General features: G+C 66.8%; 53 protein-coding genes and 2 tRNA genes (2 of these 55 only partly in view). 23 read left to right on the top strand and 32 right to left on the bottom strand.

Annotated features, from left to right (window positions below; genetic code table 11):
- The 4 genes in view from EYZ64_RS31880 to pknB are tightly spaced (each overlapping or abutting the next) and all read left to right on the top strand, a layout consistent with a single transcriptional unit that may run on beyond the window.
- On the top strand, positions 1-94 hold the final stretch of the coding sequence (locus EYZ64_RS31880) for an FtsW/RodA/SpoVE family cell cycle protein (protein ID WP_135459700.1). The gene continues 1,322 nt to the left of window position 1, outside the view; 94 of the gene's 1,416 nt are visible here — the last part of the coding sequence; its start codon lies beyond the left edge, outside the window; the stop codon is at positions 92-94.
- Complete coding sequence (pbpA, locus tag EYZ64_RS31875) at positions 91-1,569, top strand: D,D-transpeptidase PbpA (RefSeq protein WP_135459699.1); 1,479 nt, start codon at positions 91-93, stop codon at positions 1,567-1,569. Before EYZ64_RS31880 ends, pbpA begins: the two co-directional genes overlap by 4 nt.
- Positions 1,566-2,843 carry a protein kinase domain-containing protein gene (locus tag EYZ64_RS31870; protein WP_135459698.1) on the top strand — a complete coding sequence of 426 codons (1,278 nt, stop codon included), beginning with the start codon at positions 1,566-1,568 and terminating at the stop codon, positions 2,841-2,843. Before pbpA ends, EYZ64_RS31870 begins: the two co-directional genes overlap by 4 nt.
- Positions 2,840-4,711 carry a Stk1 family PASTA domain-containing Ser/Thr kinase gene (gene pknB, locus EYZ64_RS31865; RefSeq protein ID WP_135459697.1) on the top strand — a complete coding sequence of 624 codons (1,872 nt, stop codon included), beginning with the start codon at positions 2,840-2,842 and terminating at the stop codon, positions 4,709-4,711. Before EYZ64_RS31870 ends, pknB begins: the two co-directional genes overlap by 4 nt.
- On the opposite strand, the gene EYZ64_RS31860 is transcribed toward pknB, so the two are convergent.
- Both EYZ64_RS31860 and EYZ64_RS31855 read right to left on the bottom strand, forming a co-directional pair.
- A complete protein-coding gene (locus EYZ64_RS31860) occupies positions 4,689-5,363 on the bottom strand; it encodes an aminodeoxychorismate/anthranilate synthase component II (RefSeq protein WP_135459696.1) in 675 nt (224 codons plus the stop codon). The genes pknB and EYZ64_RS31860 overlap by 23 nt on opposite strands.
- 17 nt (positions 5,364-5,380) lie before the next feature.
- Positions 5,381-6,130 (bottom strand): DUF881 domain-containing protein, encoded by a 750-nt coding sequence (locus EYZ64_RS31855; RefSeq protein ID WP_135459695.1) that lies wholly within the window; start codon positions 6,128-6,130, stop codon positions 5,381-5,383.
- Positions 6,131-6,224: 94 nt separating this feature from the next.
- Between EYZ64_RS31855 and crgA the strand changes: the two genes are divergently transcribed.
- Positions 6,225-6,509 (top strand): cell division protein CrgA, encoded by a 285-nt coding sequence (gene crgA, locus EYZ64_RS31850; protein WP_075924053.1) that lies wholly within the window; start codon positions 6,225-6,227, stop codon positions 6,507-6,509.
- 155 nt (positions 6,510-6,664) lie between these two features.
- Positions 6,665-7,081 (top strand): PH domain-containing protein, encoded by a 417-nt coding sequence (locus EYZ64_RS31845; protein ID WP_135459694.1) that lies wholly within the window; start codon positions 6,665-6,667, stop codon positions 7,079-7,081.
- A gap of 77 nt (positions 7,082-7,158) precedes the next feature.
- Here the strand turns inward: EYZ64_RS31845 and EYZ64_RS31840 are convergent, their stop codons facing one another.
- Positions 7,159-7,686: a peptidylprolyl isomerase gene (locus EYZ64_RS31840; RefSeq protein ID WP_135459693.1), complete on the bottom strand. Its 528-nt coding sequence runs from the start codon at positions 7,684-7,686 to the stop codon at positions 7,159-7,161.
- 144 nt (positions 7,687-7,830) lie between these two features.
- Here EYZ64_RS31840 and cwsA point away from each other — a divergent pair, with 144 nt between their 5' ends.
- Positions 7,831-8,229, top strand: coding sequence for a cell wall synthesis protein CwsA (gene cwsA / locus EYZ64_RS31835; RefSeq protein WP_135459692.1), 399 nt, complete (start codon positions 7,831-7,833; stop codon positions 8,227-8,229).
- Between the two features lie 63 nt (positions 8,230-8,292).
- Here the strand turns inward: cwsA and EYZ64_RS31830 are convergent, their stop codons facing one another.
- From EYZ64_RS31830 to dnaA, 11 genes are all read right to left on the bottom strand, one after another.
- Complete coding sequence (locus EYZ64_RS31830) at positions 8,293-8,919, bottom strand: Rv0361 family membrane protein (protein ID WP_135459691.1); 627 nt, start codon at positions 8,917-8,919, stop codon at positions 8,293-8,295.
- A 159-nt stretch (positions 8,920-9,078) separates the two neighbouring features.
- Positions 9,079-9,151 (bottom strand) — tRNA-Ala (locus EYZ64_RS31825).
- Between the two features lie 153 nt (positions 9,152-9,304).
- Positions 9,305-9,378: transfer RNA gene (locus EYZ64_RS31815), tRNA-Ile, on the bottom strand.
- A gap of 56 nt (positions 9,379-9,434) precedes the next feature.
- Positions 9,435-10,343, bottom strand: a complete 909-nt coding sequence (locus EYZ64_RS31810) for a DUF3566 domain-containing protein (protein ID WP_135459689.1) — start codon at positions 10,341-10,343, stop codon at positions 9,435-9,437.
- Between the two features lie 52 nt (positions 10,344-10,395).
- A complete protein-coding gene (gene gyrA, locus EYZ64_RS31805; protein ID WP_135459688.1) occupies positions 10,396-12,900 on the bottom strand; it encodes a DNA gyrase subunit A in 2,505 nt (834 codons plus the stop codon).
- A gap of 92 nt (positions 12,901-12,992) precedes the next feature.
- Positions 12,993-15,005 (bottom strand): DNA topoisomerase (ATP-hydrolyzing) subunit B, encoded by a 2,013-nt coding sequence (gene gyrB, locus EYZ64_RS31800; RefSeq protein WP_135459687.1) that lies wholly within the window; start codon positions 15,003-15,005, stop codon positions 12,993-12,995.
- A 211-nt stretch (positions 15,006-15,216) separates the two neighbouring features.
- Entirely contained in the window at positions 15,217-15,804 is a 588-nt protein-coding gene (locus EYZ64_RS31795; RefSeq protein WP_135459686.1) for a DUF721 family protein, read from the bottom strand.
- Positions 15,801-16,955 carry a DNA replication/repair protein RecF gene (gene recF / locus EYZ64_RS31790; RefSeq protein WP_135459685.1) on the bottom strand — a complete coding sequence of 385 codons (1,155 nt, stop codon included), beginning with the start codon at positions 16,953-16,955 and terminating at the stop codon, positions 15,801-15,803. Before recF ends, EYZ64_RS31795 begins: the two co-directional genes overlap by 4 nt.
- An 11-nt stretch (positions 16,956-16,966) precedes the next feature.
- The gene (gene gnd / locus EYZ64_RS31785; RefSeq protein WP_135459684.1) at positions 16,967-17,860 is read right to left on the bottom strand and encodes a phosphogluconate dehydrogenase (NAD(+)-dependent, decarboxylating); all 894 of its coding nucleotides are present in this window, start codon (positions 17,858-17,860) and stop codon (positions 16,967-16,969) included.
- Between the two features lie 25 nt (positions 17,861-17,885).
- Positions 17,886-19,079 (bottom strand): DNA polymerase III subunit beta, encoded by a 1,194-nt coding sequence (dnaN, locus tag EYZ64_RS31780; protein ID WP_135459683.1) that lies wholly within the window; start codon positions 19,077-19,079, stop codon positions 17,886-17,888.
- A gap of 615 nt (positions 19,080-19,694) precedes the next feature.
- Entirely contained in the window at positions 19,695-21,227 is a 1,533-nt protein-coding gene (dnaA, locus tag EYZ64_RS31775) for a chromosomal replication initiator protein DnaA (protein WP_135459682.1), read from the bottom strand.
- Positions 21,228-21,741: 514 nt separating this feature from the next.
- Here dnaA and rpmH point away from each other — a divergent pair.
- The 11 genes from rpmH (at position 21,742) to EYZ64_RS31720 (ending at position 30,406) form a co-directional block, all read left to right on the top strand.
- Entirely contained in the window at positions 21,742-21,885 is a 144-nt protein-coding gene (gene rpmH / locus EYZ64_RS31770) for a 50S ribosomal protein L34 (protein WP_003883350.1), read from the top strand.
- Between the two features lie 21 nt (positions 21,886-21,906).
- Complete coding sequence (gene rnpA, locus EYZ64_RS31765) at positions 21,907-22,263, top strand: ribonuclease P protein component (protein ID WP_135459681.1); 357 nt, start codon at positions 21,907-21,909, stop codon at positions 22,261-22,263.
- Positions 22,260-22,616, top strand: a complete 357-nt coding sequence (gene yidD / locus EYZ64_RS31760; RefSeq protein WP_135459680.1) for a membrane protein insertion efficiency factor YidD — start codon at positions 22,260-22,262, stop codon at positions 22,614-22,616. Before rnpA ends, yidD begins: the two co-directional genes overlap by 4 nt.
- Before the next feature lie 43 nt (positions 22,617-22,659).
- On the top strand, positions 22,660-23,688 hold the full coding sequence (yidC, locus tag EYZ64_RS31755) for a membrane protein insertase YidC (protein WP_450071025.1): 1,029 nt from the start codon (positions 22,660-22,662) through the stop codon (positions 23,686-23,688).
- A 39-nt stretch (positions 23,689-23,727) separates the two neighbouring features.
- Entirely contained in the window at positions 23,728-24,270 is a 543-nt protein-coding gene (locus tag EYZ64_RS31750; RefSeq protein ID WP_055119208.1) for a Jag family protein, read from the top strand.
- A 58-nt stretch (positions 24,271-24,328) separates the two neighbouring features.
- Positions 24,329-25,045: a 16S rRNA (guanine(527)-N(7))-methyltransferase RsmG gene (gene rsmG / locus EYZ64_RS31745; RefSeq protein WP_167858056.1), complete on the top strand. Its 717-nt coding sequence runs from the start codon at positions 24,329-24,331 to the stop codon at positions 25,043-25,045.
- 122 nt (positions 25,046-25,167) lie between these two features.
- Complete coding sequence (locus tag EYZ64_RS31740; protein ID WP_286175237.1) at positions 25,168-26,034, top strand: ParA family protein; 867 nt, start codon at positions 25,168-25,170, stop codon at positions 26,032-26,034.
- A gap of 60 nt (positions 26,035-26,094) precedes the next feature.
- Positions 26,095-27,132, top strand: coding sequence for a ParB/RepB/Spo0J family partition protein (locus EYZ64_RS31735; RefSeq protein ID WP_135459677.1), 1,038 nt, complete (start codon positions 26,095-26,097; stop codon positions 27,130-27,132).
- Positions 27,133-27,354: 222 nt separating this feature from the next.
- The gene (locus EYZ64_RS31730; RefSeq protein ID WP_135459676.1) at positions 27,355-28,239 is read left to right on the top strand and encodes an acetyltransferase; all 885 of its coding nucleotides are present in this window, start codon (positions 27,355-27,357) and stop codon (positions 28,237-28,239) included.
- Between the two features lie 172 nt (positions 28,240-28,411).
- Complete coding sequence (locus EYZ64_RS31725) at positions 28,412-28,996, top strand: TetR/AcrR family transcriptional regulator (RefSeq protein ID WP_135459675.1); 585 nt, start codon at positions 28,412-28,414, stop codon at positions 28,994-28,996.
- 30 nt (positions 28,997-29,026) lie between these two features.
- Complete coding sequence (locus EYZ64_RS31720) at positions 29,027-30,406, top strand: glycoside hydrolase family 1 protein (RefSeq protein ID WP_135460370.1); 1,380 nt, start codon at positions 29,027-29,029, stop codon at positions 30,404-30,406.
- 122 nt (positions 30,407-30,528) lie between these two features.
- Here the strand turns inward: EYZ64_RS31720 and EYZ64_RS31715 are convergent, their stop codons facing one another.
- The 8 genes from EYZ64_RS31715 to EYZ64_RS31680 all read right to left on the bottom strand — a co-directional run bounded on the left by EYZ64_RS31715 (position 30,529) and on the right by EYZ64_RS31680 (position 41,648).
- On the bottom strand, positions 30,529-31,719 hold the full coding sequence (locus EYZ64_RS31715; RefSeq protein ID WP_135459674.1) for an N-acetylmuramoyl-L-alanine amidase: 1,191 nt from the start codon (positions 31,717-31,719) through the stop codon (positions 30,529-30,531).
- A 120-nt stretch (positions 31,720-31,839) separates the two neighbouring features.
- Complete coding sequence (gene trxA / locus EYZ64_RS31710) at positions 31,840-32,172, bottom strand: thioredoxin (protein ID WP_077739698.1); 333 nt, start codon at positions 32,170-32,172, stop codon at positions 31,840-31,842.
- A gap of 34 nt (positions 32,173-32,206) precedes the next feature.
- Positions 32,207-33,142 carry a thioredoxin-disulfide reductase gene (trxB, locus tag EYZ64_RS31705; RefSeq protein ID WP_135459673.1) on the bottom strand — a complete coding sequence of 312 codons (936 nt, stop codon included), beginning with the start codon at positions 33,140-33,142 and terminating at the stop codon, positions 32,207-32,209.
- A gap of 80 nt (positions 33,143-33,222) precedes the next feature.
- Positions 33,223-33,975, bottom strand: coding sequence for an RsmA family anti-sigma factor (locus EYZ64_RS31700; protein WP_167858055.1), 753 nt, complete (start codon positions 33,973-33,975; stop codon positions 33,223-33,225).
- The gene (gene sigM / locus EYZ64_RS31695; RefSeq protein WP_135460368.1) at positions 33,926-34,537 is read right to left on the bottom strand and encodes an RNA polymerase sigma factor SigM; all 612 of its coding nucleotides are present in this window, start codon (positions 34,535-34,537) and stop codon (positions 33,926-33,928) included. Before sigM ends, EYZ64_RS31700 begins: the two co-directional genes overlap by 50 nt.
- Before the next feature lie 141 nt (positions 34,538-34,678).
- On the bottom strand, positions 34,679-38,362 hold the full coding sequence (murJ, locus tag EYZ64_RS31690) for a murein biosynthesis integral membrane protein MurJ (protein ID WP_135459672.1): 3,684 nt from the start codon (positions 38,360-38,362) through the stop codon (positions 34,679-34,681).
- On the bottom strand, positions 38,359-40,848 hold the full coding sequence (locus EYZ64_RS31685) for a DUF6049 family protein (protein WP_286175236.1): 2,490 nt from the start codon (positions 40,846-40,848) through the stop codon (positions 38,359-38,361). Before EYZ64_RS31685 ends, murJ begins: the two co-directional genes overlap by 4 nt.
- Entirely contained in the window at positions 40,845-41,648 is an 804-nt protein-coding gene (locus EYZ64_RS31680) for an NUDIX hydrolase (RefSeq protein WP_135459671.1), read from the bottom strand. The genes EYZ64_RS31685 and EYZ64_RS31680 overlap by 4 nt, the downstream gene beginning before the upstream one ends.
- An 84-nt stretch (positions 41,649-41,732) precedes the next feature.
- Here EYZ64_RS31680 and EYZ64_RS31675 point away from each other — a divergent pair, with 84 nt between their 5' ends.
- Together EYZ64_RS31675 and EYZ64_RS31670 are read left to right on the top strand one after the other, a co-directional pair.
- Complete coding sequence (locus tag EYZ64_RS31675) at positions 41,733-43,190, top strand: CCA tRNA nucleotidyltransferase (protein WP_135459670.1); 1,458 nt, start codon at positions 41,733-41,735, stop codon at positions 43,188-43,190.
- A gap of 18 nt (positions 43,191-43,208) precedes the next feature.
- A complete protein-coding gene (locus tag EYZ64_RS31670) occupies positions 43,209-43,700 on the top strand; it encodes a pullulanase (protein ID WP_135459669.1) in 492 nt (163 codons plus the stop codon).
- A 10-nt stretch (positions 43,701-43,710) separates the two neighbouring features.
- Here the strand turns inward: EYZ64_RS31670 and EYZ64_RS31665 are convergent, their stop codons facing one another.
- The gene (locus tag EYZ64_RS31665; protein WP_167858054.1) at positions 43,711-44,487 is read right to left on the bottom strand and encodes a TIGR03084 family metal-binding protein; all 777 of its coding nucleotides are present in this window, start codon (positions 44,485-44,487) and stop codon (positions 43,711-43,713) included.
- Positions 44,488-44,510: 23 nt separating this feature from the next.
- Positions 44,511-45,746, bottom strand: coding sequence for an MFS transporter (locus EYZ64_RS31660; RefSeq protein ID WP_135459668.1), 1,236 nt, complete (start codon positions 45,744-45,746; stop codon positions 44,511-44,513).
- Between the two features lie 136 nt (positions 45,747-45,882).
- Here EYZ64_RS31660 and EYZ64_RS31655 point away from each other — a divergent pair, with 136 nt between their 5' ends.
- Positions 45,883-46,488, top strand: a complete 606-nt coding sequence (locus EYZ64_RS31655; RefSeq protein ID WP_135459667.1) for a YqgE/AlgH family protein — start codon at positions 45,883-45,885, stop codon at positions 46,486-46,488.
- Between the two features lie 17 nt (positions 46,489-46,505).
- Here the strand turns inward: EYZ64_RS31655 and EYZ64_RS31650 are convergent, their stop codons facing one another.
- Complete coding sequence (locus EYZ64_RS31650) at positions 46,506-46,856, bottom strand: hypothetical protein (RefSeq protein ID WP_044514280.1); 351 nt, start codon at positions 46,854-46,856, stop codon at positions 46,506-46,508.
- 58 nt (positions 46,857-46,914) lie between these two features.
- On the bottom strand, positions 46,915-47,850 hold the full coding sequence (locus EYZ64_RS31645) for an LpqN/LpqT family lipoprotein (RefSeq protein ID WP_135459666.1): 936 nt from the start codon (positions 47,848-47,850) through the stop codon (positions 46,915-46,917).
- A 211-nt stretch (positions 47,851-48,061) separates the two neighbouring features.
- Between EYZ64_RS31645 and leuS the strand changes: the two genes are divergently transcribed.
- The gene (gene leuS, locus EYZ64_RS31640; protein ID WP_502702999.1) at positions 48,062-50,926 is read left to right on the top strand and encodes a leucine--tRNA ligase; all 2,865 of its coding nucleotides are present in this window, start codon (positions 48,062-48,064) and stop codon (positions 50,924-50,926) included.
- 48 nt (positions 50,927-50,974) lie between these two features.
- Here leuS and EYZ64_RS31635 read toward each other — a convergent pair whose 3' ends face one another.
- Positions 50,975-51,649, bottom strand: coding sequence for an SDR family oxidoreductase (locus EYZ64_RS31635; protein WP_135459665.1), 675 nt, complete (start codon positions 51,647-51,649; stop codon positions 50,975-50,977).
- Between the two features lie 77 nt (positions 51,650-51,726).
- On the opposite strand from EYZ64_RS31635, the gene ggh reads away from it, so the two are divergent.
- Positions 51,727-53,067: a glucosylglycerate hydrolase gene (gene ggh / locus EYZ64_RS31630; RefSeq protein ID WP_135459664.1), complete on the top strand. Its 1,341-nt coding sequence runs from the start codon at positions 51,727-51,729 to the stop codon at positions 53,065-53,067.
- A 4-nt stretch (positions 53,068-53,071) separates the two neighbouring features.
- Here the strand turns inward: ggh and EYZ64_RS31625 are convergent, their stop codons facing one another.
- The 5 genes from EYZ64_RS31625 to EYZ64_RS31605 all read right to left on the bottom strand — a co-directional run.
- Positions 53,072-53,554 (bottom strand): MarR family winged helix-turn-helix transcriptional regulator, encoded by a 483-nt coding sequence (locus EYZ64_RS31625; protein WP_135459663.1) that lies wholly within the window; start codon positions 53,552-53,554, stop codon positions 53,072-53,074.
- A gap of 75 nt (positions 53,555-53,629) precedes the next feature.
- On the bottom strand, positions 53,630-54,367 hold the full coding sequence (locus tag EYZ64_RS31620) for an amino acid ABC transporter ATP-binding protein (protein WP_135459662.1): 738 nt from the start codon (positions 54,365-54,367) through the stop codon (positions 53,630-53,632).
- Positions 54,367-56,139: an ABC transporter substrate-binding protein/permease gene (locus EYZ64_RS31615; RefSeq protein WP_135459661.1), complete on the bottom strand. Its 1,773-nt coding sequence runs from the start codon at positions 56,137-56,139 to the stop codon at positions 54,367-54,369. The genes EYZ64_RS31620 and EYZ64_RS31615 overlap by 1 nt, the downstream gene beginning before the upstream one ends.
- 45 nt (positions 56,140-56,184) lie before the next feature.
- Positions 56,185-56,850: a GntR family transcriptional regulator gene (locus tag EYZ64_RS31610; RefSeq protein ID WP_135459660.1), complete on the bottom strand. Its 666-nt coding sequence runs from the start codon at positions 56,848-56,850 to the stop codon at positions 56,185-56,187.
- A 103-nt stretch (positions 56,851-56,953) separates the two neighbouring features.
- A protein-coding gene (locus EYZ64_RS31605) for an LLM class F420-dependent oxidoreductase (protein ID WP_167858217.1) crosses the window boundary here: on the bottom strand, positions 56,954-57,671 show its 3' portion. 107 nt of this gene lie beyond the right edge of the window; only the last 718 of its 825 coding nucleotides appear in the window; the start codon falls outside the window, past its right edge; it ends in the stop codon at positions 56,954-56,956.

Below are 57,671 nucleotides of genomic sequence, written 5' to 3'. Positions count from 1 at the left end.
CTCGCACGCCGCACGCCGGCCCATCACCACCACCCCGACGCCGAACCCGACCCCCATCGCCGCGGCCAACACCGAGGTGATCGAGAAGGTATGAACACCTCCCTGCGCCGGGTGGCAGTCACGATCATGGTGCTGATCGTGCTGCTGTTGGCCAACGCCACCATCACCCAGGTCTTCACGGCCGACGGGTTACGCGCCGACCCGCGCAACCAGCGGGTGCTGCTCGACGAGTATTCGCGCCAGCGGGGCCAGATCACCGCCGGCGGCCAGCTGATGGCCTACTCGGTGGCCACCGACGGCCGGTTCCGCTTCCTGCGCACCTACCCCAACCCCGACGTCTACGCCCCGATCACCGGGTTCTACTCGCTGGGCTATTCGAGCACCGGGCTGGAGCGGGCCGAGGACGCCATCCTCAACGGATCGGATGAGCGCCTCTTCGGCCGTCGGCTCGCCGATTTCTTCACCGGCCGCGACCCGCGCGGCGGCAATGTCGACACCACGATCAACCCGCAGGTGCAGCAGGCGGCCTGGGACGCGCTGCAGCACGGCTGCAGTGACGGCCCCTGCAAGGGCTCTGTGGTGGCCCTGGAGCCTTCGACGGGCAAGATCCTGGCAATGGCGTCGTCTCCCTCGTACGACCCCAACCGGCTCGCCACACACGACCTCAACGCGCAGAGCGAGGCCTGGCAGCAGTTGCGCGACAACGAGCAGTCCCCGCTTCTCAACCGCGCCATCGCGGAGACCTACCCACCGGGCTCGACGTTCAAGGTGATCACCACCGCGGCGGCGCTGCAGTCCGGCTCCACCCCGGACACCCAGCTGACCGCGGCGCCGCGGATCCCGCTACCCGACAGCACCGCCACGCTGGAGAACTTCGGTGGGGCCTCGTGTGGGCCCGGACCGACCGCCTCCCTGCGCGAGGCGTTCGCCAAATCGTGCAACACCGCCTTCGTCGAGCTGGGGATCAAAACCGGGGCCGACAAGCTCAAGGCCACCGCCCAGGCCTTCGGGCTCGATACTCCCCCGGCGGCCATCCCGCTGCAGGTGGCCGAATCCACCACCGGACCCATCTCCGACGGCGCGGCGCTCGGTATGTCCAGCATCGGGCAGCGCGATGTCGCGTTGACTCCGCTGCAGAATGCGCAAGTGGCCGCGACCATCGCGAATGACGGCATCGCCATGCGCCCGTATCTTGTGGATAGCCTAAAAGGACCCGACCTGACCACGATCGCCACCACCGCCCCCGCCCAAGAGCGCCGGGCGGTGTCACCCCAGGTCGCAGCTACACTTACGGACTTGATGGTCGCCGCCGAGCAGGTGACTCAGCAGAAGGGAGCCATCGCCGGCGTGCAGATCGCTTCGAAGACCGGTACGGCAGAGCACGGGACGGATCCCCGTAACACTCCGCCGCATGCCTGGTACATCGCATTCGCACCGGCCAGCGACCCCAAGGTCGCGGTCTCGGTGTTGATCGAGGACGGCGGGGACCGGTTGTCGGCCACCGGCGGCGCACTCGCCGCCCCGATCGGACGCGCCACCATCGCGGCGGCGCTACGGGAGGATTCATGAGTCCCCGGGTTGGAGTCACGCTGTCCGGGCGGTACCGGCTGCAGCGACTGATCGCCACCGGCGGTATGGGTCAGGTCTGGGAGGCCGTGGACTCGCGGCTGGGCCGGCGCGTCGCGGTCAAGGTGCTCAAGGCCGAGTTCTCCACCGATGCCGAATTCGTCGAGCGGTTCCGGGCCGAGGCCCGCACCGTGGCGATGCTCAACCACCCTGGCATCGCCAGCGTGTACGACTACGGCGAGACCGATATCGACGGCGAGGGCCGCACCGCGTATCTGGTGATGGAGCTCGTCAACGGTGAGCCGCTGAACTCGGTGCTCAAGCGGACCGGGCGGCTCTCGCTCCGGCATGCCCTGGACATGCTCGAGCAGACCGGGCGCGCGCTACAGGTGGCCCACACCGCCGGGCTGGTCCACCGCGACGTCAAGCCGGGCAACATCCTCATCACCCCGACCGGCCAGGTGAAACTGACCGACTTCGGCATTGCCAAGGCCGTCGACGCCGCCCCGGTAACCCAGACCGGCATGGTGATGGGCACCGCCCAGTACATCGCGCCCGAGCAGGCCCTCGGCCACGACGCCACCGCTGCCAGCGACGTCTACGCGCTGGGAGTCGTTGGCTACGAATCGGTTTCGGGCAAGCGTCCATTCACCGGCGACGGTGCGCTGACGGTCGCGATGAAGCACATCAAGGAGACCCCGCCGCCGCTGCCCGCGGATCTGCCGCCCAACGTCCGCGAGCTGATCGAGATCACCCTGGTGAAGAACCCGGGGATGCGTTACAAGTCGGGCGGGCCGTTCGCCGACGCGGTCGCCGCGGTGCGCTCCGGCCGCCGTCCCCCGCGTCCCAACCAGGCCCCGACTCTGGGCCGGGCCGCTCCGGCCGCGGTTCCCTCGGCCGCCCAGGCCCGCGCCGCGGCCGAGCTCACCGGCCGCACCCCGGTGACCGCCACCCGGGCCAGGCCGACCACCGCCGCCCACCGGCCCGCACCGGCTCCGCGGCGCACGTTCTCGTCGGGTCAGCGGGCCCTGCTGTGGGCCGCCGGGGTACTCGGCGCGCTCGCTATTGTGATTGCCATCCTGATCGTGCTCAACGCACAGGATCGCAAGGATCAGCAGCAGTCACCACCGCCCACGGTCACCGACACGGTGACCCAGACGACGCCTTACCAGACCCCGGCAGCGTTGCCGGACCTGGCATTCCACGTGATCTTGCCCAGAGAAGCCGGGGCTGACGCTCCGGCCACCTCAGGGGCCCCGGAACAGATACTGCGATGACGACGCCTCAGCACCTCTCTGACCGATATGAACTCGGTGAAATTCTCGGCTTCGGCGGCATGTCCGAAGTCCACATCGCACGCGACACGCGGCTACACCGCGATGTCGCGGTCAAGGTGCTGCGGGCCGATCTGGCCCGTGACCCCAGCTTCTACCTTCGGTTCCGCCGTGAAGCACAGAACGCGGCCGCGCTGAACCACCCCGCCATCGTGGCGGTCTACGACACCGGAGAGGCCGAGACGCCCAACGGTCCGCTGCCCTACATCGTCATGGAGTACGTCGACGGTGTGACGCTGCGCGACATCGTGCACACCGATGGGCCCATGACGCCGCGCCGCGCGATCGAGGTCATCGCCGATGCCTGCCAGGCGCTGAATTTCAGCCACCAGCACGGCATCGTGCACCGCGACGTCAAGCCGGCCAACATCATGATCAGCAAGAACAACGCTGTGAAGGTGATGGACTTCGGTATCGCGCGGGCCTTGGCCGACACCGGCAACAGTGTCACGCAGACCGCCGCGGTGATCGGCACCGCGCAGTACCTGTCGCCCGAGCAAGCCCGCGGTGAGACCGTCGATGCCCGTTCCGACGTCTACTCGCTGGGCTGTGTGCTCTACGAAATGCTCACCGGTGAACCACCTTTCATCGGTGATTCACCGGTGGCGGTGGCGTATCAGCATGTTCGCGAGGATCCGGTCCCGCCGTCGCAACGCCACGCCGGCATCTCCCCGGAACTCGACGCCGTGGTGCTCAAGGCCCTGGCCAAGAACCCGGACAACCGCTACCAGACCGCTGCCGAGATGCGTACGGACCTGATCCGCGTTCACAGCGGTGAGGCCCCGGAGGCCCCCAAGGTGCTCACCGACGCCGAGCGGACGTCGATGATGAACTCCGGGCCGATGCTGGCCCAGGGCGGCGGGGTGCCCACCCAGAACATGGTCGTGCCCCGCCCGGCCGACCGCAATGCCTCGATCGCCCGCTGGTTGATCGCCGTCGCGGTGCTGGCGGTGTTGACCGTGGTGGTGACGGTGGCGATCAACATGTTCGACGGCAAGTCACGCGACGTGCAGGTGCCCGACGTGAGCGGCCAGCGTTCGGCGGATGCCGTTGCCGCACTGCAGAACCGCGGTTTCAAGACCCGCACCGAGCGCAAGGAAGACAACAAGGTCCCGCCGGAGTTTGTGATCGGCACCGACCCGTCGGCCAACAGCATGGTGGCCGCTGGCGATGAGATCACCGTGAACGTTTCCGCCGGACCCCAGCAGGCTCAGGTGCCCGATGTGGCCGGGTTGACCCCGTCCCAGGCCCGCCAGAAGCTCAAGGACGCCGGGTTCGAGAAGGTCAAAGAATCCACGAGCCCGTCGACACCCGAACAGAAGGGCCGGGTGCTGGCCACCAATCCGCCGGCCAACCAGACCGCGGGGATCATCTACGAGGTCACGCTCGTGGTCGGTTCGGGCCCGGAGGACACAGCGGTTCCGTCCTGCACCGGCCAGTCGGTCGACGTGTGCAAGCAGATCCTCACCGCGTCGGGATTCACCAACACCGTCGTCATCGAGGTCGATCACACCGCAACCGCAGGCCAGGTGGTCGGCACCGAACCGCCCGCCGGTACGTCGGTACCCAAGGACACCCCGATCCAGATCCATGTCTCGAAGGGCAACCAGTTCGTCATGCCCAACCTGGTCGGGCAGTTCTGGGATGACGCCTACCAGCGCCTGAGCGCGCTGGGCTGGACCGGGGTCCTGGACAAGGGGCCGGACGTGCGCGACAGCGGTCAGCGGACCAACGCGGTCGTCACCCAGAGCCCGTCCCCGGGCACCGGGGTGAACTTCGGCGCGAAGATCACACTGAGCTTCGCGTCGTAGCCGCCGCCACGGCGCGGGCCACCTCGGCCTCGAGCGTGGCCACCAGGTGTTCCTCGGGAGCGGCACCGCACACACCGAGCCAGTTGGCCAGCATGCGGTGCCCGCCCTGGGTGAGGATCGACTCCGGGTGGAACTGCACGCCATGAATCGGCAGCTGTCGATGGCGCACGGCCATGATCACGCCGCCGTCGGTCTGCCCGATGACCTCGAGCTCATCGGGCACGGTCTCGGGCAGGATCGTCAGAGAGTGGTAACGGGTCGCGGTGAACGGATCCGGAAGGCCCTTGAGCACGCCGGCATCGGCGTGATGCACGACGCTCGTCTTGCCGTGGAGCAGTTCGGGCGCCCGGTCGACGGTGCCCCCGAATGCCACCCCGATGGCCTGGTGCCCGAGGCAGACGCCGAGTAGGGGAGTGCCGGCCGCGGCGCACGCGCGCACCAGCGGAATCGTGGCTCCGGCCCGTTCCGGCGTGCCCGGGCCCGGGCTCAGCAGGACGCCGTCGAAGTCGGCCGCCACCTTGGCGAGGTCGGCTTCGGTGGCCAGGCGATCGTCGTCGTTACGCCACACCTGCGCGTCCACCCCGAGCTGACCCAGATACTGGACCAGGTTGAACACGAAGCTGTCATAGTTGTCGACGACCAGAACCTGCATCGGGCCAGGTTACCGGCTCAGTAGCCGACCGGGCCCGCGGGTTTCGCGTAGCGCATCCGCAGCGGCTCGGTGTGCCCTACCAGGTCGACCTCGGCGCGCGGCTCCTCCGCATAGCCCAATCCGAACCGCACCACGTACTGCTTGTAGAGGGTGACGTTCGGGGCGGCCGCCAGCGCGGCCTGCATGGCGGAGGCATCGCCGATCGCGGTGATCACGTAGGGCGGGCTGTAGGTCCGTCCGTTGAGTAGCAGGGTGTTGCCGACGCAGCGGGGTGCCGACGTGGCGATGATGCGTTGGTCCTGCATCTGGATGCCCTCGGCGCCGGCACTCCACAGTGCGTTCAGGACGGCCTGGATGTCCTGTTGGTGCACCACGAGGTCGTCGGGGGAGGCGTCGCGGGGAAAACGGCCCTGGGCGTCGCGCTGGGCGTCGTTGAGCGTGACGACCAGGCCGGGTCCCCGCATGGGCACGGTGCCCGCGTCGACGGCCAGCTCGGCGGAGCGCCGGGTGATGGCCCCGAGCGCCGCGTGTGATCCGGGGGATCCGCCGTGATGGCTGTCGATCTCGGTCGACAGCGAATCGCGCTGGACGGTCAGCCGGTCCACCGACTGCTGTGCCTCGCGCACCAGGTCGACGAGGCGCGGTGCGTCGCTACGGCGAATCTCGTCACCGCCCGAGACGCTGTGGGTAGCGGCCAGGAGCAAGCCGGCGGCCAGGCAGACGACCGGGACGCCGAAGCGCCACGGGGATCGATCCGGTTGGTCCATCGCAGTCTCTCCTGGACGTGCAGCTACGTTAGGCTCGTGAGGCATCCTGCCTCATCGTCGCACCGTGTGACGCCGACTGTCCGCGAAGGTACCCATGCCCAAGTCCAAAGTCCGTAAGAAGAACGATTTCACCATCAAGGCGGTGAGCCGGACCCCGGTCAAGGTGAAAGCCGGGCCGTCGAGTGTATGGTTCGTCGCGCTGTTCATCGGCCTCATGCTGTTCGGCCTGTTGTGGCTGTTGGTGTTCCAGCTGGCCGCGACCAACCCCGTCGACACCCCGTCCTTCCTCCAGTGGATGGCTGACATGGGTCCGTGGAACTACGCGGTGGCCTTTGCCTTCATGATCAGTGGGCTGTTGCTCACCATGCGCTGGCGATAACCCCGGACGACGTCATAATGAATTCATCTTACGGTTTTAGCGTTACCGGTTCAGCAACCTTGGCGATGCTCAATCACATCGTTGTGATTCATCCCCATTGGGGATAGCACCTGTGGATAACTCCATTAGTCGCGGTAAGAGGGTGTGAAGAGCCCGTGCAGCAAACTCAATGGGGCCCACCTGCTGCCGGAGTCGCTGGTTGCGGCATAGGCGGACTTATGATGGCTATCGCAGCTGTGACCCTGATCACAGACCCGCCCGGACGTGTTCTTGCCGGCATAGCTGGGGTGGGATTGCTCACGTTCGCAACATTGTCGTGGCGGGCACGACCCAAACTGGCAATTAACCAAGACGGTCTCACGGTCGCAGGGTGGTGGCACACCCGGACATATCGCCGCAATGAGATCCGGACGATCCGCATCACCGAGTTCCGCCGGATCGCCCGCAAGGTCTGCCTGCTGGAGATCGACACCGTCGACGACCGCTTGGTGGTCCTCACGCGCTGGGATCTCGGAACGGACCCTCTCGACGTCCTGGACGCGCTCACACAGGCCGGTTTCGCGGCCCGGTGAGTGAAGGGACCCCACACAACACGCGACGCCCCCGACTAGGGGGGCGTCGCGCATTTGTAGGTGCGGGGTTGGGCCCGTTATGACACGGTGACCGATTCGATGACAACCGGCTCGGCCGGGCGATCGGAACGATCGGTGGCGGTGGACGCGATGGCGTCGACCACCTTCTGGGACTCCGGATCCACGACCTCACCGAAGATGGTGTGGCGCCGGTTCAGGTGCGGGGTCTGACCGACCGTGATGAAGAACTGGGAGCCGTTGGTGCCCGGCCCGGCGTTGGCCATCGCCAGCAGGTAGGGCTTGTCGAACTGGAGCTCGGGGTGGAACTCATCAGCGAACTGGAAGCCCGGGCCGCCGCGACCGGTGCCGGTCGGGTCGCCGCCCTGGATCATGAAGCCGTCGATCACCCGGTGGAAGACGACGCCGTCGTAGAACGGACCGGAGGTTCCGCCCGAGGCATTCTCGGTGCTGTAGTCCTTGGTGCCCTGCGCCAAGCCGACGAAGTTGGCCACGGTCTTGGGAGCGTGGTTTCCGAACAGTGCGATCTTGATGTCGCCGCGATTGGTGTGCAGTGTCGCCGTCGCGGTCTGAATGGGGCTCGTCACGGCTACTCAGTCTGCCATCCCGGCCGCCGGCAACCGTCAGATACCCCACCAACACCCCGCGACTCGCGCAGAGATGGCAGTCTGGATCTCAGCCGACATACCGGCCCACTCCACCTCCGCCGCCAGTGCCCAGAAAGGTGCCAGATGACCGCGAACGTCGATACCCGGTTGGCCCCCCGTCAGCGCCTAGCCCGCGGTTTGAAATACAGCACCATCGGTCCGGTCGACGTGACCCGTGGTGTGGTGGGCATCAGCGCCAACACGGTGTCCGCCGCGGCGGCCGGGCTACGCAAGCGCTACGAGTCGGGCAAGCTGCGCCGTCAGCTTGCCGCGGCCGCAGCCGCGGTGGCCGCACTGCCCGAGGTACTGCAGGAGGCCGCCGCGGCGCCACAGCCCAAGCGGCGCCGTCGCGGGCTGGCGATCGCCGCGGTCGCCGCAGCGGTCCTGGCCGGTGGGGCCGTGGCATTCTCGATCGTGCGGCGGTCCAACCGGCCCGAGCCCTCGTCGCTGCCACCGAGCGTGGACGTGACACCCCGGCCCTGATCCGGCCCCCAGAACTTGCCAAATTGTTGTGACACATGACGATCCCGGGTGCCGGCTGGCCGGCTATTCCGACGACGGCCCCTGACAGTCCAGCCATTGGCCGTCTTCCTGGCGGAACGTGTTCGGCTCCGTGCTGGTGGCTGGTGGCTTGTCGCCCGATTTCCACGTGACGGTCAGATCAGCGGTCGCGTTGTCTCCGGTGACCTTGACGTTCTCCACCTTGTCGATCGTCACTGTCGTTGTCTGCCGGAGAATCTCGAGGTTCGCCGCCTTGTAGGCCGGTTCGTCATAGCCGATCAATGCATCGACCAGTTGGCCGATCGTGGCGTCTGATGCGGCGGGGTACTGCTGTTTGAACGCCTCGGCCATCACGTCGGCAGGCTTCGCGGCCAATTCCTCAGGCGTTCCGACCTCGCTGAGCGGTGGGAACATCGTGTCCGGCTGGGCCAGAACGGCGTCACGGTACTGCGCACAGGTCAGCTCGGCCATCCTGTCGAAATTGAAACCCGCCATCGCAGCTTCTTGCTCATCGATCAGGTCGCGGATCTGCTGCTCGTCGCTCGCCCCGGCCTGAGCCGAGGTGGCAGCAGGATCCGACGACGCCGGCTTGCTTTCCGATCCGCAACCAGCGACCGCCAGCACGGCCAGTCCGACGATGAACGCTCGTATCACGTAGTTCCTCTTCCTCACGGTGGCGCTACCGGCTTTGTATGGAGCATGCCGAGGGCAGACGGTCTCCGGCCTGCCGTCTGTGGACAGCGGCAGCTTACCGACTGGGTGAGTCGAGGTCACGAACAAAAAGCGGCTCCGGCATCTGACCCCGGAACCGCTCATTACTGTTTTGATTTGTGGAGCCTAGGAGATTCGAACTCCTGACATCTGCCTTGCAAAGGCAGCGCTCTACCAACTGAGCTAAGGCCCCTCGCTCGGACGCGACTGCGGATTTTCCGCGTCGTGCCAAACCTCTTCACCGTGTCGTGATCGCCAGACGATCACCGCGACGGCTGCGATGCCGGCCAGAAGTATGAACCGCATGGCGCAACCTCTCGATGATCACCGGTTACACCGGGTGTCGTGGGCCTAGGAGGACTCGAACCTCCGACCTCTTCGTTATCAGCGAAGCGCTCTAACCACCTGAGCTATAGGCCCGAAAATTGGGATCGACCGAGCGCAGAGATTACCGCACCGGGGCGCAGACTCCCAAATCAATCCCGGTCGGCCAGCGTGACCTCGACTCCGCCGACCAGATCGGTGGTCAGGTTGTAGATGAAGGCCCCGATGGTCGCCATCGCACACAGCACCACGATGTTCACCAGGCCGACGAGCGCAGCCCCTCCGAAGATCGTTCCGCTGGAGACCAATTCGCCTCCTGAGGCGCCGCTGGCGCTGGTCAGCAGATCGCCCACGTTGCTGTTCAGCTTGCTCCACACGCCCATCGCGCCAAGCACGAGGTACAGGAATGCCACCGCGATCATCCATACGAAGAACAGCACCACCGACAGCACCAGTGAGACTTTCAGCACAGTCCACGGATCGACCCGGCGGATCTGCATGCTGGCCCGGACCGGCCCCTGATGCGGGGTGCGGTTGGCCACCTGGATCCGGGTTGTCGGGCTGTTACTCGAGGATCTGGGCGCCTGGGTATCGGCGGATGTCTTGCGTTGCGACGGACGCTGGGACGGCGCCGACAGGTCCGGAATTTCGCTCGCGTAGGCCTCGGACCGCACCGGCTCGCTGCGCGGGGCGGACGGCGCGGCCGGGGCCGACGAGGGCGCGCGTGCCGGCCGGGGCTGCTGCTCCGTCTCCTGGGTCTCCGCGCCCGCGACGAAGCGCTGCAGTCGGGCTTCCACACCGGGGGAGTGGGAGCCGGGCGTACGGGCACTCTCGTCGCGCGTCTCGGTTGGCGGCTGCGGCGTGGTCCTGCCGGTTCCGCGCTGCCACGGGGGCACCTCACCGGTCTCGGTGATCTGACCGCCCGCGGGCCGAGCCTGGACCCCGGCGGTCTTGCTCGCCGTCGAAGTGCTCTCGGTCCCGGCGGCCCCGGCACCTGAGCCGTTGGAGCTGCCGGGCCGGTCGCCCGCTCGCGGGTACCCCGGCTCGCTCGGTGAACTCACCTAACAGCTCCTTAGCTCAGGCCGAGGTCCGCGTCGGGCCTCAGCGACGGCGTCACGCCTCGTCGGACTCTTCACCATCCGCATCCGAGTCCTCCTCGGCGTTGCGCGCAATCGCAATCAGTGTGTCGCCGTCGCCCAGGTTCATCAAGCGGACACCCTTGGTCTGGCGCCCGGCTTTGCGAACCTGACGTGCGGCGGTCCGGATTACACCGCCACCGGAGGTGATGGCGTAAAGCTCCGTCTCGTCATCGACGATCAGCGCTCCGACCAGACTGCCACGTTTGCGGTCGTACTGGATCGTCAGGATGCCTTTGCCGCCGCGGCCCTGAACCGTGTACTCGTCGATCGCGGTGCGCTTGGCGTAGCCGCCCGCGGTCGCGACCAGCAGATATGTATCCGGTTGGACCACGTTGAGCGACAGTAGCCGGTCATCCTCGTTGAACCGCATGCCCTGCACACCCGAGGTGGCCCGACCCATCGGCCGCAGCGCCTCGTCGGTCGCCGAGAACCGGATGGACTGGCCGTTCGCGCTGACCAGCAGCAGATCGTCCTCCGCCGAGCACAGCACCGCGCCGACCAGCTCGTCACCGTCGCGCAGGTTCACCGCGACGATGCCGCCCGACCGGTTGGAGTCGAAGTCGACCAACTTGGACTTCTTCACCAGACCGTTGCGGGTGGCCAGCACCAGGTATGGCGCATCCTCGTAGCTCTTGATCTGGATGACCTGGGCGATGCGTTCTTCCGGCTGGAACGCCAGCAGGTTCGCCACATGCTGACCGCGCGCGGTGCGTGAGGTTTCCGGCAGGTCGTATGCCTTGGCCCGGTAGACGCGACCCTGCGTGGTGAAGAACAGGATCCAGTCGTGGGTCGAGCAGACGAAGAAGTGGTTGACGATGTCGTCCTGCTTGAGCCCGGCGCCCTGCACGCCCTTGCCGCCGCGCTTCTGGCTGCGGTAGAGGTCGGTCTTGGTGCGCTTGGCGTACCCGGTCTCGGTGATCGTGACGACCACGTCCTCCCGGGCGATCAGGTCCTCGTCGCTGACCTCGCCGTCGGCCGGCATGATCCGGGTCCGGCGGTCGTCACCGTGCTTCTCGACGATCTCCGCCAGCTCGTCGCGGACGATCGCCCGCTGCCGTTCCGGCTTGGCCAGAATGTCCTCGAGGTCGGCGATCTCGGCTTCGATCTTGGCCAGGTCGTCGACGATCTTCTGGCGCTCCAGGGCGGCCAACCGGCGCAACTGCATGTCCAGGATGGCCTGGGCCTGGATCTCGTCGATGTCGAGCAGCTCGATCAGGCCGGCGCGCGCGATCTCGACGGTCTGTGAGGCGCGGATCAACGCGATCACTTCATCGAGTGCGTCGAGGGCCTTGACCAGACCGCGCAGGATGTGGGCCCGCTCGTTGGCCTTGCGCAACCGGTACCGGGTCCGGCGGATGATCACGTCGAGTTGGTGTGCGACGTAATGCCGGATCATCTGGTCCAGGCGCAGCGTGCGCGGCACCCCGTCGACGATCGACAGCATGTTGGCGCCGAAGCTGGTCTGCAGTTGGGTGTGCTTGTAGAGGTTGTTCAGCACAACCTTCGCGACGGCATCGCGCTTGAGCTCCACCACGATTCGCAGGCCCACGCGGTCGCTGGACTGGTCCTCGATGTTGGAGATGCCGGCCAGCTTGCCGTCGCGCACCTGCTCGGCGATCGAGGTGATGAAGTTGTCGTGGTTGACCTGGTACGGCAGCTCGGTGATGACGATGCCGGTGCGGCCCCGGTTGTCCTCTTCGATCTCCACCACACCGCGCATCCGGATCGAGCCGCGACCGGTGGTGTAGGCGTCGTGGATGCCCTGGGATCCGACGATCAAGCCGCTGGTGGGGAAGTCCGGACCCTTGACCCGCTCGCACACCGCGGTGAGGGTGGCCTCTTCATCTGCCTCGTGGTTCTCCAGGCACCAGTACACGGCCTCGGCCAACTCGCGCAGGTTGTGCGGCGGGATGTTGGTGGCCATGCCGACGGCGATGCCGCCCGAACCATTGGCCAGCAGGTTGGGGAACCGGCTTGGCAGCACCGTCGGCTCTTGTACCCGACCGTCGTAGTTCGGAATGAACTCGACTGTCTCCTCGTCGATTTCACGCAGCATCTCCATAGCCAACGGCGTCAGCCGGGCTTCGGTGTAACGCATCGCGGCCGCGGGATCGTTACCCGGCGAGCCGAAGTTCCCCTGGCCGTCGACCAGTGGGTACCGCAGCGACCAGGGCTGAGCCATCCGGACCAGGGTGTCGTAGATCGAGGAGTCGCCGTGCGGGTGGTAGTTACCCATCGTCTCGGCCACCGAGCGCGCCGACTTGGCGTGGCTGCGGTCCGGCCGGAAACCGGAGTCGTACATCGCATACAGCACACGGCGGTGCACCGGCTTGAGGCCGTCACGGACCTCGGGCAGCGCGCGGCCCACGATCACGCTCATCGCGTAATCGATGTAGCTGCGCTGCATTTCGTGCTGAATGTCGACCGGTTCGATGCGGTCAGATGTTCCGTCGCCAGGTGGCAACGTGGTGTCAGTCATGAGTTCCTCGCTCGTTGGCTCGGCTTGATGCGGTCAAAGGCCATCTGGACGCGACGTGAATTACGGTGGCGCGCAGGGCATGAGTGGTCCGCCTAAACGTCCAAGAACCGGACGTCTTTGGCGTTACGCGTGATGAAGCTGCGCCGCGCCTCGACGTCCTCACCCATCAGGATGGAGAACAACTCGTCGGCCGCAGCGGCGTCGTCAAGCGTCACCTGACGCAATACCCGCACCGACGGATCCATGGTGGTCTCCCACAGTTCCTTGGCGTCCATCTCGCCGAGACCCTTGTAGCGCTGGATACCGTCGTCGATGTTGATCCGCTTGCCCGACGCCTTGCCCGCCTCGAGCAGACCGTCCCGCTCGCGGTCGGAGTAGGCGAACTCCGGTTCCTGGCGCTGCCACTTGAGTTTGTACAGCGGCGGCTGCGCCAGGAAGATGTGGCCGTGCTCGACCAGCGGTTTCATGAAGCGGAACAGCAGGGTCAGCAGCAGGGTCGAGATGTGCTGGCCGTCGACGTCGGCGTCCGCCATCAACACGATCTTGTGGTAGCGCAGCTTGCTGATGTCGAACTCGTCGTGAATGCCGGTGCCCAGGGCGGTGATGATGGCCTGGACTTCGGTGTTCTTCAAAACCCGGTCGATACGGGCCTTTTCGACGTTGATGATCTTGCCGCGCAGCGGCAGGATGGCCTGGAACATCGAATCCCGGCCACTCTTGGCCGAGCCGCCGGCTGAATCGCCCTCCACCACATACAGTTCGGACTTCGTCGGATCTGTCGAGCGGCAGTCGGCCAGCTTGCCCGGCAGGCCGCCGATGTCGGTGGCGCTCTTACGCCGAACCAGTTCGCGGGCCTTGCGCGCGGCGATACGAGCCTGTGCTGACGAAACTGCCTTGTTCACAACAGTTTTCGCCTCGGCCGGATTCGCCTCGAACCAGTGGGTGAGCTGCTCGTTGCAGATCTTCTGAACGAACGACTTCACCTCGGTGTTTCCGAGCTTGGTCTTGGTCTGACCCTCGAACTGCGGTTGGGCCACCTTCACGGAGATGACCGCTGCCAACCCCTCACGAATATCGTCACCGGTGAGGTTCGGATCCTTGTCCTTGAGCAGCTTCTTGTCTTTGGCGTACTTGTTCACCACGGTGGTCAGCGCAGCGCGGAAACCTTCCTCGTGGGTACCGCCCTCGTGGGTGTTGATCGTGTTGGCGAACGTGTGCACCGACTCGGAGTAGCCGGCATTCCACTGCATCGCGATCTCGACCTCGTGGCCGGTGCCCTTGCCGTCGAAATCGATCACGCTGGGCTGGATCGCGGTCTTGGTTCGGTTGATGTGCTTGACGAAGTCGACCAGACCGCCCGGGTAATGGAAGGTGCGGTGCTTCACCTTGTGGGGTGCGGCGGCCTCGGCGGCCGTCTCTTCCGCGGTTTTCGGCGCGGCCGCGGTGTCGGCGACCACCTCGTCGACGATCTCGTCCTTGGTCACCCGCTCATCGGTGAGCTCGATGGTCAGGCCCTTGTTCAGGAACGCCATCTCCTGGAGCCGCCGTGCGATGGTCTCGAAGTCGTACACCGTGGTCTCGAAGACGTTCGGATCCGCCCAGAACCGAATGGTGGTGCCGGTCTCCTTGGTCTTCTCACCCTTTCGCAGGGTTCCCGGGACCGAGTTGTCGTAGGTCTGGAACCACTCATATCCATCGGTGCGGACATCGGCCTCCAGCCGCGTGGACAGCGCGTTGACCACCGAGACACCGACGCCGTGCAGGCCGCCGGACACCTGGTAGGCGCCCTCCTCGAACTTGCCGCCGGCATGCAGAACGGTCATCACCACGTCGATCGTCGGGATACCGGTGGCGTGCATGGCGACCGGAATGCCTCGCCCGTCGTCGGTGACCTGGACTCCGCCGTCCTCGAGGATGCGCACGTCGACCTTCGTCGCGAAGCCGGCCATCGCCTCGTCTACCGCGTTGTCGACGACCTCCCACACGAGGTGGTGCAGGCCACGTTCACCGGTGGAGCCGATATACATGCCGGGACGTTTGCGAACGGCTTCGAGGCCTTCCAGCACTTTGATCGAGTCGGCACCGTACTGATTCTGGGCAGCCACGTCGGACGCGTCTCCTTGGGGTTCGCGGGAGGTGGTTGCGTCACCGCCCTGCAGATCTCGCCACAGTCTACCGGTCGACACGTACAGGGCCGACTCTGTAGCGGCGTTTCCACCTATCTAACTGCGCCGTGCGCGGAATTTCTCGGGCATCGGTGCCTTCGGACGCTTGAGAAGATCCATTTAGCGCGTCTCGGCGGTTCTGAGCGCGGTCCTAGCCGTAGGTGTCTCGAGGGCCGCGGCCTGGGACGTGATATCGACCTTTCCGCCACGACGGGCCGACGGGGCCCACGATCTTCAATGAGGTCACCACACCGTCGCCGACCGCGGCGGCGATCTTGGCCAACACCTGGGACTGCACCATCCGCAGCTGGGTGGCCCACGCGGTGGACTCCGCCGAGACGGTCAGCACGCCCTCGTTCAGGCCGGTCGGGTTGGCATGGTCGGCGATCTGGTCGCCGACCACTGTCCGCCACCGACCGAACACCGAACCCTCGGCAACCCTCGAGGACCAGCCCCGCACCTTGGCCAGATCCTGGGTCGCGGACCCGAACAGCTGCGGATCGCGGACATCGGGCCCCGGACCCGACCAGCTGCGGCGCCGGCCGGCATTGCCCGCCACCCGCCGTACCGGGGCACGGCGGCCTCGGCCGACATCCTTGCCCTGGCTGCGGGCCGCGCCTCGAGCCTCTTCCAGGGTTCGCCGCACCAGATCCATGCCGCGCATCCGGGTCAGATCTTCCGGGGAGACCGCGGGGGTGGGGGCAGCCGGATCACGGGATTCTGCGGGATCGTTCGTCATGACTGCACCACCGATATCCGTCCCTGGTCGCCCTCTGTCATCCTGATCTCAACCCGGTTGACCGCCCAGTCCTGCGGGATGTCCTCACCGACCGCCGCGGTCACCAGTACCTGCTCGGCTTCTCCGGCCACCGCCGCCAAAGCCTGCCTCCTCGAAGTATCCAGCTCGGCGAAGACGTCGTCGAGCAACAGCACCGGATCGACGCCGTCCGACCGCAGCAATTCGTAGGCACCCAGCCGCAGGGCCAGCGCCATCGACCACGATTCACCATGGCTGGCAAAGCCTTTCGCGGGTTGGTCGCCCAGCCACAGCTCGAGATCGTCACGATGCGGACCGACCAGACAGACCCCGCGATCCAACTCCGCGTCGCGGCGTCGCGCCAACGCGTCCAGCAGCGCGGCCTCGTAGAACTCCACGGATTCCGGACCCGGAGCGTTCTCGATCGCCTCCACACTGCTGCGGTACCGGATGGCCGCGGGCCTGCTGGACGGCGCCAACAATTGATAAGCCTTCTGAACCTCGGGATGCAGCTGCTCGACCAGCGCGATGCGCGCGGCAGTCAACGCCGCGCCGTGGGCAGCGAGGTGTCCGTCCCACACATCGAGGGTGTCCAGCGCGCTACGATCCCCTCGATAACGTGCTCCCGCAGCGGTTTTCAGCAATGCCGTGCGCTGCCGCACGACCTTGTCGTAGTCGGCGCGAATACCCGCTATCGCCGGGCGCCGGGTGGTCGCGAGCTCGTCGAGGTAGCGCCGCCGCTCACCGGGGTCCCCCCGGACCAGTGCGAGGTCCTCAGGACTGAACAGCACCGCCCGCAAAACCCCGAGGATTTCGCGGGGCGAGCGGACCGGTGAGCGGTTCAGCCGGGCCTTGTTGGCCCGGCCGCTGGTGATCTCGAGATCGACGGCCAGCTCCCGCCCCTCGTTGACCACGATGCTCGAGACGATCGCGCGGGGCGCACCGGCCCGGATCAACGGGGCGTCAGAGGCCACCCGATGGGAACCTAGTGTGGCGCAATACCACAGTGCCTCAACAAGATTCGTCTTACCGAAGCCGTTCGACCCGACGAAGACCGTGCGGCCGGGCTCGAGCTCGAGCTCGACATGAGCCCAGGACCGGTAGTCGGTCAGTCCCAGGTGACGGACATACATCGGAATTGCGCCTACCCGGACTCACTGATCCGGTGCACCGCATGGCCACCGAACTGGTTACGCAGGGCCGAGACGGCTTTCATGGTGGGGGAGTCCTCTTGTCTCGAGGCGAACCGGGCGAACAACGACGCCGCGATCACCGGCATCGGGACCCGGTGGCTGATCGCCTCCTCCACGGTCCAGCGACCTTCCCCGGAATCCTCGGTATAACCGCTGATCGCGGAGAAACCTGGATCCTCCTTGAGTGCCTTGGCCAGCAGCTGCTGCAACCACGACCGCACCACGGTGCCGTTCGTCCAGGCCTGGATCACCGCCTGGGGATCGGTGATCAATTGCTCGGCCGCCAGCAGTTCATATCCCTCGGCGTAGGCGTGCATCAGGCCGTATTCGACGCCGTTGTGCACCATCTTGGCGTAATGACCCGCGCCCACCGGGCCGGCGTGGACGAATCCGTCAGCCACATCACCTTCAGGGCGCAACGTGTCGAAGATCGGCATGGCTCGAGCCACATCGGCGTCACTACCACCGACCATCAGCCCGTAACCCTCGTGCAGACCCCAGACGCCACCCGAAACACCCGCGTCGATGAATTTGATTCCCTTGTCGCCCAACAACTTTGCGTGTGGACCATCTTCGGTGTACCTCGAGTTACCACCGTCGATCACCAGATCACCGGGACCCAGTACATCAGCAAGCGCGACGATGGTCTCGTGCGTGACCGTGCCCGACGGCACCATCACCCAGACAACCCGCGGCGTCTCGAGCGCACCGGCCAGGTCCGCGAGGCTGGCCACGTCGCTCACTTCCGGGCGAGGGTCGTATCCCACGACCTCGTGACCACCGGTGCGCAGGCGCTCGCGCATGTTGAAGCCCATCTTGCCCAGGCCGACTAACCCCAGTTGCATGTGCGCCCTCTCTCGCCCGCGCCGGTCAGCCGGGAAGGCGTACCGGCATCAGCAGGTAGACGTAATCGGTCTTGGCAGCCGGGAACGGACCCGAACCGCCACCTGTACCAGCATCCTCGCTCGTGGGCCGCAACACTGCGGGCCGGCTCGGCGTGGTGAAACCGAAAGTCACCCGGTCCGAATGCAACGAGCTCAACCCATCGGTCAGATAGGTCGGGTTGAACGCGATGGTCAGCGGATCACCGGCGAAGTCGACGGGCAGATCTTCCTCGGCCCGGCCGACGTCATCGGCGCCGGCCGACAGCCGCAGCACGTCGTCGCCGAATTCCATACGGATCTGGGCACCCCGGTCTGCCACGAGCGCCACACGCTTGATCGCCTCGGTGAGCTCGGCCACGCCGATCGTGGCCACCGCGGTGTGCTCGGTCGGCAGCAGCTGACGGAACTTCGGGAACTCCGCATCGAGCAGGCGGGTGGTGCTGCGCTTGCCGTTGCTCCGAATTCCGAGCAGGCCGTCCTTGCCCACTGACGCGCCGGAACCCAGCGACAGGTGCACCTGGTTACCGTCGGTACCCGCCTTGGCAGCCTCGGCCAGGGTCTTCGCCGGAACGAGCACGGCGGTTTCGATGTCGCTGGCACTGGTTTCCCAGGTCAGCTCGCGCACGGCGAGCCGGAAGCGGTCGGTCGCCGCCAAAACCACTGATTCACCGGAGATCTCGACCCGGATACCGGTCAGCATGGGCAGAGTGTCATCACGACCGGCGGCGACGGCGACCTGGCCGATCGCCTCGGCGAACAGATCCGATGACACCACGCCGGTCTCGTCCGGCAGGGTCGGCAGTGCGGGGTAGTCCTCGACCGCCAGGGTCGGCAGCGAGAACCGGGCACTGCCGCAGGTCAATGCCACCCGGGTGCCCTCAACGCTGAGCTCGACCGGCTTGGCTGGCAGGGCCTTGGTGATGTCGGACAACAACCGTCCTGACACCAAAACGCTTCCGGGAGAGGCGATTTCAGCGCTGACACGGACTTCAGCGGAGACTTCGTAGTCGAAGCCGGAAATGGTCAGGCCCTCATCGGTGCCGGTCAGCAGGACGCCGGCCAACACCGGGATGGTGGGCCGGGTCGGCAGATTGCGGGCCACCCAGGCCACCGCGTCCGCGAAGTCCTCACGCACCACGCGGAACTTCAAGTCGGTCAGCCCAGCCGTCGTCGTCGCCACGTGCTTTGCGCCCCTTCGATGATCCCCATTACGAGCTCTACCTGCGTCTTCCGAAAACCACACCACGCAGCATGAGCGCTGAATGACAAAGCTGGAAACCGCTGTCGATGAACCACCGTAGAGCTTTCCGCATGAACTTGAAAGCTAATCGATCGGGGTGACATCCGTGCTTCGTGAGCTCGAGCGGACGCACGGTCCGTCCGGTGTCCCCAACCCCCTTCTTCTAGAAAGAACTCTTAGAAGATATTTGAGTAACAGTATTAGGGGCTGTGAAAACTGGGGATGAAGGGGTGTTTGCCCAGCACCGTAGGTGTGTCGGAATGTGAGTCGGCTGTGGAGACCGGTGGATGGACCGGCGCTCGAGTGTGGACAAATGACATCGTGTGGATGATTTTGTCATTCATCCCGTGGTTTGCCCGCAGGTTGTGCACAGCGGTATCCACAGCGGTCAGCTGTGACTTGTGATGCGTAATGGGGCGGAAGTTGTTACAAGATTTTTCGCCAGACGGGCCTGAAGAGACCACGATGTGAGACGCCGGAAGCTGTAAGACGGCACGAGTGAGCCGCGCTCGAGAGGGTTGTCTCGAGGCGTCAGGGAGAGATGCGGCGCGGGATTCAGCGCTTGGCGCGCTGGCGAATCCGGGTGGTGAGTTCCTTCACGTGGTCGAAAACCTCACGTCGTTCGGCCATCTCGCCGCGGATCTTCTTCTCCGCGTACATGACCGTGGTGTGGTCACGACCGAACGCCTGGCCGATCTTGGGCAGGGACAGATCGGTGAGCTCACGGCACAGATACATGGCGATCTGCCGGGATTGCGCCAGCGCCCGGGTCTTGCCGGGGCCGCGCAGCTCCTCCACGGTGGTCTCGAAGTACTCGGCGGTGGCGGCCATGATCGCAGCGGTACTGATCTGCATGGTCGTGGCGTCGGCGATGAGATCGCGCAGCACGACTTCGGCCAGCGACTTGTCGATCCGGGTCTTGTTGAGCGAGGCGAAGGCCGTGACGCGGATCAGCGCACCCTCGAGCTCGCGGATGTTGCGCTCGATGCTGCTGGCGATGAGCTCCAGCACGTCATCAGGCACGTCCAGACGGTCCATCTGAGCCTTCTTACGAAGGATCGCGATGCGCGTCTCGAGCTCAGGCGGCTGGACGTCGGTGATCAGACCCCACTCGAAACGCGTACGCAGTCGGTCCTCGAGGGTGGCGAGCTGTTTGGGCGGCCGGTCCGAGGAGATGACGATCTGCTTGTTGGCGTTGTGCAGGGTGTTGAAGGTATGGAAAAACTCTTCCTGGATACCTTCCTTGCCCTCGATGAACTGGATGTCGTCGACCAACAGGATGTCGATGTCGCGGTAACTCCGCTTGAACGAGGCCTTGCGGTCGTCGCGCAGGGAGTTGATGAAGTCGTTGGTGAATTCTTCTGTGGAGACGTACTTCACGCGCATGCCGGGAAAGAGACGTTGCGCATAGTTTCCGGCCGCGTGCAGCAGATGCGTCTTGCCGAGGCCGGACTCGCCCCAGATGAACAACGGGTTGTACGCGCGGGCGGGTGCCTCCGCGATGGCGAGGGTCGCGGCGTGGGCGAATCGGTTCGACGCACCGATGACGAAGGTGTCGAAGGTGTAGCGCCGATTCAGATTGACCGCGTTGTCGTCGCTGACGGTGGAGTCACGCTGCGGGCTGCTGAAGTAGGTCGGCCAGGTCTCTTCGGCGCTGACCTTTGCGGCGCGGTCGTCGTCGATCTCGTCGTTGTCGGAAGCTTGGTCCGTTGACGTGGCAGCGGGTCTGGCGTCCCGGGAATCCGCCGGCGACTCGGCGGGGGAGTCCTCGGGTTCCTTGGACGGGGTGGCGATGCGCACACCGAGCTCGACACGCTGGCCCAGTTTGCGACTGAGCGCGTTGATGATGGGCTCACGCAGATGGCGCTCGATCTCGTTCTGGACGAACGTGGTGGGGACCGAGAGCAGAGCAAATCCCTCGGCGATCACGAGTGGTTCCACCAGCTTGAGCCAGGCCCTTTGCTGAGGGGTCAGCTGAGGTGCGGCTGCATCACCCGCGGAACCGGACTCTTTGCCGCGGTCGCCGTTGAGTTCGGCTACGACGCTGTTCCAGACGGCGACGAATGGTGGGTCGGGGTCCGCTGTCAACGACCGTTTCCCCCTTTGAGGTGCTTCGAGGTCGACCCGGTGACGACCAAAAAGAACGATGACGAACTGTCCACATATTTATCCACAGCTTGTGGAGAAAGGACAGTCGTCGTCGCTCTGTTGTCTGTTGTGAGAGCGTCGTGGCCGGGTTCGTCACATGCTGTGAGGCTTGCGGCGGAGCGACGTCCTCATCTTATTGTCCGGGGCCGGTCCAGGCTCGGAACGGCATTGCCAGAAGCTAACAGTTTTCTCTCGATGTGCCAACAGTTCTGCAACATCGAACGCCGACGATGTGGGCGGTTCGGCGCAGGTTTGACCGAGGGAATTCTCATCAGTACCCTCGAGCAGTCGCCCGCACGTGGCGGTACGGCTGCGCCCGGGATGTTCCGGAGAACGCGCCGGTTAGAAAAGCACGACGGACGAGCTTAAACCGAGCTTGCACGGTGACCGTGTTCTTGGCGACATTTCGGTGTCGGCGAGGCGCGGGTACCAAACGGAACAAGGAGAGATTGCCGTGGCCAAGGGCAAGCGGACCTACCAGCCCAACAACCGCCGCCGTGCGCGCGTGCATGGGTTCCGGCTGCGGATGCGCACTCGCGCCGGCCGCGCCATCGTCGCCAACCGCCGTAGCAAGGGCCGTCGCGCACTTACTGCGTGATACGACGCAGGATCTAGCGCGGTGCTCCCGGCTCGATACCGGATGAGGCGGTCCGCGGAGTTCAGTGCCACCGTCAGTCGTGGCGTGCGTGCGGTTCAACCTGACGTTGTCGTACACGCGCTCCACGAGGGGACGGACGCTACCGGCCCGCGGGTCGGTCTGATCGTGTCCAAAGCCGTCGGCAACGCCGTGGAACGTCATCTGGTGTCGCGGCGGCTGCGTCATGCCGCCCGCACCGTGATTCCCAAACTGGACGCCACGGACCTCGTGGTGATCCGGGCTCGCGCAGGCAGCAGTGAAGCGCCGTCACCGCGTCTGGAGCAGCAGTTGCACCGCGCTCTCGAGCGCCTTGAAGCGCGGCGCGGGACGTCACCATGATCCGCAGAGCGGGTGCCGGTGCTGCCCGCGGCGCGATCTTCCTGATTCAGCTCTACCGTCACACCATCTCTCCGCTTCGGCTGCCGTCGTGTCGATTCATGCCGACCTGCAGCCAGTACGCGGTCGATGCCCTCACCGAATACGGCTTGGTCCGCGGCGGGTGGCTGACGTTGATCCGACTGCTGAAATGCGGACCGTGGCACCCGGGTGGATGGGACCCCATCCCGGACCGGTGCCTTCACGATCACGAGTCCATCAGCTCTGATGAGACCGTCTCTGGCGAGATAGCCGTCGCCGAAAACCTTGTCTGGGATACCCCAGCGAAGCGATGGGAGAGCAAGTCGCGTGTTTAATTGGTTCAGCCTGGACATCATCTATTACCCGGTGTCGGCGATCATGTGGGTTTGGTACAAGGCGTTCGCCTTCCTGCTCGGCCCCGAGAACTTCTTCGCCTGGGCGCTGTCGGTGATGTTCCTGGTGTTCACGTTGCGCGCGATCCTCTACAAGCCTTTCGTCAAGCAGATCCGCACCACGCGGCAGATGCAGGAACTGCAGCCTCAGATCAAGGCGCTGCAGAAGAAGTACGGCAAGGACCGGCAGCGCATGGCGCTGGAGATGCAGAAGCTTCAGCGGGAGCACGGGTTCAACCCGATCCTCGGCTGTCTGCCGATGCTGGCGCAGGTGCCGGTGTTCCTCGGCCTGTACCACGTGTTGATGTCCTTCAACCGGACGCAGACCGGCATCGGCCGGTTGGGGTTGTCGGTGGATGAGAACCGGAGTCTGGCCAACTACGTCTTCAGCGCCACCGACGTCGGCCACTTCCTCGACGCGAACCTGTTCGGGGCACCGCTCGGCGCGACGATGGTTCAGCAGCACGGGCTCGAGGCGTTCACGGAATTCAACCGGCTCGCTGTGGTTGCGGTCGGCGTCCCGATCATGATCCTGGCCGGCATCGCCACGCACTTCAACAGCCGGGCCTCGGTGGCTCGCCAGAGCGTGGAGGCCGCCGCCAACCCACAGACCGCGATGATGAACAAGCTCGCGCTCTACGTGTTCCCGCTCGGTGTGGTGGTCGGTGGGCCGTTCCTGCCGCTGGCCGTGATCATCTACTGGTTGTCGAACAACATCTGGACTTACGGACAGCAGCACTACGTGTTCGGGATGATCGAGAAGGAAGAAGAAGCCAAGAAGGTCGAGGCGATGGAACGCCGCTCGGCGAATGCGCCGGCCCCTGGTGCGAAGCCCAACCGGGCCCGGAAGGCCGAATCTGCGAGCCAGACGGAGAGCGGCGACGCGGCGGGTACCCAGACGGACGCCGCTGAGGCGCAGACGGAGGACCAGAGTGACACGGCTGGTGGATCGGGAGGGCCGAGCGTGAACCGCACGCCCAAGCCCGGTGCACGCCCCAAGAAGCGGAAACGGTGACCAGTTCTCACACTGGCTACAAGTAGGGAGAAGACGGATATGACGGACGCACAGACGACCGAGCCCGGCGCCGAGCTGGAGGAGGACACTCAGTCCGCGCCGAAGAGCGAGGACGACCTGGAGGAGCGACTGGTCGCCGAAGGCGAGATCGCCGGCGACTACCTCGAGGAGCTGCTCGACCTGCTGGACTTCGACGGCGATATCGACCTTGATGTCGAAGGGGACCGGGCCGTGGTGAGCATCGACGGCGGTGGCGATCTGAGCAAGCTGGTCGGCCGCAAGGGCGAGGTGCTCGACGCCCTCCAGGAGCTGACGCGGCTGGCCGTGCACCAGAAGACCGGCGAGCGTAGTCGGCTGATGCTCGACATCGCGCGGTGGCGTCGTCGTCGTCGCGACGAGCTCGCGGCATTGGGTGACAAGGTGGCCCGCCGCGTGCTGGAGTCGGGGGAGCGTGAGGAGCTGGCTCCGATGACGCCGTTCGAGCGCAAGATCGTGCACGACGCAGTGGCCGCGGTCGACGGTGTCCGCAGCGAGAGCGAGGGCGTGGAGCCGTCGCGACGCGTCGTCGTTCTGCTTGGCTGAGCTTTAGTTACAAAGGTGTAGTTCATTTGCGGCGACGGTGCCGTAGGGAGTGCGGAGGATGTTTCACGTGAAACATGGACCGGTCCCCGCGGCACCGGACGCCGCGGCGGAGGTCTTCGGAGATCGTCTGAAGACCGCCGAGCGGTACGCGGCAATTCTGGCCGGTGCCGGTGTCGAGTGGGGTCTGATTGGTCCGCGGGAAGTGGACCGGCTCTGGGATCGACACATTCTCAACAGCTCGGCTCTCGGAGAGCTTCTGGCTCCCGATGAGCGCGTCGCCGACATCGGCAGCGGCGCCGGCCTCCCGGGTATCCCGTTGGCCATGGCGCGCCCCGATGTCCATGTCACGTTGATCGAGCCGTTGCTACGTCGCAGCGAGTTCTTGCGTGAAGCTGTTGACGATTTGGGCCTCGATGTGGCGGTGGTCCGCGGTCGGGCAGAGGACTCCGAGGTTCGCAAACTCGTGGGCGAATTGGATGTGGTGACATCGCGTGCGGTCGCCTCGCTGGATAAGTTGACGCGCTGGAGCATGCCGCTGCTGCGCGTCGACGGAAGAATGCTTGCCCTCAAAGGCGAGCGCGCTGAGGCCGAGATTGAAGAGCACCGGCGTGTGATGGCTTCCCTGGGTGCAGTCGATGCCAGGGTGGTGAAATGTGGCGTGAACTATTTGAACCCACCCGTAACCGTGGTCGCCGTGCGGCGCGGAGCGGTGAGACCGGGCAGCCGGTCAACGGGCAGAGCCTCCGGGTCGCGGGGGAGATCGGGCAGGAGATGAGGATGGGTTCTGATAGGCAGGCAGCCGCTGGCGGGGGTGCTCAGCCCGCCGTTTCACGTGAAACGGTTTCACGTGAAACATGGAAAAACGGTGGCGCTACCCCGTGGTCCACGGACGCCAGCATGGACACCCCGATTGCGGCTGAGGCGGAGCAGGCGACTCGCGTGCTCCACACCTCGCACGGGCAGCTTCCCCGGCCGGCGCGCCAACGCGTGTTCACGATCGCGAATCAGAAGGGCGGCGTCGGCAAGACGACCACCGCGGTGAACGTCGCCGCCGCGCTCGCGCTGCAGGGATTGCGGACGTTGGTGATCGATCTCGATCCGCAGGGCAATGCCAGCACAGCTCTCGGCATCGAGCACCGGCCCGGGACCCCGTCCTCCTACGAGGTCCTCATCGGGGATATCCCGGTGGAGGAGGCGCTCCAGCAGAGCCCGCACAGCGACCGGCTGTTCTGCATTCCCGCGACGATCGATCTGGCCGGTGCTGAGATCGAGTTGGTCAGCATGGTGGCTCGTGAGGGGCGGCTGCGCTCGGCGCTCGCGGCCCTGGCGAACCACAACTTCGACTACGTGTTCATCGACTGCCCGCCGTCCCTCGGATTGCTGACCATCAACGCTCTGGTGGCTGCCCCCGAGGTCCTGATCCCGATCCAGTGCGAGTACTACGCGCTGGAAGGTGTGGGGCAGCTGCTGCGCAACATCGAGATGGTGAAGGCGCATCTGAACCCGGAGCTGTCGGTGTCCACCGTGATACTGACGATGTACGACGGGCGGACCAAGTTGGCGGATCAGGTGGCCGAGGATGTGCGGGAGCACTTCGGTGACAAGGTGTTGCGGACGGTCATCCCGCGGAGCGTGAAGGTTTCGGAAGCGCCCGGATACGGGATGACGATCCTCGATTACGATCCGGGTTCCCGCGGCGCGTTGAGCTATCTCGATGCGAGCCGCGAGATCGCAGAGCGCGGGGCGCCGCCCCGCGGTCGCTAGGCGCCAGTAACCACCAGCAGCAGACAGACAGCGGACGGCAGCGATGAGCAGGAGACGACCATGAATCAGCCGGCACGGAAGCGGAGTGGCCTTGGCAGGGGACTGGCAGCCCTCATTCCGACCGGTCCCGCTGAGGACGGTACCGACGCCCTGAGCCCAAGGATCGGTGCGACCGCGGCGGACGTTCTGCTCGGTCCATCGTCCAACTCTGGTGATGGCGGGGCGGCGGCCCCGACATCCCCCGCGCACGATGGCGCGGACCCGGTCCTGGCCGCCGGTGATGTCGGTGCGACGTACCGCGAGATCGATCCCAGCCTGATCCAGCCGAATCCGCGTCAGCCCCGCCAGGTGTTCGACGAGGAGGCGCTCAGCGAGCTGGTGCACTCCATCCGTGAGTTCGGATTGATGCAGCCGATCGTTGTCCGCGCTGTCGAGGAGAACGGTCAATCCCACTACCAGTTGGTGATGGGCGAGCGCCGCTGGCGGGCCGCACAGCAGGCAGGCCTGGAGACGATCCCCGCGATCGTCCGCGAGACCGGCGACGACAACATGCTGCGCGATGCGCTGCTGGAGAACATTCACCGGGTACAGCTCAACCCACTGGAAGAGGCCGCCGCCTACCAACAGCTGCTCGACGAATTCGAAGTCACCCACGATGAACTCGCCGCCCGGATCGGGCGCTCGCGGCCGCTGATCTCCAACATGATCCGGTTGTTGAGGCTGCCGATCGCCGTGCAGCGTCGCGTGGCGGCCGGCGTGCTGTCCGCGGGCCATGCACGGGCGCTGCTCGCCCTGGAGGGGGGAGCGGAGAAGCAAGAGGAGCTGGCCGCCCGGATCATCGCCGAGGGTATGTCGGTGCGGGCGACTGAGGAGGCCGTGACACTGGCCAACCGAGACGGCAACACCGCGCCGCCGGCACCTCGGCGCAAGCCGATTCAGATGCCGGGTCTGCAGGACGTTGCTGAACGGCTCTCGTCAGCCTTCGATACTCGGGTCACCGTGAGTCTCGGCAAACGAAAAGGCAAGATTGTGGTCGAGTTCGGGTCGGTTGACGATTTGCAGCGCATTGTCGAAATTATGAGCGCCGAAGAGCACTGAGAACCCACGACCAACGACACCAGGTTGTTCCGTCACTGTGACACATCAGTGATCAGCGCCCGGAGTCGCGAGCACCACATAGCGCAAAGCATCTGTGCGGCATAGCATTTCACTTTGGAGGCGGAGCTCGATGAGATTTTCGGGGCGCAGTGGTCCGACTCCGGCGGACTCTCCTATTCTTGAGGGGCAGCCACGCACAAAGTGTGAAAGCCAGGGACCTCAGTGACAGCACGAATCACACCGCTTCGGCTCGAGGGCTTCGAGCAGCTGCCCAAGCATGCGCGGCGCTGTGTGTTCTGGGAAGTCGATCCGTCCACAGTGGGCGACGACCACCTGACGGACCCTGAATTCGAAAAAGAAGCCTGGCTCTCGATGGTGATGCTCGAGTGGGGGTCGTGCGGTCAGCTTGCGGTCACCGCTCGCCCGGATGGACCGGCAGGGGAGCCAGGTGCTGGGCCAGACGCCGGCTCCGGTGCCGAGATCGATCTGGCGATCCGAGCCGGCGTAGCTGACTCCGAGATGTCAGCCGCGGGCGATGACTGGACGGCTCCAGCCATCATCGACGATCCGTGCCTGGGCTTCGCGTTCTATGCACCCCCGGGTGCGGTGCCGCGGGCCCGGCTCTTTCCGACTGCTCCGGTGAGCGCCGATGCGATTCTGCTGACCGCGGTCGGTGTGGAGTGCGCCGACGACCGCGAGCTGTTGTCCCAGAGTCTGCTTGCCGCGGTGGTCAATGATCTGGTGCGGCGCGGTGTTCGGGCATTGGAGGCGTTCGGCTACACCTCGGCCGTGGCTGAAACGGCCGACAGCGGCGAGCTGCCCGTCGAGTTATCTCCGGTGGTGGCAGTGCTGGGGGACTGCTCGGTTGACGATTGCATGCTGTCATCCGATTTTCTCGAAGACGTCGGGTTCACGGTCGTGGCACCGCACCCGTACTTCCCGCGGCTGCGCCTGGAACTCGACAAGGGACTCGGCTGGAAGGCTGAAGTCGAGGCCGCGCTCGAGCGCCTGTTGGAGAACGCTCGGATAGAGTTGCCGATCGGTGCGGGGATGTCCGGAGCCGGCGTCGGCGCGAAAAGCGTTGTCCGACAGACCAGCCTGACGTAACCGCCATCGGCAGATCGTGCCGGCAGGCTGAGCAGTCTCGTCGGCCGGCTGCGGGGCGGCTCGAGCGCTGGCTATGCGGCTCGAGGCCGCAACGGTGAGCTTGTCGGCTTGTTGGGCAGGACTGCTGGACCGAAGGTTGGAAGTGACGACGGTGGAGCCCTAGCCTGTGGTCATGCCAGCTGTGGGGCGGTATGCCAAGGGTGAGGTCAAACGTGCGGAGATCAAGGCGGCCGCACTGGCGCTACTGGAGCGTGATGGCGAGGCCGGCGCATCGATGCGGCTGATCGCCAAGGAGGCCGGAATCAGCCTGGCGGGCGTGATGCACTACTTCCCGACGCGCGATCTCCTGCTCACCGAGATACAGCGTGACGGCGACGCGAAATTCGAAGAGTGGTACCGGAATTCGGATGTCGATATCGACCCCGGTGAGGCGCTCGCGCAGGCCATGGTTGACAAGGCGAGCAAGCCCGGATCGGGAACGGTCTACCTTTCGTTGGCGGCCGCCGCGGCGATCGACCCGTCGCATCCGGCCGCGCAGTATCTGCGGGAACGGTACGTGCGGATACGCGATGTCGTCGCTGATTACGTGAGGCGGCGACAGGCCGCGGGTACCCTGCCCGAGTATGTTGACGCCGAATTCGTTGCCGCGGCACTGATCTCCGCAGCTGATGGCATCCAGATCCAATGGATGTCCGATCCGTCGATCGACATGGGCGGCCATGTCCGCGCCGTGTGGGAGAGGCTCCTCTCCCGATAAAACAGTGCAGTGTATGGTTTTTGTATGGTCATGAAGTGGAACAGGATCGTGTTGGCGTCCGCCGTACTCGCCGCATTGAGTACGTCCGCCTGTGACGCGCAGCCAGAGGCCACGCAGCCGGTGGCCTGGGACCGCGATTTCTACTGGGGCACTGCCACCGCCGGATACCAGGTGGAAGGAGATGCGCCCGACAGTAACTGGCGCCGGTACGTCGACCGGACAGCCAACAAACCAGTGACGCCCGCCTCCGATCCCCTGGGCGCCGGCGCGGTCGACCCGTACCAACAGGCCGTCGACTTCCGACACCGCTACCACGAGGACATCGCCAACGCGCATGCCATGGGTGTCAACACTTTTCGCCTCGGCATCGAATGGGCGCGGGTGATGCCCGAACCGGGCAAGTGGGACGAGAAAGAGCTGGCGTACTACGACGACGTGGTCGCGACGCTGCACAAGAACGGCATGACCCCGATGATCACGCTGATGCACTGGGTATATCCAGGGTGGATCGCCGACCAGGGTGGATTCATGAACAACGTGGGGGCGTTCGAGGATTTCGCCACGGCGGTCACCAAACGCTATGCGGGACAAGGTGTGCTGTGGGTGAGCATCAACGAACCGGTGGCCTTCGGGGCGATGGAGCTACGCACCGGCGCGATCAAACCAGACCAGTTCAACACATTCCTCGACCGAGTGGCCGACGCCCACCGCGCTGTGTACCGCGCGGCGCACGACGCCGATCCGGACGCCAAGGTCACTTCCAACGAGGCGTATATCTCGCCGGAAGTGTTGGCGCAGTTCGCCGGTCTCGGAGTCAAGGGCCTCGAGGGCTCCTTCTTCGACCGGATCAAGGAAAGCCTCGACTACCTCGGGTTCGACTACTACACCGGAACAGCCCACGACAACCCGGCCTCGGCGCAGAGCCTGATGGCGCGATGGAACACCAAACTGCAGGCTGAGGACATCTACTATGTGGCGCGCCACTACGCCCAGCAGTATCCGGGCCTGCCGATCTACGTCGTCGAGAACGGGATGGTCACCGACAACGGTAATCCGCGGTCCGACAGGGTGACCCGGTCGCAGTATCTCGAGGACACGGTGTTCTGGCTGCAGCGAGCCAAAGCCGACGGTGTCCCGATCATCGGCTACAACTACTGGTCGTTGGTCGACAACTACGAATGGGGAAGCTACCGGCCACGTTTCGGCCTATATACGGTCGACGCCCTGGGTGACCCGACACTCAAGCGCGTTCCCACCGACGCTGTGGCGACCTATACGCAGATCACGCGCGACGGTGGCACCGCTCCGGGATACCAGCCCGTTCTCCCCGCGGCGAAGTGCTCGACGACCGTTGGCGAGGACAGCTGCGAGCCACTGGATCCGAACGGTCCAGTCGCCGAGCTGAAGTGAGTTCGAGCGCTCAATCTGATCACGTGATCCACCAGATGTGAGGTGTCACATGACGAAACAACCATCGGGTGGCCGGGTGCTCGGTTGCAGGGGCTGAACCGGCGTTCAGGCAGAACCGGCGCTCACGCGCCGCGGCTCGCCTGTTCGACCGAAAGCTCATGCGCCAACAACTCGGCAAAGGTGAAGGTTCCTGTCGGCCGGTCGTTCTTGCCCAACAGATACAGTCTCTTGACCGCCGCCAGGATGCCCTCGGCGATCGCATCACGGGTATGGGTGGACAGCAGCAGACCGCGATCATGCGGGTTGGTGATGTAGCCGATGTCGACCTGAACGGTGGGCATCCGGGTCAGCCGCAGCAGATCCCAGGTGCGGCCGTGGGACCGGCAGTCACGTAAACCGGTGCGCGCCACAACTTCTCGCTGAATGAAGTCGGCAAGATTGCGGCCGATGGTCGACACCGAACCGTGCGAATTGCCGAAGTGAAATGAGGCCACGCCATTGGCTGAGGGGGAGCGCTGACTCTCACACCGCAGGCTGATCATCAGATCGGCGCCGACCGTGTTGGCGGTGGCGGCACGTTCGGTGTCCAGCGGGCTGCGGTTGGCCGGCCGGGAGATGAACGTCTCCATGCCGATCGCGGTCATCCGGCCTTCCAGCCGACTTGCCAAGTCCCACAAGATGTCCGCTTCGCTGATCGGACCGTCGGGCCCGTTCATGATCATGCCGTGGTCTGCTCCGCCGCGGCCCGGATCGATGATGACGTGCTTACCGGACAGCTGCGGCCCGGAGCGACGTACCAGCTCCTCTTCCCGGATCGCATGTGGCGACCCGCCGGTCACCCGCGAACCCAGGAAATACAACGAGCGCAACGTTTCCGGTCCACAGATACCGTCGGGGTACAGCCCGTACTCACGCTGGTACGAGGACAACGCGTTGTGGGTCTGCAGGCCGAAATGCCCATCGACCATGCCGGTATAGAAACCGAGGTCCTGTAGGCGGGCTTGCAGGGTGGCCACGTCGTCGCCGTACATGGGCGCACCGAACTGGTGGGTCAGGGTGCGGGCCCCGAGCCGGTAGGAGGCCTCGCGCAGCGCGCGATAGGTGGCCTCCCCGACGATTCCGTCCACCAACAGGCCACGGTGCTGCTGAAATGCCCGGACGGCGCGGTCGAGCTCGTCATCGAACGCGTCGAGCGCAACATGCCTACCGGTGCTCAGGTCGGCGTCAGGACCGTCCATCAGACCCAACGCGGCCAGCGCTGCCCGGATCTCGGTGACTGCTCCGCCACGGTCACCGCGACGCAGACTCGACATTCGGCCCCTCCATGCTGGTTTCCGGCCGTCTGCCGGGCTAGCTAGCCAGCATTGTCTCAGATTTCGGCCACATACCGGAAAACGCCAGGCGTATCCGGGGTGTGTGTGGTGTCAGTGAACTCAGAGTGCGTCGGCAAGCTCGCGCAGGAGCGCGGCCTTGCCTTTGGCCCCCACGATGCGCTTGACCGGCTGGCCGTCCTTGAAAAGGATCAGCGTCGGGATCGACACCACCTGGAAGTCGCGGGCGGTGGCCGGATTGGCGTCGACGTCGATCTTGGCGACCCGCAACTCGCCGGCCTTCTCCCCGGCGATCTCCTCGAGCACCGGGGCCACCATCTTGCACGGCCCGCACCAGGTGGCCCAGAAATCCACCAGCACCGGTGTGCTGCTGGTAAGGACATCGGTCGAGAACGAATCGTCGGTGACCGTTACGGTTGCGCTGTCAGCACTCATGGAGATCTCCTGTCGGGTCGAAATCTGTTGGTGGTCAGTCGTTATCGGCGAGCCAGCGCTCGGTGTCGATCGCCGCCGAACAGCCGCTGCCCGCAGCGGTGATGGCCTGGCGGTAGGTGTGGTCGACAAGGTCGCCCGCGGCGAACACGCCGTCGAGCGTGGTGGCGGTGGTACGGCCGAGGACCTCCACGTAGCCCTCGTCGTCGAGATCGATCTGGCCGCGCACGAGTTCCGAGCGGGGATCGTGACCGATCGCCACGAACACGCCGGTGACCTCGAGCTTGGATTCCTCGCCGGTGACGGTGTCACGCAGCCGCACGCTGGTGACCTTCGGATCGCCCTCGATCTGGGTGATCTCGGTGTTGGTCAGGAAGGTGATCTTTTCGTTGGCGCGGGCCCGCTCCAGCATGATCTTGGAGGCGCGGAACTCCTCGCGGCGGTGGATCAGGGTCACCGAGCGGGCGAATCGGGTGAGGAATGTCGCTTCCTCCATCGCCGAGTCACCGCCGCCGACCACGATGATGTCCTCATCACGGAAGAAGAAGCCGTCGCAGGTGGCGCAGGTGCTCACACCCATGCCGGTCAGTGCTTCCTCGCCGGGCACACCCAGGTGGCGCGCAGCGGCGCCCATGGCCAGGATCACCGACCGGGCCTGGTGGGTTTCATCGCCGACGGTGACGGACTTCACCGGGCCGGTGAGGTCGACCGCGTCGACGTCCTCCATGCGCAGATCCGCACCGAAGCGCAGGGCCTGCTCCCGCATCTCGTCCATCAGCTCGGGGCCGGTGATGCCTTCGCGGAATCCCGGGTAGTTCTCGACCTCGGTGGTGGTCATCAACGCGCCGCCGAATTGCGTGCCCTCGAACACCAGCGGCTTGAGCTGGGCGCGGGCAGCGTAGATGGCTGCGGTGTATCCGGCGGGGCCGGAACCGATGATGATGACGTCGTGAACCGTCGCTGAGGTGGACATGTAAGCCTTTCTGCCGTACTCGGCACGGGTTGCAACGTCAGCCTAGGCCCGATGTGTTCCCAGGTGAGTTGTAGGACAGACTACGGATGTTTCACCGGGCGTTTGATCACGGTCTGGGCCAGTGACCCGGCGTGACCGGTATCGCAGTCCGCGGCGAGCACCACGGCGACGACGGCGTCGGGTGGGTCGGGCGTTTTCGGGGGTACCACGACCAGCACACCGTGTTGACCGGCCACCTCGAGCGGCTTGGCGCCCAGAATCCGGACACCAGAGGGGTACCCCAGTGCGGTGAGGCAGGCGGTGCGGCGCTTCGCGTCGGTCAGGGGCCCCAGGTCAGGTGGTTCCGACAGCAGGCCCAGGATCTGGGATTCGGACAGCCCGACCTCGCCGCGTGGCGGTGAGACCGTGATCTGGCCGAGGCTGACCCTCGTCGAGGGTGCCTGACCTGCCGGGCGCACCAGTACGACGCCGCCGAGCACGGCGGCCGCTATGGCCGCCCCGGCGCCGGCCACAGCCGCGATCGACTTCCAGCGTTTCGTGGACGGTTTCGCTGGGGCCGGTTCGGCCCGCAGCGCCTCGGACAACCGGGCACTGACCTCGGCGGGCACCGGGGGAGCGGATTGTGAATCCGCACCCAGCTCCCGGAGATCGCGGCGCACCCGATCGAGGGCGGCCAGGGTGCTCCTGGCCTCGGGGCCGGCCAGCGGGTCGGTGCGCACACGCCGGCGGATGTCCGCGGCGGTGGCGTCGTCGAGCAGGCCGGCCTGCAGATCAGCCAGGAGCTCAGCAGGAATCGGGCCGTCCGACGGCACTCGGGGCGTGCTGCCGTTCATCGGCTTCAAAATACTGGAGCAGGCGGGCCAGCTTGTGTCTGGCGCGGGCGCAGCGGCTCTTCACGGTGCCCTCGGCCACCCCGAGCAACTGCGCCGTCTCGGCCACCGAATAACCCTGCATGTCGACCGCCACCACCGCGGTACGCTGCTCGACCGGCAGCTGCATGAGCGCCCGCTCCACCACGATGGCGGTGGCCACCCGCGGTGCCGGGTCACCGGCCGGGTCGTGCAGGTGAAGCAGATGACCGAACTCGTACTGGGACACCGTCGGCTGGGTACGCGACCGGCGCACCCGGTCCAGGCAGGCGTTGACCACGATCCGATACAGCCAGCTGCTGACCGCCGAGTCATGGCGGAACGACGCGGCCGTCCGATGCGCCGAAAGCAGGGCCTCCTGCACGGCGTCGTCGGCGTCTTCGTGGTGGCGGCTGGTCAGAAATGCCAAGCGGCGCAACTGCCGATGGTGTCGGTGGACCAGCTCCTCGAACGCGTATCGGTCCCCGGCGACGTGGGCGGCCAGCAGTTCGGCATCAGAACGCGTGACGGTGTCATGCCCCCGCAGCTCCTCCGTGGCCGGCGTGCCGGCTCCCCCGAACCTTCTCACACGCTGAACCTAAACGCTGTCGGGCAGCGGCCTGGACACTTGTTTGCTCCGCGCGCTATAACTCCTGGTCAACGCCCCAACTCGGCTGGGGATGACGGTTCAGGACGCCGCTTTGATGGTGACTTCGGAGATGTCGGTGCGGCTCTTGCCGTCCACGGTGCCCAGCGTCGAGATCCACACCAGGACGTATGAGGTCGACGACGCCTTGTTCACCGAGATGGTGTTGGAGCCGGGCTTCAGCGGGGTAGCCGGGGTCAGCTCGGTGGTGTCCGACAGTGACGACGGGGTGGCGGACTGGGCCGAGCGGATCTGCACCGAGGTGCCGGTGCTCGTCACGTTGAGGGTGACCGAGCCGACGACGGTCGGCTGCGGCAACTGCAGCATCAGGCCGACACCGTTCTTGAACCCGGGGAACGGGGAGGGATCCGAATAGGTGTCGGTGGACCACGCTGTGCCGGTGTTGCCGTCGATGGCCTGTCCGGCGGTAGCCGGTGAATCGGCTTCACCCTCAGGCGAGAACACCGTGGCCCGAACGGGTTTCACCGTGCTTCCGGTGGCGGCCGAGGAAGTGTCCTGGGTTCCGTCGCTACTCGACGGCGCGTTCAGGCCGAGCTCATCCCGGTTGAGACCGCCGCCGACGTCGCCGAAGATGCTGTTGAGCACCGAGGCCATCACCAGCAGCGCCACCAGGATGATGCCGGCGCCGACGCTGATCCCGATGATCAGGCCCTTGCGGCGCCGCGCTTCGGCGGCTTCGTGTTCCTCGGGCGTCTCGTGCACCCGGACCGGGGCGGCCGGAGCCGGGGTCTCCTCGACCGACCCCAACAGCTCGGTCCGATCCGCGATGGCGGTGGCCTGTTGCAGCAGATTCAAAAGGGTTGGAGCACTCCGGATCCCACCACCAGGCTGGACGGCGCGAGCGGCCGCAGCCGAGATCTGGAACGGGATGTCGCGGTCGACTGCGCGCGGCTCGACCGGCTGCCCGGCCTGGTCCAGGGCGGCAGGCTCCAAGCCGCTGCGCGACCCGGACTCCGGCAGCGGCCACCGATTCACCAGCAGCGCGTAGAGAGCCGCACCGATACCCCGGATGTCGTCGTCAGGTGTGGCGTCGGGCATGGTGGCCGGGAAGGCAAGTGCCACATCGCCTTCGATGCTGACCCGCACCCGGCCCGGGTGATCGATCGACAGCGCAACCCCGGCACGATGGGCGGCCTCGGCGGCAGCGGCCAGCGACTGGATGGCCCGCGCCCCACCGATCGGGGACGGCGAGGTATCGGCCACCTCCGCCAGCGAGCCGCCGCGAATCCACTCAGAGACGATCAGGCCGCCTGATCCGCTGTGGGCCACATCGAGCACGCGCGCGATACCGGGAACGTCGATGCGGCTGAGTTTGAGGGTGCGCGAGAGGATCTCCTGCACCTGCGCGTCGGACATGGTGGCGTCCGGGTCGACGAAGGTCAGCGCCACCTGACGGTCCAGTGCGGTATCCAGCGCCTGCCAGAACTGCAGGTGCGGTGGGCCGCCGTGGAACACGAGCAGCCGGTAGCGGCCCTCGGCGATCGTCGCCCCCGGAATGAGGTGCACATCTTCTTCGGACGATTCCAGTGCGGCATCGTTGGGAGAGGCGAACGAGATCGGCTCACGGGTCGGATCGCCGCCGTAGTCGGTGAGTGGGCGCGTCGCCCCGTTCGACCGACCCGCGGCCGCGTCGTCGGAAGCGGCGCCCTCGGCCGGTGTGGTGGCTTCCGGACCGGCAGGGGCCACGTCCGGTTGGAACTCGTCGGCGGCCGGACGCGGCAACTTCGTCGTATCGGTTGTCATGCCGGAACTCGACGTGGAGTCCAGTGCCGGGCCGTCCGCAGATTCGTCGGTCACCGGTGATCCTTTCCACATCCCCGCCCCGGCAACACCTGCCGGACTCCCGCCTCCGGCGGCTGCCGGGCTTGACGGCCACCCAGTGGGAGCAGAATTCCTCTGATCAGGGTACGTGACGGGCATGGGCGGATGAGGCCCGACGGGCGGCGCAATTGTTTGCGCGGCTACCTTTCCGGCCTCCGGCAGCGGCGCGATACGCCCACGCCCGAGTCGGCGGCGGACCATGGCCAGCGCCGACTGGGCCTCGGGCACCCGGGCCGCGAGCATCACGCCGGCAATGATCGGGACCATGATCACGCCGAGGACAACCAGGCGCAGCAGCGAACCCCCGGCACCGGCACGCGCGGTCAGTGCGTCCAACCCCAGCAGCCGGTCGGCCGCGTGGGCCACCAGGCTTGCGATCAACGAGGCCGCGATGGTCACCAGGATCGTGCGGATGACGGCGTCGCGCAGCAGCCGTCCGCCACGCGGTCGGAGGTTGGCCTTCAGCAGCAGATGGCCGACCACCGCCCCGGCCGCGAAACCAAGACCGTTGGCCAGGCCCAGGTAGCCGGCCACCATGTTGGGGTTGTCGGTCAGGTGGGGTGCGGCGATCGAGCTGATGATCTTGACGATCGTGATCACGACGATGATCAGGATCGGTGTCCACGGCTGCTCCCGTGCGTAGAACACCCGCAACTGCAGCAGCACCAGCGCGTAGGGGATCAGGGTGAAGGCCGAGAGCGTGATCGCCATCCCGAGGTACCCGGCGTCGGCGGCGCTGAAGTTGCCGTACGCGAACAGTGCGCTGCCGATCGCCGGCCCGCCGACGGTCATCATCGCCACGATCGGGATCAGCGTGACCATGGTCAGGCGGGTGGCCAGGGAAAGATCGTCGAGGACGGCGGGGACGTCGTCTGCCGCCGCGTTGCGGCTCAGGCGCGGCATCACCACGGTCAGCACCGTGACGCCGATCATGCCGAACGGCAGCTGCAGCACCAGCCAGGTGTAGTTGTAGATGGCCGGGCCGGAGGCGGAGGCCGAACTGGCGATCTGGTTGCCGACGATCAGGCCGATCTGGCTGACCAGCACGTAGAGCACCATCGCGGCAGCCATGGTGCCGAACTTCTTCAGCCGGGCGTCGATACCCCACAGCGGCCGCAGGCTGACCCGCTCGGCGCGGATCGCCACGAACAGGACCGCAGCCTGGACCACCACACCCAATGTGGTGCCGACGCCCAGGACCACCAGCTTGGCCGTGCCCAGCTCGACCGGATCGCTCGACAACTCACCGGGCACCAGGACGAAGACGCCCAGTGTCACGATCGCCACCACGTTGTTGAGAACGGGGGCCCAGGCCGGGGGGCCGAATACGTTGCGGGTGTTGAGGATCGCGCCGAACACCGAGGTCAGCCCGTAGAACAGCACCTGCGGCAGCAGCAGGTAGGCGAACGCGACGGTCAGCGGATCGTTCACCTGCGGATCGCTGCCGAGCATCAGCCGGACCAGCAGCGGGGCGCACAGCACCGAGAGCACGGTGGTGACCAGCAGCAGGGTGGTGGCCAGCGTCACCAGCCGGCGGATGAATGCGGTGCCGCCGTCGGGGTCGTCGCGCTCGGCCCGGGCCAGCACCGGCACGAAGATCGCGGTGAACGTGGCTTCGAGCACCAGCGCGGCGACCATGTTGGGCAGCTGGTTGGCCACCGAGAACGAGCTCGTCAGCGGTCCGCCGAGCAGGGCCATGAGCAGAACGAACCGGAGGAACCCGGTGATGCGCGAGATCAGCGTGGCGAACGCCATGCCCCATGACCGTGACACGACCGCGGAGTCGGACAGCTCCGCGCGTCCGGCCGGCCGGGCCGGGCCGGTCGCGTGCGGAATCCTCGGCGGGCCGGGTGGCCGGGCCGTGTTGGGGTCGGGGGAGGTCATCTGGGTCGATCCGGACTGTGTTCGGCGGCCGCCTTCGGGGCGGCCTCGACAGCGTCTCCGCTGCCGGTGTCATTGTTGAACGCCATCGCGACGTCGAGCGGGTCAGGGTGTTCGCCCGGCGGGATGAGGTCCGCGCGGTCGGGCTGGCCGCGGAAGCGGTGCCACAACCGGCGACCGGCGAGCGCCACGAGCACCGCCCCGGCCGACAGCGTGATGAAGAACAGCACCTTGCCGTAGGCGTTCGAATGCACCGACAAACGCACCGGCTCACCGAGGGTCAGACCGTCGGCGGTCTGCAGGCTGACGTCGACGGCCACCCGCTGGGTGAAGTGCACCTCGATCGGTACCCGCAGCGGCAGGTAGCCGGGCGGCAGTTCGATCTCGCCCATGTCGGTGACGGTCATGCCGGGCGGCGTATCGACGTGCAGCCGGACCCGTACCGGCACCGGCAGGTCGTTGCGCAACGCCAGCGGGAGCGGGCTGCGTTCGGTGGCCAGCGTGTACGCCCCACCCGGGTTGACGATCGTCACCGCGCCGAACATGTCGTTGACGCTGCGGCTGACCGTCTGCAATCGCTGCTCGGCCAGCCCCTCACGGGCCTCCGGCGGCACGGACTGGCTGAGCGCCCGCAGCATGTCCTCCCGCAGCGGCGCGGTGTACTGCATGCCGGTCAGCCCGGTGCGCTCGTCGGTGGTCAGCGCGGCGGTCAGCCCCCACAACCGGCTGATCACCGCCGCGATGCCGCTGTTGATGTTCTCGTCGATGCTGCTGCGCGGGTTGCCGAGGGAGTCCGGCGGCGGGGGCGCCACGGGCTCGGGCGGTACGGCGTTGCTCTCGGCGATCACCGCGGGCAGCGGGCGCGGCACGGCCAGCCCGGCGTGGATCGTGGTGGCCACCGACGTCAGGATGGCCTGCGCGTCGTCGGCGTCGAGGGACCACACCAGCGGTGGCATCAGGATCTGGGTCCGGGGTTCCTCGGTGGGCGTGAGCCCGCGCCACAGCAGAGCACCCAGCGCATCCTGGCGGCGTGCGGTCTGCGAGTCGTGGCGTACCGGGATCTCCAGTGACGGGTCCAGGTAGGACGGCGCCACCGGGTCGGTGCCCGCACCGGCCAGCGCGGCACCGACGGCCGGGTCGAATCCGGCGGCCACGACCTCTGGCCGGTACCGCAGCGGCGCGACGTCGGCGGTCTCGGGAGCGCCGGTTTCCGAGTCCTGGGCCGCGATGTGAGCGGCCGAGATGGCGACCGTCTGGCCCTGGGCGGCCAGCAGGTCCAGGGCCGGGCGGGTGAGGGGGCCGTCGCCCAGGATGCTGGCCCCGCGGATCGAGGCGACGCCCAGAATCTGGTCGACGATGTCGCCGGCACCGTTGGTGGCGATCGCGCTCAGGCCCGGATCGCCGACCCGCTGCAGTGCGGTCAGATCGGCTTGCGCGTAGTTGGTGGGCGCCACGCAGAGCCGTGCGGCCAGGGCGCGCAGTCGATTCAGCCAGCCGATGGCGGCCTCCTGGCCGGTACCGGGGCGAGTCGGGGTCCTGGGCCCGGCGTCGGGCCCGTCGTTGACGACGTAGCCGCCCGTCATCGCGTTGACCGTGACCAACAGATCGGGGTCGACGGCAAGGCACAGGGTGGCTCGCATCTGGCCGCCGGAGTCGACGGTCGGCCCGGTGGCGAAGTCGGCTGCCGACAGCAATGTGTCGAGCCGTCCGCCCGGGGCCAGCGAGGCGGCGAGGCTGTCGTCGACCAGGCGTACGGGCGTCGTTCCACCGGGGGCGCCCGGGGCCAGCCGCGGCCGGTCGGCCAACGGCCAGAGCATGGTCATCCGTACCGGCTGCGACGTGTCCGGCGGTACCACCGAATTGAGGGTGTCCGCGGCTGACATCGAGTCGGTGCTGTTGTCTGCTTGCCGGTCGGACGGTACGCCGAGGACGGGCAGCAGGAAGCGGGCATCGTCGAGTTTGGCCGGGGCCCCGTAATCGGGCGTGCCGTTGACGTTGATCAGTACGGGGTAGACGCCGGGTTCGGTGATGTGCAGCGATCCGGCACCTTCGGCGCGCAGGGGGTAGGCCAGCGTGAATCCCACCGACTGGCCGCGCTGCAACTCCGGTGCCAACGTGACGAAGTCGGCCACGGGCTCGAACCGGTCACCGTCTCCGGTGAGGTCGGTGCGCAGCTGGCTCGATGAGGTCACGGCCTTGGCGTGCTCCATCCGGATGTCCACGTCGCGTACCGGCCGGTCGCCGACGTTGAGTACGGCCCCGCTGACCGTCAGCACCGATTCACTGGTGGTGGTGACGACGTTGGGGGTGACGCGGTCGATCCGGATCTGCAGGAACGGCAGGGCACCGGGTTCGCTTGCGCCCGCACGGGGCAGGAGTACGGGGAGCGCGGCGGTGGACCACACCGAGAACAACAACACCACCGCTACAAGCACCACTGTGTGCGCCAGGAGGGAAACCCCTCGGCGCACCGCCGGGGCGGCGGTCACGGTCCCTGTCCGCATCCGTTCGTGCGCCGGCGGGGCTGGGGTTGCGCAGGGTCGTCGCGGCGGTGATTGCGGGCATGTGAATGGGTCTGGGGACGGCGCCGGGGCGCGCTGCGGGGCAGCGGCGGCAAGGAGCCGGGACCGTCGGTGTGCAGCTTGTCGATGAGTTCCCCGGCCACTTCGGCGAGCTTGCGCTCGTCGGCGTAGGCCAACCGGGAGGGCAGATCCCGCAGCGGGACCCAGGCGACCTCGGTCACCTCGACGTCGTCGTCGGACAGCTCCCCGCCCTGAAAGCGCAGGAGGTAATGGTGCACGGTCTTGTGCACCCGGCGGCCCTCGGTGACGAACCAGTAGTCGATGCTGCCGAGCGCGGCCAGCACGTCACCGCGGATACCGGTTTCTTCGGCGACCTCGCGGATCGCGGTCTGCTCGGCCGTCTCGCCGAGTTCGATGTGCCCCTTGGGCAGCGACCACAGCATCCGGCCGCGGCGATCGACCCGGCCGATCAACGCTGCCACCTGCGTGTCCTTGGGGCCGTCGATTCCGTCGATGACCAGACCTCCGGCCGACGTCTCGTGCACGGTGCGCAGCCGCTCCGGTGGCCGGCGCGGCCGCGATTTGTGCTGCTTGGACTGGTCACGCGGGGTGGGTGCGGGATTCGGGGAACCGGCGGTCGCCTCGCTGGGGCCGGCGGCGTCATTGCCCTGATCACCGGCCGGGGGCCCCGCCGCCCTTTGTGCACGACGACGGCCACGACGCCGGCTGCGGCGCCGTCGTGGTTTGGCCTGTTCGCCGTCCGACACCCAAGCGATAGTAGCTGCCACGGGGTTGGCCTCCTGCCCCACTCGCCGGTTGTGACCACACTGCGAGCATTAGGCTCATCGAACGTGTCCGACGCTGTTGTTACTGATGCCGAATTGTTGGCAGGCGCACTGGTCTCGCTGAACCACCGCGCCGAGGTACTGCGCGGGCTCGGTGCGGTGTTCGCCGCGGCGGGTCACGAGCTGTATCTCGTCGGCGGCAGTGTGCGCGACGCCCTGCTGGGCCGGCTGACCGAGCACAGCGATCTCGATTTCACCACCGACGCCCGCCCCGAGCAGATGTTGAAGCTCCTGCGTCCGTGGGCTGACGCGCTGTGGGATACCGGGATCGACTTCGGCACCATCGGCGTCGGCAAGGGTGAGCACCGGCTGGAGATCACCACGTTCCGGGCGGACAGCTATGACCAGGTGTCGCGAAATCCGACTGTCGAGTTCGGCGACAACCTCGGAGACGATCTGGTCCGCCGCGACTTCACCGTGAACGCGATGGCGGTACGCATCACGGCCGACGGCCCAGCCGAATTCCATGATCCCCTGGGCGGTTTGGCGGCCATCCAGGCCAAGGTGCTCGACACCCCGTCGGCCCCGCAGGTGTCGTTCGGGGACGATCCGCTGCGGATGCTGCGGGCGGCCCGGTTCGTGTCGCAACTCGGGTTCGGGGTGGCGCCGCGGGTGCTCGAGGCGCTGCTGGAGATGGCCCCGCAGTTGGAGCGCATCACCGTCGAGCGGGTTGCCGCCGAACTGGACAAGCTGCTGCTGGGCGCGGATCCCGTGGCCGGTGTCGATCTGATGGTGCAGACCGGGCTCGGTGACGTGGTGTTGCCCGAGGTCGGCGAGATGCGGATGGCCATCGACGAACATCACCAGCACAAGGACGTCTACTGGCATTCGCTGACGGTGCTGCGCCAGGCGGTGGACCTGGAGGACCAGGGTCCGGACCTGGTGTTGCGCTGGGCTGCACTGCTGCACGACATCGGCAAGCCCGCCACCCGCAAGCACGAGTCCGACGGCGGGGTGAGCTTCCACCACCACGAGGTGGTCGGCGCCAAGATGACCCGCAAGCGGATGCGGGCGCTCAAATACTCCAAGCAGATGGTCGACGACGTATCGCAGCTGGTGTATCTCCATCTGCGGTTCCACGGCTACGCCGACGACAAGGGCACGGGCAAGTGGACCGACTCGGCGGTGCGCCGCTACGTCGCCGACGCCGGCCCGCTGCTCGGCCGGCTGCACAAGCTGGTGCGCGCCGACTGCACCACCCGCAACAAGCGCCGTGCCGCGCGACTGCAGGCCAACTATGACGATCTGGAGAACCGGATCGCCGAGCTGGCGGCCAAGGAGGATCTGCAGCGGGTCCGGCCGGATCTCGACGGCAACGAGATCATGGAGATCCTCGGTATCCCGGCGGGCCCGCAGATCGGTGAGGCATGGCGGTATCTGAAGGAGTTGCGGCTCGACCACGGGCCGTTGTCCCGCGAGCAGGCCATCGACGAATTGTTGAAATGGTGGAACGCCAGGGGCTGATCGTGCGTCTGATCAGTCATGGACTACTGCCTGGGTGACCCCGACGGGACCGCGACCATCTTCACCGGGGTGCCCGATGTGGATGTGGACGGCAACGGCAGCCCCGACGGCATCGGTCTGGATTTCGACGGGGACGGCCGTATCGATGATGTCATGGCCGATTTCGACGGTGACGGTATCGCCGAGCGGGCGGTGCTCGACGTCGTTGACGACGGGCAGGCCGAAAGTTACTTCTCCGACGACGGTTCGGGCACCTGGGCGGTGCGGGTGGACCGGTCCGGGCAGGTGCGCTGGTTCGGGTTGGACGGGGTCGAAAAAACCGGAGGGCCGCTGGTCGATTTCGACGGCGACGGCGCCACCGATGACCGGCTGCTCGATGTCGACGGGGACGGTTTGGCCGACCGGGTGCTCGGGCCGGGCTTGGCGTACGTCGACACCGACGGTGACGGGCGGTGGGACCTGAAGCTGGCCGACACCGATGGGGACGGCCGCGCCGACGCGGTCTCCTGACTCCGCGTGCTCAGCTCCGGCCGGAGCCCGGCGGCCCGGCGAAGGCCTGCGCGATGGTCAGCCACTTGGCCGCGTCGTCACCGACCGCGCTCACATCCAGTTCGGCGGGCGCCCGGCGCTGGGTCACCAGCATGCAGAAGTCTTCGGCCGAACCCGTCACGCGCTGCTGGGCGTCGTGCGGTCCCCACTCCCACAGCGTGCCGTCGGGAGCGCGCAGCTCGACCCGGAACGGCTCGGCGGGTGGTGTCAGTCCGTGCACGGTGAACGCGAAATCCCTTGTGCGCACGCCGATGTGGGCAATCGAGCGGAGCCGCGCGGTGGCGGGCCGGTGGACTCCCAGCGCGTCGGCCACATCGAGGCCGTGCGCCCAGGTCTCCATCATGCGGGCGGTGGCCATGGACGTCGCGCTCATCGGCGGGCCGAACCAGGGCAGCTTGCGCCCTTCGGCCACGTTCACCAGCTCGGTGTGCAATCTCGCGCGGGTCCCGCGCCAATCGGCCAGCAGCTGCTCGGGAGGCGTCAGCGCGAGTTCTTCGGCGGCGGCGTCGACGAACCCGGTCGGGTCCTGCATCGCCTCGGCGAGAACCGCGTCGAAACCGGCTTGGTCGGTGATCGCGATGACCGACACCCGATCGGTCCACAGCAGGTGGGCGATCTGGTGGGCGATGGTCCAGCCCTGGGCCGGGGTGGCGGTGGCCCAGCGCTCGGGCGGCAGGTCGGCCACCAGGGCATCGAGTTCGTCGCTCTCGGCGGACAGGTCGGCCACGATCGGCTCGGCGCTCACCATGGCGGCCAGCCTAGACCGCAGGGTCACACCCGCTTCGGGGATGCCAGCGTGGCGTGGAGTCCGAGGCCGACGAGATAGGCCACGGCGCCGGCGACCACCAGTGCCGGCGACCGCCCGTCGGCGGGAATCACCGCGGCCGCGCCCGCGATCGCCGCGACGAACGACATCCAGAACAGCGCGTCCTGCACGGTGAACACGTGGCCGCGCAACGCGTCGTCGACGTCGATCTGCATCGCCGAATCCGCGCAGAGCTTCACCAGCTGGCCTGCTGCGCCGAGCAGGAAGCCACAGGCCAGCATCACGGGCACATGCAGCCCGATGGCCACCAGCTGGATCAACACGGCGAGGCACAGTGCGCCGTTGGCGGTCGCGTAACGACCGAACCGGCCGATCGCCGCGGGAGCGGCCACGGTGGCCAGGAACTGGCCGATACCCCCGGCTGCCAGGAACAGGAATGCACTGCCCAGGCCCAGTCCGGTCACATCCGGGTTGTCGGTATGCCGGACGATCACCAGCACCAGAAGCGAGTTGATCCCGAACGCCATGCGGTGTGCGGCGAGCCCGCCCAAGGTGCCGGCGACGGTGGGCACTGCCCACACCGTGCGGGCACCGTGAACCCAGCCGGTGGCCACCGCGTACGCCACCGAGCCGTGAATGGTGCGCTTGCTCTCGTGCGGACCCAGCACATGCGCACCGAAGCGCACCGACAACCACAACGCCAGTGCTACCGGAAGCGCGACGATGAACATCACCACCGAGGCGCCGGCGTCGTAGGCACCGAACAGATTGCGCGGCAGCAGCATGAAGACCGCGCCGAGGAATGCCGCCAACGCGCCGATGGCGGTAGCCACCGAGTTCATCGTTATCACCCGGTCGGCCGGCACCACGTCGGGCAGCGAGGCCGACAGACCTGAGGAGACGAACCGGGTCAACCCGTTGACGATCAGCGCGCAGCACAGGATGGGTACGTCGCCGACACCGAAGGCCAGCAGTGTGCCCACTGCCAGCACCACGAGCAGCCGGCCTGCGTTCGCCCCGATCAGCACGAGGCGGCGGTCCCAGCGGTCCAGCAGGGCACCGGCGAACGGGCCCAGCACCGAGTACGGCAGGAACGTCACCGCGAACGAGGCGGCGATCTGCCAGGGCTCGGCCTCGCGTTCCGGGTTGAACAGGATCGCGCCGGCCAACCCGGCCTGGAAAAGGCCGTCGGCGAACTGGCTGACCGCGCGCAACTCCAACAGCCGGCGGAATTCGGTCATGCCGCGCAACGAATGCCAGAGGGCACGGAGCGCGTGAGCATGAACCACCCGATCAACAGTACAAAGCTGCGCCGAAATCCGACCGCGCCCGGGCTTGTTCGCCACCTCGAGGCAATCGCGGTGCCATGATGTAACCGTGGCGCAGTCAGAAGACCCGGAGGATTTCATCGCGCCTGCGGCGCACCGGGTACGACCGGGCACGCTGCTGCTGGCCAATACCGATCTGCTGGAGCCGACCTTCCGGCGCAGCGTCATCTACATCGTCGAACACAACGCCGGCGGAACCCTCGGTGTGGTGTTGAACCGGCCCAGCGAGACAGCGGTCTACAACGTGCTGCCGCAGTGGGCGAAGCTCACCGCCAAACCCAAGACCATGTTCATCGGCGGCCCGGTCAAGCGGGACTCGGCGTTGTGCCTGGCGACGCTGCGGGTCGGCATGCAGGCCGACGGCGTGCCAGGGCTGCGGCACGTGCAGGGCCGGGTGGTGATGGTCGATCTTGACGCGGACCCGGACACGCTGGCCCCGGTCATCGAGGGCGTACGAATTTTCGCCGGGTACTCCGGCTGGACCATCGGTCAACTGGATGGCGAGATCGAACGCGACGACTGGATCGTGCTCTCGGCGCTGCCATCGGATGTGCTGATCGAGCCGCGGATCGACCTGTGGGGCCGGGTGTTGCGCCGTCAGCCGTTGCCGATGTCGCTACTGGCCACCCATCCGATCGACGTCAGCCGCAACTAGCGGCTATCTGCACTCCGTCACTTACAAGACAACGTGCAGCTGGCACATGAGCCGGCGCATCCCGCACCGGAAGCCGAACCGGCCTCCGCTGCCGCGACGGCCTTGGCACTCTGCCAGCAGCCGGCGGCCACTGTGGCGACGGCGCCGATGATGCACACCATGACGACCATCAGACCGGTGTGGGGTGCGGCGGCCAGGGCGGCGGCCCCACCGGCGGCGAGCATCACCGCGGCAGCCAGTTGGGTCGGGGCCACAGCCCTCAAGACTGACCGCACGGGATCACCGGTGCGAGGCCTGGTCAACAACCACAGCCCGAACACACCGACGATGACGGCGGCGCTCAGGCACAGCAGCGCGGCGATCAGCATGCGCCACACAATACGAGGCGCCGGTCGGTAAAGCGAGGTCGGGTTTGGTCCCGGTGATTCAGCCCTGCAGGCCCAGGAGCTGGGGCAAACCCGGCGCCGGAGCCGGTGCGGGTGCAGCCGGAGTAGCTGGCGGCGGCGCAGCGGCCGGGGCCGGGGCGCTGACCTTGAAGCCGGACACGATCGCGTCGGCGGCGTCGGCAGCCGCGGAAACACCCTGGTTGGCGGCCGAGGAGTTCACCGACAACGACACCAGGTAACGGTCCGGGCCTGCGGTGGCCAGGATGTGCCTGCGTGAGGTGTTGAGCATCTGGCTGCCCGACAGATAGCTACCTTCGATGAAAGCCGACGGGAAGCCGTTGAAGTCGCCCATGGCCATGTCGGTGGGGCGCCAGTTCTGCAGCTGCTGGGTGTCGACGAAGCCGTGGCTGGCGGCTTCGACCGGATCGAAATTGCCGACGAGCTTGTAGACCACGACCTGTGCGTTGGGGGTGTAGAGGTCGGTGCTCGAGCGGTCGGCGATCACCGCGAAGGCGTCGGGCACGTTCGGGTCCGGCACTTTGGTCCAGCCCGAAGGCAGCGGCAGCACGATGCTCAGCGCCTTGAAATCGTGGCTGACCTGAGGCTGCATCTGCACGCCCTTGCTCTTGAAGAACTCGGCGAAGGTGCCTGACGAAGCCGGGGTGATGGTCTGGGCCACCGGAGCCGGCGCCGCGACCGCAGGTGCGGGGACTGCCGCGGCACCCGGGGCGACGGCCGCACCCGGGACGCCTGCGGCGGCTGGGGCGGCCGGAGCGGCAGCAGCCTGCGCGGGAGCAGCCGGAGCGGCGGCGGGGGCGACCGTGACGGTCTGGGTCACCGTCACCGGGCCGGGAACGCTGGGTGCCGGAAGTAGGGGCTCGGCTGCGGCGGTCTGACCGGCGAGGCCGACAACCCCGGCCACTCCGACGGCCGTTCCCGCTGCCAGCACCCGCCATCGGCGGGCCAACTCGATCATCACTCGTTCCCTCCGCAAACCGTGCCCTCACCAGGCAACCTCGTCTCTAGGGGGCGAGACTATCCACGGGGCACCGCCTGCCACCAGCAACTCAATCGACCTGGAACCAACCCCTGACAGAGCTGCGACGCAACCGATACCAAGCCGTGGCCAACGGAGGGGTGAGACGGGCGGTGAGCTGCTCAAACCGTGGCCTTATACCCTGAACGGCGTGATCGAACCCGCCAACACGTCCCAGCCAGGGCATTCAGAGGACACCCCGCAGCACCGTTACACCGCGGAACTGGCAGGTCAGATCGAGCGCACCTGGCAGGAGACCTGGTCGGACCTCGGTACGTTCAACGTGGCCAATCCGGTGGGCTCGCTGGCACCGCAGGACGGCTCGGCGGTGCCCGCCGACAAGATGTTCGTCCAGGACATGTTCCCGTACCCGTCCGGTGACGGCCTGCACGTCGGGCACCCGCTGGGCTACATCGCCACCGACGTCTACGCCCGGTACTACCGGATGGCCGGACGCAACGTGCTGCACGCGCTGGGCTTCGATGCGTTCGGCCTGCCGGCCGAGCAGTACGCCGTGCAGACCGGGACGCACCCGCGCACCCGTACCGAGGCCAACATCGTCAACTTCCGCCGGCAGTTGGGCCGGCTCGGGCTGGGCCACGACGCGCGGCGTAGCTTCGCCACCACTGATGTCGACTTCTACAAGTGGACACAGTGGATCTTTCTGCAGATCTACAACGGCTGGTTCGACACCGCGGCTCGCAAGGCCCGGCCCATCAGCGAGCTGGTGGCCGAATTCGACTCCGGGGCACGCACTCTCGATGACGGCAGGACGTGGGCCGAGCTGTCGGCAGCCGAGCGCGCCGATGTGGTGGACGGCTACCGCCTGGTGTACCGCGCCGACTCGATGGTGAACTGGTGCCCGGGCCTGGGCACCGTGCTGGCCAATGAGGAAGTCACCGCCGACGGCCGCAGTGACCGCGGCAACTTCCCGGTGTTCCGGAAGCGCCTGCGGCAGTGGATGATGCGCATCACCGCCTACTCGGACCGGCTGCTCGACGACCTGGATTTGCTGGACTGGCCCGACAAGGTCAAGGCCATGCAGCGCAACTGGATCGGTCGGTCCACGGGTGCCTCGGTGGAATTCGGCACCGCGGCCGGCGATGTCGAGGTGTTCACCACCCGCCCGGACACGCTGTTCGGTGCCACCTACCTGGTGCTGGCTCCGGAGCACGATCTGGTGGATGCACTGGTCGCCGATGCCTGGCCCGAGGGCACCGATTCGCGGTGGACATTCGGTGCGGCGACGCCGGCCGAGGCCGTCGCGGCCTACCGGGCCGGGATCGCGGCCAAGTCCGATCTGGAGCGCCAGGAGAACAAGACCAAAACCGGTGTGTTCCTCGGTGCCTACGCCACCAACCCCGTCAACGGGCAGCAGGTTCCGGTGTTCATCGCCGATTACGTGCTGGCCGGTTACGGAACCGGCGCGATCATGGCGGTGCCCGGTGGCGACCAGCGGGACTGGGACTTCGCTACGGAGTTCGGCCTGCCCATCATCGAGGTGGTCGCCGGCGGTGACATCACCGAGGCGGCCTACAACGGTGACGGCACCATCGTCAACTCCGACTACCTGAACGGGTTGTCGGTGGCCGAGGCCAAGGACGTCGTCATCGGACACCTCGAGGCCGACGGCCGCGGCCGGGCCCGGATCGAGTACAAGCTGCGGGACTGGCTGTTCGCCCGGCAGCGGTACTGGGGCGAGCCATTCCCGATCGTCTACGACGCCGACGGCCGCGCCCACGCGCTGCCGGAATCGGCTCTGCCGGTGGAACTTCCGGATATCCCCGACTATTCGCCGGTGTCGTTCGACCCCGACGACGCCGACAGCGAACCGTCGCCGCCGCTGGGCAAGGCCACCGAGTGGGTGCATGTCGAGCTGGATCTCGGTGACGGGCTGCAGAGCTACACCCGCGACACCAACGTGATGCCGCAGTGGGCGGGCAGCTCCTGGTACGAGCTGCGCTACACCGACCCGCACAACTCAGAAGAGCTGTGCGCCAAGGAGAACGAGGCCTACTGGATGGGCCCGCGCCCGGCCGAGCACGGGCCGAACGATCCGGGCGGTGTCGACCTGTACGTCGGTGGCGTCGAGCACGCGGTGCTGCACCTGCTGTACTCGCGGTTCTGGCACAAGGTGCTGTTCGACCTCGGCTTTGTCAGCTCGAGCGAGCCGTACCGCCGTCTGGTCAACCAGGGCTACATCCAGGCCTTCGCCTACACCGACGCCCGCGGCAGCTATGTGCCCGCGGCCGAAGTCGTTGAGCGCGAAGGAAGGTTCTTCTGGCCGGGGCCCAATGGTGAGATCGAGGTCAACCAGGAGTTCGGCAAGATCGGCAAGAGCTTGAAGAACTCGGTCTCACCCGACGAGATCTGCGACGAGTACGGCGCGGACACCCTGCGGGTCTACGAGATGTCGATGGGTCCGCTGGAGGCGTCGCGGCCGTGGGCGACCAAGGACGTCGTCGGTGCGTACCGATTCCTGCAGCGGGTGTGGCGAGTGGTGGTCGACGAGGAATCCGGCACGGAGCGCGTCGGCGCCCACGAGGCACTCGACACCGACACCTTGAAGATCCTGCATCGCACGATTGCCGGGGTGACCGAAGACTATGCGGCGCTTCGCAACAACACCGCGGCCGCCAAGCTGATCGAGTACACCAACCACCTGACAAAGGAGGGGGTGGCGGCTCGCGCCGCGATCGAACCGCTGGTGCTCATGGTCGCCCCGCTGGCACCGCACCTGGCCGAGGAGTTGTGGAAGCGGTTGGGCCACGACACCTCACTGGCGCACGGACCGTTCCCGGTGGCCGATCCGCAGTATCTGGTGGACGACACCGTCGAGTTCCCAGTACAGGTCAACGGCAAGGTGCGCGGCAAGATCACGGTGGCCGCCGACGCGGACAAGGCGGCGCTGGAGGCCGCAGCGCTGGCCGACGAGAAGGTGCAGGCCTTCCTGGACGGCGCCACACCCAAGAAGGTGATCGTGGTGCCCGGCCGGCTGGTCAACCTCGTCGTCTAGCGATTTGTGGAGTTTCGGCCGTAATCAGCACGGCCAGAACTCCACAAATCACCCGGGGCGGACCACGATTTCGTGTACGTGACCGTCGGGCGGGGTGGTGACAGCCGTCGCCACCAGCCCGGCGACCGTCTCGGGCTTGAGGAACTTCGCCGGGTCGTAATCGCCAGCGCCGTCGGTCTCATAGGCCACCAGGTCGCGTTGCATCTCGGTGTCGGTGCGCCCGGGGAAGATCGAGGTGACCCGCAGTGACGGTTCGTCGGCGCGCAGTGAGTCTGCGAATGCGCGCAGTGCGAACTTGCTCGCCGAATAGGACGCCATCCCCGGCGAAACCTTCTGTCCGGCACCGGAATTGATGAAGACCACGTGTCCGCGGGCGGCCCGCAGCGCGGGCAGCAGGGCCAGCGTGAGCGCTACCGCGCCGGTGACATTGACCTCGAAGGATGCCCGCCACTGTTCGGCGATGGACTCCGAGACCCGGCCCGGGTATAGCACGCCGGCGTTGTGCACGAGCACATCGAGTTCGGCGAGCACCTCGGTGGCGGATTCGATTGAATCGGCGTCGGTCAGGTCCAGCGGCCAGGTCGGCGCGCCGAGGCGTTCGGCGACCGCGTCGAGGCGGGCCGACGGGCGCCCGGCCAGAAACAGCGTGTGGGTGGGAGCAAGGGCGGCGGCGATGGCCGAACCGATGCCGCCAGCGGCTCCGGTGATCAATGCAGACGGCACGACTGCAACGTTACTGTGACGCCGTTTGGCACGGGGCCGACCTGCGGAGCGGGCCGCGGCGTCGCATCATGGTAGGGATGCCACCGGATCCCAGCTTCGCTCCCACCCAGCTCGCCGCGCGGGCCGCCTACCTGTTGCGCGGCAACGACCTGGGTGTGATGACCACTGCCGCGCCGTTGCTGTATCCGCACATGTGGAGCTGGGACGCGGCGTTCGTCTCGATCGGGCTGGCCCCGCTGAGCGTCGAGCGCGCGGTGGTGGAGCTCGACACCCTGCTCTCGGCACAGTGGCGCAACGGGATGATCCCGCACATCGTGTTCGCCAATGGCGTCGACGGCTACTTTCCCGGCCCGGCCCGATGGGCCACGTCGGCCCTGGCCGCCAACGCCCCGCGGAACCGGCATACCTCCGGCATCACGCAACCGCCCGTGCATGCGATCGCGGTGCAGCGCATTCTCGACCACGCCCGCAGTCGCGGCCGGTCCACCCGGGCGGTGGCTGCGTCCTTCCTGGACCGGCGGTGGGCGGACCTGGTGCGCTGGCACCGCTGGCTGGCGGAGACGCGCGATCAGGACGGCCGCGGCCGCATCACGCTGTATCACGGGTGGGAGTCCGGCATGGACAACTCACCGCGATGGGACAGCGCCTACGCCAACGTGATTCCCGGCAATGTGCCGGAGTATCAGCGCGAGGACAACGCGATCATCACCGACGCCACGCAGCGGCCCAGCGACCTCGAGTACGACCGGTATCTGTGGCTGCTCGAGGAGATGAAATCCGTTCGCTACGACGATGATCTGCTTCCGAAGGTGATGAGCTTCGCGGTCGAGGACGTGTTCGTCTCGGCGATCTTCTCGGTGGCCTGCCAGGTTCTCGCCGAGATCGGGGAGGATTACAAACGCCCCAATGCCGATGTCCGTGACCTCTACTCCTGGGCCGAACGGTTCCGGGTCGGTGTGGTCGAGACCGCCGATGAACGCAGCGGTGCGGCAAGGGATTACGACGTGCGCGCGAAGAAGTGGGTGGCCACCGAGACGGTCGCACAGTTCGCTCCGCTGCTGTGTGGCGGATTGCCGCACGATCGTGAACGCGCCCTGCTGCGGCTACTGGAAGGTCCGCGTTTCTGCGGGCATCCGGACCTGCGGTATGGGCTGATCCCGTCGACCTCGCCGGTGTCGCGGGACTTCCGGTCGCGTGAGTACTGGCGCGGCCCGGTGTGGCCGGTGATGACCTGGTTGTTCTCGTGGTGCTTCGCCCGGCGCGGTTGGGCCGAGCGGGCCTCGACGCTGCGCCGGGAAGGGTTGCGTCAGGCCAGCGACGGGACTTTCGCCGAGTACTACGAGCCGTTCACCGGGGAGCCGCTGGGCAGCATGCAGCAATCGTGGACCGCGGCGGCGGTGTTGGACTGGTTGGGATAGCCCGCTACTCGGACTTGGCGTGGGCGGTCTGAGCCTGATCGTTCTGGACGGCCAGGCGCTCGAGCGGGGCCAGGGCGGCGGCGAGGGTGGCCAGGTCATCTGCGCTCAGGTTGGCCAACCGGGCGGCCAGATCGGCACGACGCGCGGCCAGCGATTCGCGGTGCTGCACCAGCCCGCGTGGGGTGACCTCGACGAGCACGGCACGGAGGTCGGAAGGGTCGCGGGAGCGCTTGACCAGGCCCAGCTTCTCCAGCCGGCGGATTGCCACGGTGGTGGTGGGGGTGCGCACGCGCTCGCGGGCGGCCAGCTCGGTCATCCGGATCGGGCCCTGGTCCAGCAGGGTCAGCAGGATCGAGAGCTGGGCCAGCGTGAGCTCTCCGGCGGTGCCCTTGTTGGTGTCGCCTCGGCGCAGCACCGAGAACACCTTGGAGAGAACGCGTTGCAGCTCTCCGGCCAGCTCTGTGACCTGTGAATCGGGCTCCACCATAATTCGCTAGTCTAACCTGTCTGAAGCTGCCAGGTCGGCAGCTTGTTGGGTTTGGCGCAGGGGTTGCCGTAGCTCTCACAGCACCTGCGACAGGAATCGGCGCAGCCGATCTGTCTCGGCCGCTTCGAAGATCTGCTCGGGGGTACCCGACTCGACCACTTTGCCGTGATCCATGAAGACCACCGCATCGGCGGTGGAGCGGGCGAAACCCATCTCGTGGGTGACCGCCACTATCGTCATCCCCTCGGCGGCCAGTTCGGCAATCAACTCGAGGATTCCCTTGACCAGCTCGGGGTCCAGCGCCGAGGTGGCCTCGTCGAAGAACATCACCTGCGGCGCCATGGCGAGCGCCCGCGCGATCGCAACCCGCTGCTGCTGGCCGCCCGACAGTGTGATCGGACGCACATCGGCCTTGTGCCGGAGACCAACCCGCTCCAGTTGGTCCAGCCCCAATGTCCGGGCATGCTCGGCGCTGAGCCCCTTGAGCTTGCGCGGGCCCAGGGTGACGTTGTCGAGAACGGTCTTGTGCGGGAACAGGTTGAACTGTTGGAACACCATGCCGATGCGTTGGCGCAGGCGGTCGGGATTGTCGGCGAGCACCGAGCGGCCGTCGAGCAGGATGTCGCCACGGTCGGGTTCGTACAAGCGGTTCAGGGTGCGCAGCAGCGTCGATTTCCCGGATCCGGACGGTCCGATGACGGCCGTCGTGGTGCCGGCAGGCACATCCAGATCCACCCCGCGCAGCACTGCGTTCGGCCCGAATGACAGGTGGATGTCCTTGGCGGCCAGCGCGACCGGCTGTGGTGCCGACATCAGATCATCTCCTGGTTGGTCACCGCGGGCAGGGGATCTTCCTCGGCCGGCGGGCGGCCTCTGCGCAGCCGGTTGTCGACGAAGTTCACCAGATGGGTCAGCGGGATGGTCAGCAGCAGATAGAACAGCCCGGCCGCCACCAGCGGTGACAGATTTCCGGTCTGCGCGTTGAGATCTCGCCCCACCTGGAACAGCTCCCGCTGGCTGGCCACCAGACCGAGGAAGTACACCAGTGACGAGGCTTTGAGCAGGGAGATGAACTGGTTCATCAGTGCCGGCAGGACCCGCCGGATGCCCTGTGGAACGACGACCAGGCGCATCGACGAGGCATAGCTGAAGCCCAGGGCGCGTGAGGCTTCCATCTGCCCGGGCTCGACGCTCTGGATGCCGGAGCGGAAGATCTCCCCGACGTAGGCCGCTGCCATGAGCCCGAGCGCCGCGATGCCCAGGGGGTAGGGGCTGTTGCCGGTGAGCGATCCGACCACGGGCCCGATGCCCAGCCCGATCAACAGGATGATCACCACTTCGGGCAGGCCGCGGAAGATGTCGGTGTACACCCGGGCGGGCCAGCGTAGCCACCGCGACCGCGAGATACCGGCGACCGCCAGGACCATCCCGAGCACCAGCCCGATGACGCTGGCGCACACGGTCAGGATGAGTGTGTTGGGCAGGCCGGTGCGCAGCAGGTCGGGGATCGCCTGCTTGTAGAGGTTCCAGTCCAGGAAAGAGTCCCGCAGTTGCGCGAGTGTGGATTTGGGTGCGACGGGGGCTCCGGCGGCGGGTTTCTCCTTGGCGGCGGCGATCGCGGCGAAGTCGGGCAGCTGGGGAACGGGCGCGGACTTGGAGCCGGGCTTCCAGCCGGGCGGCAGGGCCCGCGGCACCCAGTCGGAATACAGCTTGGCCCAGGTGCCGTCGGCGATGACGGCGTCCAGTCCGGAGTTGAGTGCACCGATCAGCGGCAGGTTCTCCTTGGCGACCGCCCACGCCACGAAATTGTCCAGGCTGAACGTGTTTTCGATGATCTGCGCCGGGTCACCGGGCTGCACGGTCCCCGAGGCCTGCTGCGACGGTGCCACCCAGGCATCGATCTGACGGGTCTTGAGGCTGGCGTAGACGGTGTTGTAGTCGGGGAACTTCACCGGCTGTATGTGCAGCGTGTCGATGACGTAGGCCTCCTGCACGGTGCCCTGCACCACCCCGATGCGCTGTCCGGGGGCGAGCTGCCCGAAACCGGTGATCGGTGAGCCGGTAGGCACCACGAGCGAGAAGTAACCGAAGTCGTAGCCGTTGGTGAAGCCGACGGTACGGCGCCGGGCATCGGTGGTGGTGATCGACGACGACGCCACGTCGAAGCGCCGGGACGCCGTCTGGGCCAGAAGGCCCGAGAAGTCGGTGCCGACGAAGTTGATCCGCAGGCCGAGCTTGTCGGCGACGGCGCGCAGCAACTCGTTGTCGAAGCCGGTGAACTGTCCGGCCGAGTTGATGCAGATGCTGGGAGGCGCATCCGACAACGTGCCGACGGTGAGCACGCCGGGGGTGCTCAGGCCGAGGTTCTCGGTCCGGATCGTGTCCAGGGGGGCGACGGTGGCGGTGGTGTATTTGTCGGCGCCGGGCCCGGTGGCCGCGGCGGCCAGGTTGGTGGGCAATGCGCTGGCGCTGTCCACTCCGGGGGGTGCGCACTGGTCGACGTCCGCGCCTGCCGGTGCTGCACACACCAGCCCGAACAGCATCAGGACCGTGGTCAGCAGCACGGCCGATCGTCTGGCGTCCATCTGATGCAACCTAGTGGGCGGACGCCAGGTGATGAGCGATTCCGCTCAAGGGGACCGTAAGTCGCCCAACACTCCACGCCGGGTCAGCTCGCCGACCATGATCTGCGCCATCTTCTCGGCGCGCTCGGTGCAGGCCTTGCGGGCAGCCTCGGGATCCCGGGCGTGGATGGCGGCGGTTTCCTCTTCGTAGCCGGCCAGAAACTCGGCCTTGGCCTGCGGGTAATTGATCCAGAACTCCGAGGGCGCGAAGCTCTTGCCGGCGCGGATGGTGGCATGCAGGCGCGGCCCCGCGTACTCGTCGTTGATCGCGTCGCGGTACACCCAGCAGGCCTCCTGGAAGGTCTTGGTGTCCTTTGCTGAACGCATCACGCGCAACGTGTCATCGAGATGGGCGATGATGCGGGGGGTGGGGTTTGTGGCGCAGCGCGCCGAGGCGATGCCGTTGAGGATGCCGTACAGCTCGTGATGTTCGGCGACCGTCGCCTCGTCGAACCGGGACACGAATGCGCCGCGGTGGTACCGCGTCGAGAGGATTCCGTCGTGCTCGAGCTGAACCACGGCTTCCTGGATCGGGACGCGGCTGAGCCCGAGGTCACGGACGATCTCGTTGCGATCGATGCGGTCACCGGAGCGCAGTTTGCCCGTCATCACCAGATTGATGATGTGCGTGACAACCTGGTCCTTCTCCTTGACCCCGTAGTTTTTGGGCACCCTCGGTAACTCCCCCTTTGAGTTGGGACACACACCCCCCGTGCGTTAGCGTTTCGCAAGTTTCTCACGGGCGGCTCCAAAGGGTGATGCGAGTGGCTTCAGCTCATCCGCTGAACTTTGCGTGCCGCCCGTCGCGCCACCGGCACAGGGCCTCGGCGCCGGTCAGGTCGTAGTCGGGTCCGTTGACGCCGACGGTGACGATGCTGACGCCCAGATCTGCCAGCGCATCAGCCTCGGCGAGCATGGCGTCGATGCCGCCGGACTCCTGTACCCCGGCCGAGCGCTGCACGGTGGACGGATCGCGGCCGGTGGTGGCGCAGTGCTCGGCGAGCACCGCTGCCTTGCCCGGGTAGGTGTTGCGGTCGACGAATGCGTGCCAGATGTGAGCGTGTTCGGCCACCAGGCGCAACGTCTTGCGTTCGCCCTGGCCGCCGATCAGGATCGGGATCTCCCGGGTGGGCGCCGGGTTGAGCTTGGCGAGCCGGGCCTCGATGCGCGGCAGCGCTTCGGCCAGATCGTCCAGCCGGCTGCCCGCGGTGCCGAACTCATAGCCGTACTCGTCGTAATCCTTTTGTTTCCAACCACTTCCGATGCCCAAGATGAGGCGGCCGTCAGAGATGTGATCGACGGTGCGGGCCATGTCCGCCAGGAGCTCGGGGTTGCGGTACGAGTTGCAGCTGACCAGTGCGCCGATCTCGATACGCGAGGTCTGCTCGGCCCAGGCGCCGAGCATCGTCCAGCACTCGTAGTGTGCGCCATCGGGATCGCCGTAGAGCGGGAAGAAGTGGTCCCAGTTGAACGCGATGTCGACGCCGATGTCC

Source organism: Mycobacterium sp. DL99, assembly GCF_004762045.1.
Lineage (GTDB): Bacteria > Actinomycetota > Actinomycetes > Mycobacteriales > Mycobacteriaceae > Mycobacterium.
Note: the sequence above shows the minus strand (reverse complement) of the source record. Positions and strands in the feature narration are given on the sequence as shown.

What these genes read in the sequence shown, in the direction of transcription:
- EYZ64_RS31620 (WP_135459662.1), bottom strand. Translation starts at nt 54,367, where the DNA reads ATGTCGGCACCACAGCCGGTCGCGCTGGCCGCCAAGGACATCCACCTG.
- cwsA (WP_135459692.1), top strand. Translation starts at nt 7,831, where the DNA reads ATGACCGCGAACGTCGATACCCGGTTGGCCCCCCGTCAGCGCCTAGCC.
- EYZ64_RS31670 (WP_135459669.1), top strand. Translation starts at nt 43,209, where the DNA reads ATGGACTACTGCCTGGGTGACCCCGACGGGACCGCGACCATCTTCACC.
- EYZ64_RS31735 (WP_135459677.1), top strand. Translation starts at nt 26,095, where the DNA reads ATGAATCAGCCGGCACGGAAGCGGAGTGGCCTTGGCAGGGGACTGGCA.
- EYZ64_RS31855 (WP_135459695.1), bottom strand. Translation starts at nt 6,130, where the DNA reads ATGGACCAACCGGATCGATCCCCGTGGCGCTTCGGCGTCCCGGTCGTC.
- gnd (WP_135459684.1), bottom strand. Translation starts at nt 17,860, where the DNA reads ATGCAACTGGGGTTAGTCGGCCTGGGCAAGATGGGCTTCAACATGCGC.
- pbpA (WP_135459699.1), top strand. Translation starts at nt 91, where the DNA reads ATGAACACCTCCCTGCGCCGGGTGGCAGTCACGATCATGGTGCTGATC.
- EYZ64_RS31700 (WP_167858055.1), bottom strand. Translation starts at nt 33,975, where the DNA reads ATGAACGGCAGCACGCCCCGAGTGCCGTCGGACGGCCCGATTCCTGCT.
- EYZ64_RS31715 (WP_135459674.1), bottom strand. Translation starts at nt 31,719, where the DNA reads ATGTCGAGTCTGCGTCGCGGTGACCGTGGCGGAGCAGTCACCGAGATC.
- yidD (WP_135459680.1), top strand. Translation starts at nt 22,260, where the DNA reads ATGATCCGCAGAGCGGGTGCCGGTGCTGCCCGCGGCGCGATCTTCCTG.
- EYZ64_RS31870 (WP_135459698.1), top strand. Translation starts at nt 1,566, where the DNA reads ATGAGTCCCCGGGTTGGAGTCACGCTGTCCGGGCGGTACCGGCTGCAG.
- EYZ64_RS31625 (WP_135459663.1), bottom strand. Translation starts at nt 53,554, where the DNA reads ATGGTGGAGCCCGATTCACAGGTCACAGAGCTGGCCGGAGAGCTGCAA.
- EYZ64_RS31725 (WP_135459675.1), top strand. Translation starts at nt 28,412, where the DNA reads ATGCCAGCTGTGGGGCGGTATGCCAAGGGTGAGGTCAAACGTGCGGAG.
- trxB (WP_135459673.1), bottom strand. Translation starts at nt 33,142, where the DNA reads ATGTCCACCTCAGCGACGGTTCACGACGTCATCATCATCGGTTCCGGC.
- EYZ64_RS31665 (WP_167858054.1), bottom strand. Translation starts at nt 44,487, where the DNA reads ATGGTGAGCGCCGAGCCGATCGTGGCCGACCTGTCCGCCGAGAGCGAC.
- rsmG (WP_167858056.1), top strand. Translation starts at nt 24,329, where the DNA reads ATGTTTCACGTGAAACATGGACCGGTCCCCGCGGCACCGGACGCCGCG.
- recF (WP_135459685.1), bottom strand. Translation starts at nt 16,955, where the DNA reads ATGTATGTCCGTCACCTGGGACTGACCGACTACCGGTCCTGGGCTCAT.
- EYZ64_RS31720 (WP_135460370.1), top strand. Translation starts at nt 29,027, where the DNA reads ATGAAGTGGAACAGGATCGTGTTGGCGTCCGCCGTACTCGCCGCATTG.
- EYZ64_RS31660 (WP_135459668.1), bottom strand. Translation starts at nt 45,746, where the DNA reads ATGACCGAATTCCGCCGGCTGTTGGAGTTGCGCGCGGTCAGCCAGTTC.
- EYZ64_RS31650 (WP_044514280.1), bottom strand. Translation starts at nt 46,856, where the DNA reads ATGCTGATCGCCGCGCTGCTGTGCCTGAGCGCCGCCGTCATCGTCGGT.
- EYZ64_RS31750 (WP_055119208.1), top strand. Translation starts at nt 23,728, where the DNA reads ATGACGGACGCACAGACGACCGAGCCCGGCGCCGAGCTGGAGGAGGAC.
- yidC (WP_450071025.1), top strand. Translation starts at nt 22,660, where the DNA reads ATGTGGGTTTGGTACAAGGCGTTCGCCTTCCTGCTCGGCCCCGAGAAC.
- murJ (WP_135459672.1), bottom strand. Translation starts at nt 38,362, where the DNA reads ATGACCTCCCCCGACCCCAACACGGCCCGGCCACCCGGCCCGCCGAGG.
- gyrA (WP_135459688.1), bottom strand. Translation starts at nt 12,900, where the DNA reads ATGACTGACACCACGTTGCCACCTGGCGACGGAACATCTGACCGCATC.
- EYZ64_RS31645 (WP_135459666.1), bottom strand. Translation starts at nt 47,850, where the DNA reads ATGATCGAGTTGGCCCGCCGATGGCGGGTGCTGGCAGCGGGAACGGCC.
- trxA (WP_077739698.1), bottom strand. Translation starts at nt 32,172, where the DNA reads ATGAGTGCTGACAGCGCAACCGTAACGGTCACCGACGATTCGTTCTCG.
- EYZ64_RS31615 (WP_135459661.1), bottom strand. Translation starts at nt 56,139, where the DNA reads ATGGACGCCAGACGATCGGCCGTGCTGCTGACCACGGTCCTGATGCTG.
- EYZ64_RS31860 (WP_135459696.1), bottom strand. Translation starts at nt 5,363, where the DNA reads ATGCAGGTTCTGGTCGTCGACAACTATGACAGCTTCGTGTTCAACCTG.
- crgA (WP_075924053.1), top strand. Translation starts at nt 6,225, where the DNA reads ATGCCCAAGTCCAAAGTCCGTAAGAAGAACGATTTCACCATCAAGGCG.
- EYZ64_RS31740 (WP_286175237.1), top strand. Translation starts at nt 25,168, where the DNA reads ATGGACACCCCGATTGCGGCTGAGGCGGAGCAGGCGACTCGCGTGCTC.
- ggh (WP_135459664.1), top strand. Translation starts at nt 51,727, where the DNA reads ATGCCACCGGATCCCAGCTTCGCTCCCACCCAGCTCGCCGCGCGGGCC.
- EYZ64_RS31795 (WP_135459686.1), bottom strand. Translation starts at nt 15,804, where the DNA reads ATGACGAACGATCCCGCAGAATCCCGTGATCCGGCTGCCCCCACCCCC.
- pknB (WP_135459697.1), top strand. Translation starts at nt 2,840, where the DNA reads ATGACGACGCCTCAGCACCTCTCTGACCGATATGAACTCGGTGAAATT.